Raw genomic sequence first — 57,671 nt, forward strand, 5'->3', positions numbered from 1 at the left:
AATCATGAACGGATAAAAATAAAACTCAACGGAAAAAGTCCAGTTGAGTTTCGAAAGGTTTCTTAAAAAGTTCAAACTTTTGGGGTCAGATCACTAATCCCCAAGGAGTCACTCAGTCTACACTCCAATCAACCACTGCTCATTCTTATGGTATATAGTGAACAATAAAACTAAGCCTTAGTATTAACTATTATTGTGCAAAAATGAGGGTCAGTAACCACACTTTTGACATGAAGAAAATATACAAAGTTTCACACTATTCTTAATTGGAGTGTAAAACTACTCGACTTCTGTAGGATAAAGAGACAGACGAGAAACTGAGGCCAACATGATGTTGATCACAAAAGTCTTTGTTGATGTCGCTACGCTTTCGAACCGATAACTTATCACAGGACGTGACGCACTTAACCTTCGTTCCTTTAGCTCGTCGCTTGCCCACAAAAAGCTTTATTCTTGCAAAAGCGAAGCGTCAGCGACAAAGTAGCTTGGAACCGAAATCCCTTCATTTTAACGCAATATTCACTAAAATTCACTTGACCATTTTGATTTATTACTTACCTATTTCTGAATTTTTTGAACAGCACTACAAATCGCAAATTTTACATGCTCATATGTGAGACCGCCTTGAATAAATGCTGTGTATGGCGGACGAATTGGACCGTCTGCTGTAAGCTCGATACTCGATCCCTGAATAAAGGTACCGGCCGCCATTATGACATCATCCTCATAGCCCGGCATATAGGCTGGCTCTGGTGCATAATGGGCATTTATTGGTGAGTTCGCTTGAATTTCACGACAAAAGGCAATCATTTGTTCAGCCGTTTGGAATGAAACAGATTGAATTAAATCAGTACGTTTTACATCGTAGCTTGGTGATGTAGACATACCGATTTCTTCTAGCATTGCAGCTGTAAAAACTGCACCTTTTAGAGCTTGTGATACAACATGTGGCGCTAGGAAAAAGCCCTGATAAAAATCGCCAAGCGTATTTAATGTTGCACCTGCTTCAGCACCAATACCTGGTGACGTCATACGATAGGCACATTTTTCAACTAAATCAGCACGACCAGCAATATAGCCACCAATTTTCGCTAAGCCTCCCCCTGGATTTTTAATCAGAGAGCCTGCCATTAAATCTGCCCCTATCTCTGTCGGTTCCTGAGCCTCTACAAATTCTCCATAGCAATTGTCGACAAAGATGATAGCCAGTGGTGCTAATTCACGGATTTTCACGCACATATCAGCAATTTCTGTAATAGTAAAAGATGGACGTGTTGCATAGCCCTTTGATCGTTGAATAGCAATCATTTTTGTATTCTCTGTAATAGCGGCCTCTACACCATCCCAATCAATCATTTGATTATCCATTAAATCCACATGACGATAACCGATTTTATAATCCTTTAATGAGCCAGTATCCTTGTCACCGCCATCTACTATGGATTGTAATGTATCGTATGGTTGCCCTGAAATATACAGCAATTCATCACCCGGTCGTAACACACCGAATAAACTAAGTGTAATAGCATGTGTCCCCGAAATTATCTGTGGACGTACAATGGCAGCCTCCGCTCCGAAAACCTCTGCATAAACACGCTCTAAATTATCACGTCCCTCATCATCATAGCCATATCCATTAGAAGGGTGTAAATGATAGTCACTCACTTGATGTTTCCTAAAAGCTGCAAGCACCTTTTGTTGATTAAAGAACGCCATATCGTCTACCTTCCTATGAAAGGGGCGAACCTTGTCCTCTATTTTGGAAGCTAACGCTAACGTTTCTTCTGTTAAATTCGTTGTAAAAGTCATTCGTTCTTCTCCATTCACATTTATTCAATCACGGGCACATATACCCACAAATTGAAGTTTTCACTTAACTCCTATCCCATCTTAACAATTTGTAGATGTGTCTGCAAAACTTGCCTATTGTTTCTACTCGTAATATGCGCTAAGCTAATGTGCGGACTTCTTTCATTATTTCCGATATTTTGACTACAAAATTCATAGATTCTGTTACATTTAATAGAATTCTTTAACGTTAATGAGAAAGTACAATATTTTTCAGAAGGGGTGAAGGGATGGCTTGGGAGGTTTTTAGTATTATCGGAACAATTGCCTTTGCTATTTCTGGGGCAATTATCGCCATGGAGGAAGAATACGATTTATTCGGTGTTTATATACTCGGTATTGTCACTGCCTTTGGTGGTGGGGCAATTCGTAACTTGCTTATTGGCCTTCCTGTTACAACGTTATGGGGACAGGATATGATGTTTCAAATTGCGCTTGCGGCGATTACTATATTTTTTATTTTCCCACATCATCTAATTCAGCATTGGCATCGCTGGGGAAACTTCACAGATGCAATTGGCTTATCTGCATTTGCTATTCAAGGTGCCCTCTATGCGGTAAAGCTCGATATGCCAATTAGTGCGGTTATTGTAGCTGCTGTCTTAACTGGTTCAGGAGGCGGGATTGTTCGGGATCTATTAGCAAGACGCAAGCCTCTCGTATTACGTGATGAAATTTATGGTGTTTGGGCAGCTCTTGCAGGACTTGTGATTGGTTTAGAAGTTTTAACAGGCGACCTCTTTTTATATGGATTATTTGGAATAATTACAGTGCTAAGAGTTCTTTCCTATATGAAGAAATGGCGTTTGCCTTTACGAAAGCTGAATCGAGCATAACCATTTTATGAATAGTAACAAGCCCAAATAGTTCGATTAAATGGGCTTGTTATACTTTTTGCTGCTGCCAAGAAATGCCTCAAGCAAATATTTTTTCAACCATCAGCATTTATAAATAGAAAGTGTGCTTCATTCATTCGTTTCTACTAGCACTACAGATTCCTCAAGTGTAGCCATGTTTTTAATCATGGAGCATGCTGCCTCTAAAATTGGAAAGGCTAAAGCTGCACCAGAGCCTTCTCCTAAACGCATATTCATATGTAGCATTGGTTCTACCCCTAGCAACTTGGCTGCTATTTTTGCACCTGGTTCTTCTGAGGCATGGGAAGGAATGATGTAGTCCTTTACTTTTGGCTCAAGCTCAAATGCTATGAGGGCAGCAATCGTAGAAATAAAGCCATCAATAACAACAGGCTTGCGATTTGCAGCCGCAGCAAGTACAATTCCAGCCATAGCACCTATTTCTAGGCCACCAACTTTTGCAAGAATATCAATAGCATCGTGGCGATTGGGCTTGTTTAATGCAATAGCATGTTGAATAACCTTCACCTTATGCGCAATTCCCCCCGCTCCCACACCAGCGCCCATTCCTGTTACTACATTTGGATGACAGGCATGAAGCACGGATAGGATAGCTGCACTTGGGGTAGTATTCCCAATACCCATTTCTCCAGTTCCAAGAATATCCACTCCATTTTTAATTTCGCTCGTTGCGACTTCAATTCCTACTTCGATGGATTGAATAGCTTCCTCTCTTGACATAGCTGGACCCTTTGCCATATTGTCTGTTCCATATTTGATTTTCTTTAGAATGACTCCAGCATCAAGTGGTAAATCTTCTTTTACACCAACGTCGACCGTTACAATTTTGGCATTGGTTATGCTGGCGATTGCACAAACACCCGTTAGCCCTTTTGGAAAATTCATTGTTTGTAAAAAGGTTACCTTTTGTGGATTGGAAGTAACATCCTCCTCACAAACACCGTGATCTGCTGCACAGACAATAATTGCCTTGCTCTCAATTTTAGGAAATAATTTTCCTGTAATACCAGCAAGCTGTACAGCAAGATTCTCCAATTTCCCCAAGCTTCCAGGTGGCTTGCTCAGAGAGTCTATATATTCCCTAGCTTTCTCCATCATACGGCTATCCGCATTTTGAATTTTTTTAATCGTTTGCTGTAATAATTGCATGAAACTATTCCCCTTTCTATCTTTCGAGACAATATAAAAAGCCTGCAGTTTATTCATCACAAATAAACTACAGACTTTTCCATCGTCTATATAATCGAAGCAATTAGGCAGGTCTCCTGGCTTAATTTCAACATTTCATAGAACCTTCCCAGCACCATGCTAGTGGCATTCTCTATGAAACTCCTTTTTACAGTGGCGGGACCGCTAAAGACTCTCACTTTATTCCCTATTCTCCCATAATGGGCACCCAATGCTATTATGCAATTACTTTAAATTTACTGTAAAGATTTCTTGCTGTCAATATGACGCCTTTAAAGTTCTTTCTCATCGATTTCACTAATAAAGGTCGCACCAAGCAATAGAATGGCTCCTATTATTTGTATCACAGTCATTTTTTCTCCTATAATCACCGTTGAGATAACCAATGACGTTAGAGGGTCAATATAGCTTAGAATGGCTATACTTTGCCCCTTTAATTGACTCATTCCCAAAAAGAAAAGATAGAAGCCTATACCAGCATGGACAATACCCAATGCTATAAGTAAACTAATGGATTTTATATCGATATGCATGATTTGGAATCCATTTGTTCCAGAAAGATAAAGTGCCAGAAATAACGCTGCTAAAGAAAGCTGCACAATTGTGTTAGCAGGCTCTTTAAGTCCATGAATATACTTGTTGACAAAGGTTACGAATGTATAGAAACATGCTGCAATAAGCCCATACACTATACCGATATCCTGCCCATTTTCTCCTGCAGCTTGGCTATGGACAATAAAGAATAATCCAACCAGCGCCACACAGACATAGAAAATTTTTCTTAGATACAGTTTTTCCTTTAATATAATCGGTGATAAACAAATCACTAAAACTGGCGCAAAATAATAACTAAGCGCTGCATTTGCAATGGTTGTTTCTTTGTATGCTTGAAAAAGAAAAATCCAATTCCCACATAATGCTACACTAGATAGTAGCAATGGCCATATATTAGGCAGAATAGATGCTTTCGTTATTTTTTCTTTCTTTGCGATGAAAATTACCAATAAAAAGCAAGAGCCAATGACACTCATCCAGAATGCAATTTCACTGGATGGTAGCTGTATATATTTTGCAAAAACACCGACAGCTCCAAAGATAATCATAGATAAAACAAATGCAAATTTTCCGCTCACTTCTGATTCCTACTTTCTACTTATATAGTTTTTAGCCTATACAGTAGAATCTATTGAAAGAAGAGCAAGCTAGTGTGGAATGCCTTAAACAGTAGATTCTACTGTAAAGACATTGTTGGAGGTGCTATTGATCGGAACATATTACTCATCCCATCCTTTCTATGTTCAACCGGACATTCTATAGTTATTTTACCGAAACCCACGTACTATTTAAATAGTTCGATATTTGGCGGGTGTCATCCCAACATATTTTTTAAATACTTTACTAAAATACTCTTCATTACTATAGCCCACTAACGAAGCAATTTCATTATTTCTTTTATTACTATGAACTAGTAGCTGCTTTGCCTTGTCAATTCTAAGCTCATTTAACAGGTGGATGAAATTTTTATCAATGCTTTTTTTAATTAATATACTTAAATTTGCTTGGCTTTTGTTAAATATGCCTGATAAATAATTCAAATCTAACTGTGGATCATCAAAATGTGTATAAATATAATCGACTATTTTTTTCCCTAAATCATCCCTATTGCCATGTAAATTAAGTATTTTATCTACGAGCGGCTCTATATAGCTATTTACTATTATTGATAAATTGTCTTCTTTAATCATTTGATGGTGAATACTAATAATTTTTTGGGCACTGTTATACGTTTCAAAGCAATTGAAATGAATGCTATATTGTAATAAGAACGTAATCATGAATTCTAATCTTTGCTGAAAATCAATGTTTGTATTTTGTAAAACCCCTATAAATTCTTGTAATTTTAACTCATCCGTAAGAATTTGATTATCAAAAATGGATTTTCTTTTGTTTAGCACAGTGCCGCTTGTATTTAGATGCTTCTTCAGCAGTAACTCTAGCACGGCTTGATTTACATCATGTAAGTCTTTTCTTTGCAGAACGATATGATGATCCTGACTATACGACAAAACAAAATCGGTATTCATAATCTCAATGTGCTCCCCAAAAATATTAAAATAAAATAGCTCATGAGCGTGTGGAATTCCTATATTTTTTGTTTGATTGATGCTGATAACAAAGTATTCAAATGAATAGATATTACTATCCGTCATTTGTTGATCAAAGGCCAATATTAAATTTAATAATTGATTATATTTGATAGCATAATCTACTTGTCTCTTCATGCTCAATGCTTCCATCGTTTGTGAAAGCTTTAGCTTTAGATTTTTATAATCAATTGGCTTTAAAATATAATCCTCTGCCCCAATTTGAATAGCACTTTGCAAATATTGAAAGTCATCATAGCCAGATAGAAAAATCACCTTAAATTGATGGAACTTTTTTAGCTCCCATACAGCCTCTATTCCACTCATACCAGGTAAATTAATATCCGATAAAACGATGTCAGGGGAAATATCCTTAGCTGCCAGTAACATGTCTTCCCCAGTTGCATAAGAAAAGACATGTAGGGATTCAGTAAAATTTCTGTTGATAAAAAAGCTTAGTCCCTCTCTAATAAAGTTCTCATCCTCTACTATAAATATATTCATAGAGCTCACCTCACCGTTAGAAGACATTATTTCTTATATGGTAATAGAATTCTCGACACAAAATATTTTTGTTCGTTAACTAGAACTGTAACACCATATGCTTCTCCATATTTTATCTTTAATCGTCTATTTACATTTTTCAATCCAATGCTGCCCTCATGATTTTCTTCATTTATTTTTTCATTTAGCATCGCTATTTGAGCAATGTCCCTATATTCGCTATTGTTATAAATATCAATTACGACATCATTTATTTTTCGATAAATATCAATATTTATCGATATAGACTCTTTATAGCTGTAACCATGCTTAAAAATATTTTCAACGATTGGCTGAAGTGTAAATTTTAGAATAGCATTTTGTAATAAATCATTATCTTCTATCTGAATATGAAATACTAAATAAGAAACTCTGATTTTCATAATATTAATGTATTCTTCAATAATCTCAAGCTCTTTTTCAATTGTTGTTTCCTTTTCACTATTGCCCGTGTTATATCTAAAAAGCTTTGCTAGTCCAACGCTTAAAGTAGAGATCTCCTCAACCTCATGAATCATAGCTAATTGATTGATATTGTCTAAGGTATTGTAAAGAAAATGTGGATTAATTTGGCTTTGTAAATTATTTAATTGTGCTTCATAGTTTTCTCGAACATAGTCTTTTTCCTTTTCTACCATATAAGCAATTGTCTGATTTAATTCTTGATTGGCGATATTCAACTCATCATTAATCCAAGCAGACTTCTTCTCAATATCTTCAATATGATAAACTGCTTTTCTATAAGAGGTAATACGCTCAATAAGCATTTGCAAAGTCGTACTAATTTTATTGGAATATAAAAATGTGATAATAGTTAGCAGTAAAGTGGAGGCAATTGCAAAGGCCATTAAATCCTCCTTTTTATTATTCAGCTCTTTAAAAATGGAATCAGATGTAGCAATAACAACATAGTAACAATTATTAAAGGGATCAAATGAATACATCAGAATTCGTTCTACATTCAAATAATCAATTTTATAGTAATTGGTTTTCTTGGGCTCTAATTTACGAAAATACTCCTCATGCTCTGATATATGGGAATTCGTGCTGAATCTAATATCCTTCTGCTCAGTTAATAACAGGAAATCAGAGTAGCTGCCCCAAATTGAATTTAACACTTCATGATATACCTTTGTGCTTGCTTGATTATTCTCAAAAGACGAATTAAAATAATGAATTTTTTTCAATACCTCTAGTCTTGTTTCTATTAAAAGCTTCTTTTGATATTCTCCAACATTATTTATATAAATCACTGTCATCATAAAATAGGGCAAAATAAATACAATGAGGGTAAGAATAAGATATTTATATTTTAACGATAAATACATTATTCTCACCCCTGTCTAGTTTCTTAGGATTGTTCCTCTTCCCAGATCGATTGGCCGCTAGATACACCACCATCAATAACTATTTCACTACCCGTAATATAGGATGCTTCCTCGCTCCCTAAATAATAGACTAATGAGGCGATTTCCTCTGGACGTCCTAATCTTTTTAATGGTACATACTTTGCCTGATCCTGTGGCGTTTTATTTGATTTTTGTGCCGCATACTCAATCATTTGTGTTTGAATATATCCTGGATGAATGGAATTCACTCTTACATATGGTGAAAATTCCATTGCTGCGTTTTTTGTAAGTGTTCGTATGGCACCTTTAGTTGCTCCATATATCCCTAGACCTTTTGCACCAAAAAAGGCGGCATTGGAGGAAGCATTAATAATCGAGCCATTTTCCTGTTTATACATAATAGGTGCAATATATTTTAAAGCTAAAAAGCTACCCTTCACATTAATATCAAACATAGCCTGAAACTCTTTATCTGTAGTTGTAGCTATATCATTCATGACAAATATCCCAGCGTTATTAAACAATACATCAATTCGATAGTCTTTGTCATGTATATATCTTTGTAATGATTTCCAGTTACTCTCTTTTGTAACATCTAATTCTATAAAATCAACTTGAGCACCATAAATATTACTTAGCCTGCTACTTTCCTCTACATTAATATCACATGCGAGGATATGAAAGCCCTCCTGATAAAATTTATCGAGAGTGGCTCTGCCAATACCAGCAGTAGCTCCCGTAATTAGAATACGCTTTGTCATAAATACCTCCATCAATAATCTTTATTTCGCAATCCAGCCTCCGTCAATAACTAGCTCACTGCCTGTCACAAAATTTGCTTCATCACTCGCTAAATATAAAACGCCATAGGCTACATCCTGAGGTTTTCCGAGCAATGGCAATGGCGTTACTTCCTTCATCCATTTCGCTTTTTCGCTATTCTCAAAAAGATCTCGTGTCATCTCTGTTTCAATCATGCCAGGATGCACAGAATTCACGCGGATATTGTATTCTGCTAAATCCATTGCCGCTGCCTTTGTTAAGCTTCTGACAGCTCCCTTTGAGGCATGATAGGAAACATAGCCTTTTTCACCGATAATTCCATAGACAGAAGAGATATTAATAATACTTCCTGCTTGCTGCTTCATCATGTGCTCTGCGCATTTTCGAACGCCTAAAAAAGTACCTGTCGCATTAATGGTCATAACCTTATTCCAACCCTCTAAATCCTCATGTATCACTGAGCTTCGAGAAGGGATGCCCGCATTATTCACTAAAATATCTAAGCTCCCAAATAATTGGATGGTCTTTTTGATAACAATCTCCCACTCTGTCTCAGAGGATACATCATGTTTATGCACGAAAAGATTATCATTTCCTGTGTGCCGTTTCCTCAAAAGCTCTAATGCCTCTTCATTAATATCTGTTGCAACCACTTTCGCTCCCTCTTGTAAGAACAATTCAGCCTCTGCCAGCCCTTGTCCATTTCCCGCACCTGTAATAATTGCTACTTTATTGTGTAAGCGCATTTTATTCATCCTCTCTATTTCTGAATCTTCGAACGTCCATAAAAATCGATCATAACAGCGACAATAATAATGGCGCCTTTAAAAATAGATTGCCAATAAGTACTGATAGAAAGACTATCAAAAACATTTGAAATCATAATTAAAATACTTCCACCAATAAATGTTCGCCAAATTGCACCCTGTCCACCTGAAAGTGAGGTACCACCAATAACGACAGCTGCTATTACATCCAAAACAATTGATTCCCCTATATTTGCCTGACCCTGTGCAAGTCGGGAAGATAAAATGATACCGCTCATGGATGCACATAGACCACAGATGATGTAGGTGCTAATGATTAGTCGATTTGTCTTTAATCCTGCTAATCTACTAGCCTCACTGTTGCCTCCTACTGCATATAATGCCTTACCATATAGTGTGTAAGAGAGAATTGTTCCTAGCGTAATAAAAATAACAGCTAGAATAATGACAGAAACGGGAATTGGTCCTATATAATGAGAACCGAAAAATTTATAGGCTGGGTCCTTCACAAAAAATGGCTGTGCCTTCGAATATACTAATGCAAAGCCAGTGAAAATAGAGCCTGTACCCAGTGTTGCTACAAAAGGAGGTACCTTTAAATAAGTGATTAAAACACCGTTTAACAAACCAGCAATAAGACCAACCGATAAGCCGACAATCACTGCTACAAAAATAGATGTGCTATCTACTAAGCTTGCAGAAACAACAGCCGTTGCAGCATATAATCCTCCGATAGACATATCTAAACCGCCAGTGATCATAACATAGGTCATTCCAGCAGCCATTATGCCAATAATCGCTAATTGACTTAGCATATTTAATATATTAGTAGGATTTAAAAACCCATTGTAAACAATTGAGGAGATAATAATCAGCACAACAAATGCGAAAACTACTCCATACCTAAACCCTATATTTTTAATGTTCCCAAAATTCAGACTTCTATTTCTGGAAGAAGTCAATTTCTGTTCTTCAGATAGTTTATTCATCATGCCTGGTGACTCCCTTCCAAAAACGTTGATTCAACGATTTTATTGACACTAATGTCCTTGCCCTTTAGCTCACTTACAATTTCTCCTTTAGAAATAACAAGTACACGATTGCTGACAGCAACCACCTCTTCTAGCTCTGAGGAAATAATAATGATACTCATACCTTGCATCGCTAACTCCTTTAATTTACGTAACACATCTAACTTAACACCAACATCGATCCCTCTAGTAGGTTCATCTACTATTAAAACCTTCGGATTAACACTTGTAACCTTTGACAATAAAACCTTCTGCTGATTTCCTCCCGATAAATTTTTAACAATGGAATTAATGGGTCTTGTTAGCTTAAACTCCTGTATATATTGTTGAGCAAGTTTTTTTGATTTTTTAGTAGATAAAAAGCCATAGGAACCAATGCGCTTTAAATCAATTAGATTAATGTTTTCATGTACCTCAAAGCCTAAATGAAGTCCTGTTTTTTTCCGGTCCTCTGGGGCTAATACGATTCCATTTCCAATTGCTTGTCTAGGCGTAGAAGGTATTTTAACTGACTCCCCCTGTATTTTAAGCGTTCCTTTACAATTTTCGCCTAGTCCATAAAGCGTGTTAGCAATTGCGCTTCTGCCCGAGCCCACTAATCCACCCAAGCCTAAAATTTCTCCTCGCTTTAACGTAAAGGATATATTTTTTAAAAAGTGGAAGCTCTCCAAATTTTCAACCTCTAATACAATCTCCTCTGAAGGAATTTGATTTGGATACTCCTGCACTAAAATTTCTTTAAAATCGCTGTCGATTTCCTCTCCAAGCATAGCATGTACAATTTTTTGCTTTGTCCATCCCTCTATGCTGCTATGCTCCGTAACTACACCACTCTTTAACACTGTAAATGAATCACAGATTTTCATGATTTCATCCAGATGATGACTAACGTAAAGGATTGTGATTCCTCTTTTCTTCAATTCCATTAGAGCCTCTAATAAAGCCTCCCTCTCATTCTGTGCTAAGGAGGATGTAGGCTCATCCAAAATTAATATTTTGGAATCTAAATTTAAACATCTCATTATTTCAAGAATCTGCTGATCAGCTACAGATAAATCAATTGCATAAGAATTCGGTGAAATACGGGTATTTAAAAGTTTGCTCAATTCATAAAATCGTTCTAACCGTTTTTTTCGATTGACCAAAATAGACTTACCTTCCTTAAAGCCAAGAAATACATTATCTAAGGCTGTCATATTCGGTATGATGGTTAATTCCTGAAATATTGTTGCAATGCCAGCCTCTCTAGAGCTATGTGGATCGCCGTAATGTAATTCATTTTGGTCAATAAAAATATTGCCTTCTGTAGGCTTAATTCTGCCCGAAAGCATGCCAATAAGTGTTGATTTACCAGAGCCATTTTGCCCAATAAAGGCGTGGCAGTGACCTTTTGATATTGTTATATGAATGCCTTGATTAGCAAAAAACTCACCATATTTTTTTGATAAATTAGTGATATTGATGATAGGTGCTGCCTTTGTCATAGGATCACTCCCCTCCTGATAAAGCAAGCACACGAGGTAATAGAAAATGCCCGTGAACTTGCCCTATATTTTTATAATGGCTCAATCTAATATTCTGGTAACCCTTTTGTCTCAAAATCTGCGATATTATTTTTATTTACATAAGGTGTACCTGGTAAAATATCCTCTTGTGTTAAATCATAAAAGGATTGATAATCCTTCCCTTCAAAATGATTTTTAATCGCTTCCATTCCTTTTTGTACCTCTTCTTTTGGAAGCATAATAACTGTTTGTTCAATATCACCGTTTCGAACTGCTTCAAAGGACCACTCGTCCCCACCGAAATCATAAATTTTTACTTTTCCTTTTTTACCAGCAGCATTCACAGCCTCTACAACTCCTGCTGACATTCCTGAATAGTTTGAAAAAATCACCTTCAAGTCAGGATGAGCCTGTAATGCGTTTTGTGTAACTTGGAACGCTTGATTGGCTGTGTAATCTGTTGAATATGGACCAATGATTTGCCATTTATCATTATTGGCTATTTCAAGCTCCATGCCTTTTATATTGTTTAAATAGGGTGTACCAGTGGACGGCCCACCAATAATGGCAATTTTCCCGCCATCTGGATTGTTTGCAACAATATCTTTGTAAATATCCTGATAAACATTTACACCTTGTCCACCTACAAACGTAAGTGTTCCCTCAGCAGCATCATCCACTGCTCCGCACAATTCAATATTAATGGCTGAAACGGCAATATTTGCTGGAAGAACTGAGCTTTGAACCATATCACAAAGCTGATTGCCATCCACCGCTTCTATTAAAAAAGCGTCAAACTTTTTTTGTGCTACTGCATTTTGAAGCTGATTTAGCTGTTTAAGCGGATCAAAGCCGCCATCAAATATTTCTATTTTCCAACCGTATTCCTTTGCTACTTTTTCAGCTTCTTTAATGCCTGTTTGTAAATAATTATTACTGGCACCTGCAGAGAAAAAGGCTACCGTTTTCTGATCATCAGATGATTGCTTGTCATCCGAGCTGCCTGAATCATCCGTACTACTACATGCTGCCAAAATGACAGCAAAAACTAACAAACAAACTGTTAACCATTTCTTCATGTCATACACCTCTTACATATTATATTTTTGATATACATCATTTCTTCGTTTTCTATCATGGAAAGTAGTAGCTACACCACTTTTTCTTTTGTCATATAACGTGTCTATCTCTAGTATAGAGGTAATAACCTCAAAATCGCTTGTAGTACATTCTTCCATTATTCCGTTAGATGTCCATGGAAGCTCACATGGCGATAAATTGGCAGAGTTGCCAAAGCCAGTTTCGATAACGCCATCCACCTCCCCAATAATAGGAGAATGAATAACGTATAACTGATTTTCAATACACCTTGCTTCTGCACAATGACGAACACGCCAAAAACCATGCTCAGTAAATGTATAGGAAGGACAGAAAATGATATCCGCTCCTTGTCTACTATAAATTGTCGCTATTTCAGGAATTTCAATTTCATAGCAAATAGCTACACCAATCCTTACCGGACCAATATCAAATGTCTCAAGGATATCGCCTTCTTTTGTATCCCAATCCGATTCCGCTGGGAAAATATGCGTTTTTCTATGCTTAGCATAATTACCTTTTCCATCAAAAATATAAGCTGTATTGAAGGTATCTGGTCCTTCCTGCTCAAGCGTGGAGCCAGCAATAATTACTTGATTTCTAGCTTTAGATAACGTATTAAACAGCTCAATATAATCATTTAAAAAATTAGCAAGCTTACTATTATCTTGACTTGTAAATGTGTGATAGTCCCCATAGGTTGTCAGTAGACCAATCGTTACTAGCTCCGGGAATAAAACATAATCACTATCTAAAGGAATATCTTTAAAAATACGTTGGACCGTATTGGCAAAATCCTCAAAGGATGAATAGCTTTCAAATTTAAATTGAACATTCGAAACCTTTACTTGCATGGATGTATTTCCTCCTTTTTAAACTATTAATTAGTATTTTCCTCATATGCCGAGCAAATATTTTCAAGTGTTGTGAACCAAGCTCCTTTCTCTTCCATATATTGAATTAGCTTTTCCAGCATTTGAATATTATGTGCTCGTCCTATTGTTTGAGGATGAACGGTTAAAATATAACAGGCCCCCTCTAAATGATCGACTGCATAATCAAAAATAGATTTCCAGCGCTCATATACTTCTGTGTTTGAGCGAAGGCCCTCTCCTCCTCCAATCACATATTCTTGGGTTGGAAAATCATCTAAATACCATGAAACGGGAATTTCAATAACATGACTTGGTGGGCCAAAAGTATTGCCATTGTCAAAATCGACATTTACTTCTCTTGGGCGATATGGATGTAGATCATTTCCCATTAAGCTACTATCATATTTAAAATTATATTTTTCTAATAGCTTTAATGTATTTGGGCTGTAATCCCATGCTGGTGAACGATAGCCCACCGGTTCAACCCCAACTCGCTTTAAAGCCTCTAATCCCTTTAACATTATGGATTCCTCTTGCTCATAGCTCATATCTGTTGGATTTTCATGCGCGTAGCCGTGATGGCATATTTCATGTCCAGCTTTAATAATATTTTTAACAGTTTCCGTATGTGTGTCTATCGTATGTCCTGGAATACAAAATGTTGTTGCAATATTATATTTCTCAAATAAATTCAATAATCTTGGCACACCGACCTCTGCTCCAAACTCACCTCTTGCTAAATAGGCTGGAGATGTTCGCCCAAACGTGCCATACCATACAGATGCTGCATCAAAATCTACACCAATGTTTACTGCAACTTTCTTTCCCTCAGGAATTTTCACTCTACCAGTACTTTGCATATCAATTCCTCCTTCGTTTAATTACAACAAAAATATACATAATTCTGACTATTTTTAAAAATGCAAAAAATTAAAAAGCAGCTATTTTTTAAATAAACACAGAAAATAGCTGCTTTTTACATTAATCTTCTCATTGGTAGTTTTTATGTATTTCAATAAGATATACGATGATGATCGCTTTCATCGTGTATCTTTCTAATCTGAAATTTTATAATAGCTATAGCGGTTATTCCCTATCTTTTCAAGCTTCAATGCTTTTACAATACGGTAGGCAATATACTTGCTTGGTATATTGAATTCTTGGCATAAGGTGTTTGTGGTAATATAGCTGTCCCGTAAAAGACGGTAATCCTGTAATGATTGTAGAAATGCCTCATTATTTTCTACACCACAGCTTCGACAAAACCAGGAGCCATGTCTATAAAACATGCTCTTCTCATAGGCACACATTGGACATAGAACCCCAGATCTCCACTCATCTTTCGTTAATTTCTGTTCCCATAATTTATCTTGACGTATAATTGTTAAATGGTTTAGCAACCTTCGAAAATCACTGGTTGCTAAAGAATGTTGGTCAAAATATTGCTGCTGTTGTCTTAAGAAATAAGGTAAACCTACACTATGCATAATTGGACACTCCTTACTTAATTGACCAATTACGGTAGATTGATTTGCAATTACCATCACTTTCACAATTGGAAGTTCTATATTTAGTTGCTTTAACAAGATTTGAAAATAACACTGATGTCGAAATAGTTGGTCCACTGGATAGATAATACTGTCTATTTTTCCATCCAAAGTTGTTCGAATGCATTGTCTCTTTACATCATCAAAGTCAAGTCGTCCTAAAATATTTTTAATTTCGATTAAGCATAGAAAATGTGGTGTCACGAATAGCGTATCGATTTGATGTGTAAAACCTGAATCATTGACAAAACAATAATCATGGAATATATGATAGGGGAAAGTGAAGTTCATTTCTTGCAAAAGTCGATCAACTCGGAGCTCACCTTGAAAACCTGCACTCAATTTTCGATGTAGCTCTTGAAAATACGGATAATTTGGGGATGTTTTTGGGAGTCTTCGTAATATTGCTTCAAGCTTTAATAATTTATGAGGCTTTTTTCGCTGGATTGTTTGCAATTTATCACCACCTTTCTTGTACTTATCATATTAGTTAGACTGAATTGCGTTCAATCATGTATTTTTCTCTTGCTATCAAGCACAAGCAGCCTTCTATCTAGCATAAATACTAATTAATCCTGCACAGATTTCCCTCTATTCAGCAACCCCCCAATCAAAACATAAATTTCCACTTGTATTTGACAAAATAAAAAGCCCTCGCATACAACACGAAGGCTTCAAAATCACTATTATTTAAATTCTAACTCGCCATCATAAGCAAGCATGCCGCCTTCAAGGTTTGTCACATCAAAGCCCTGAGCTTCTAAGTATGAGCAAGCATTTGCTGAACGACCGCCAGCCTTGCAAACAATAATATATGGCTTCGTTGCATCTAATTCCTCTAAACGTTCTGGAATTGTTCCAAGTGCTATATGCTGAGCACCAGGAATCATACCTTGCGCTACCTCATCATCCTCACGAACATCAATAATGTAAAGATCTTCATTAGCGTCTAATAGTTCTAATAATTGCGTTGTATCCATTGATTTCATAAAAGTTTGTCCTCCAAAATATCAATTTCCTATTACATTATAGCCCGAAGGCAAAAAAACAGCTAGTGTCATGAACACTAACTGTTTTCATATCGTATTTACAAGCTTTTATTGCTCTGTTTCTAAAAAATCTACTTGCTTTACAGGAACGAATGTAGAAATAGCGTGTTTGTAAATAAGATGTTGCTTACTTTCAGCATCAATTAACAACACAGTAAAATTATCATAAGATTTTACAGTTCCTTTTAATTGAAAGCCGTTTAATAGAAACACAGTTACAAATACACTGTTTTTACGTAGATGGTTCAAGAACGTATCTTGCAAATTAATAGACTTCATCAAATGTGCCTCCCTACTCTCTTTCTACCTCTTCATTCCTATAGTAGCATGTTCTACCATTTTAGCAATTAGTAATTTTTAGAAATTCCCCATTCTGTAATGTGGAAGTTTTAAATTTGTTCACCATTTGAAATAAAATAGATATCCATTTTATTACGGAAATAAGTTAATTGTCTTTTGGCATAGCGACGAGAATTTTGCTTTAAGCTATCAAGCGCTACATCGAGTGAACATTTGCCATCCAAATAATCATACAATTCCTTATAGCCAATCGCTTGAATGGACTGTACACCTCGAATATTTTGCTGCCATAAGCCTTTTACTTCCTCTAACAGACCTTTGTCCATCATCACATCAACACGGTGGTTAATTCGATCATATAGCTCTTCCCGAGACATATTTTGACCAAGGCCTAAAATAACATGGTTATAGAGAGGAATCTCACCACGATTTTGTGTCTCGGAAGCCTTAGAAACACCATTAAGCTCAATCATCTCTATTGCACGTATTACACGACGGGTATTATTGGGATGAATGGACTCCGCTGTTTGTGGGTCAAGTTTCTTGAGCTTCGCATGCATCGCATCAGGTCCTAATTTTTCTAGCTCTTCATAATAAGCCTTTCGTGCCACCTCATCTACCTGCTCCTCTGTAAATTGAAAATCATAGAGCACTGCCTGCACATATAAACCAGAGCCTCCTACAATAATAGGTAGCTTCCCCTGTGCCCGAATTTCTGCAATTTTCGCTCGCACCAATCTTTGATAGTCTGCTACTGAAAAAGCTTCCGTTGGCTCCTTAAAGCTAAGTAAATGATGTGGCACACCCTCCATCTCTTCCTCGGTAATTTTAGCCGTACCAATATCCAAGCCTTGATAGACCTGCATGGAGTCACCGTTTATAATTTCACCATTATACTTTTTTGCCAGCTCAATACTTAATGCTGTTTTACCTGAAGCAGTTGGACCAACAATTGCGATGACCTCTGCCTGCCTTATTTTATCTTGTATCATATTTTTCTAACCACCGTAATAAAACTTGATAGACTGCTTCTTGGTTATCCTCGTTCAAAATTTCATGGCGCTTATCCTCAAATAGATAGACTGTCACATCCTGCAAGCCTGCTGCAGTGAATTGCTCAGCAACAGCATAAATTCCCTGTCCTTGATCTCCTACTGGATCCTTGCTACCACTTATCATAAGAATAGGAAGATCTTTTCTTACGTTAGCAATTTCTTTTTTTCGATTTAAGGTCATAAAACCTGTTGTTAAATCTACAAAAAATTGATTTGTCGGGATAAAACCGCAATATGGATCATCTATATATTTTTGCACCTCGTTTTCAACAGAGCATAACCAATCATACGCAGTCTTCGAATTTGGAAACTGCTTATTAAAGCTCCCAAAGCTCAGTTTATTTAATAGCTTACTTTCTGTCTCTTTTCCAAGCTGCTTTGCTAAAGTTCTCGCTACCATATTTCCCATCGTATGCAAGGTTGTTACATGCCCTGTTCCACATAGAATTACCCTATCAACATGGTGACTGTACAGTTGCATATATCTTCTCGTAATAAATGATCCCATACTGTGTCCAAATAGGATGAAAGGGACATCTGCAAACTGTTCATGTAATGCTATGACAACTTCATGGGCATCCTCTACGACTCGATCAAATCCATTTTGTTCAGCAAAAAAGCCTAATGTACCATTATAGCCTGCCGTTTCGCCATGCCCTCGATGATCATGCATGGTCACTGCATACCCAGCTGCCGTTAGAGCGCTAGCAAACTTTATATAGCGCCCACTATGCTCCGCCATACCGTGTAAAATATGAATATGGCCAATACATGTACCTGTTGGCTGTAATGTACGCGTAAAGACAAAATGGCCGTCTGACATTTCAAAGTAACGTTCCATTTCCCTACACTCCTTCTTCCACAAAACTTGTTGCATCTAAAATGGCCTGCTCTAGATGTGCAATATACATGTTCTTTTGTGGTTCTGTATAATGTAAGCGTTGCTGCATCACTTGAATAACCTGTTGTTTATAACGTTTGACTGCATCAATATCAAAGTATAACAAGCCTGTACGACGAATAAAGAAATCACTTGGTGTGTATACCATCTCTGCCTCAATACCATAGAGAAGCATTGCATGAAGAGCAAGTGGCATCGTACTACCATGCTCATGTAAATATTTTACCTGATCAAACAATGCATCGACATTTGTGCCATATTTTTGAACAAGCATTTTTGCTTCATCATAGTTAAGCCCATACTGAACGCCTTCTCTTGCTTTATAGGCTGTATAATCTGGGAAATTAATCGCATTTATGCCCTTTGCACCGGAAAGTGATAATTCACGCGTTATACATGTACTTGCATGCTTGTATCTATGCGTTTTAACAATTTTATCAACAATTGTTTCTGCCATTTGACGATAGCCTGTTAATTTTCCACCGGCAATTGTCATGAGTCCACTTGGAGCCGTCCATATTTCATCCTTTCGAGAGATTTCAGATGGATTCTTTCCTTTTTCAAAAATAAGTGGGCGTATGCCTGCCCAGGAAGATTCAATTGTTTCTCTTGAGATATTTGCTGTTGGAAAAACAGTTTTAGCTGCTGCAATTAAATAATCAACATCCTCTAGTGTCGCAAAAGGATGTGCTAGGTCTCCCTCGTATTCTGTATCTGTCGTACCTACATAGGTTTTACCATCACGCGGAATAGCAAAGGCCATTCGACCATCCATGATATCGAAGTACACAGCTTGCTTTAACGGGAAATCCTTTTGATCCAGAACAATATGGACCCCTTTCGTGAGTCGTAATTGCTTTTTGTCTGCCACTTTATCCTTTTGACGGACTGCATCTACCCATGGCCCCGTTGCATTGACAATTTGTGCAGCATGTACTTCTATCGTTTTCCCTGTTACATGGTCCTTTACTTGCACACCTACAAGCTTTTTCTTATGATATAAAAATTCTGTCATCTCTGCATAATTCATGCATAATGCCCCATATTCCACTGCTTTTTTCAGTACCTCAATTGTTAGACGCGCATCATCTGTACGATATTCAACATAATAGCCTCCTCCAACCAGCTCATCTTGATTGAGTAAAGGCTCAAGAGCTGCCGTTTCCTGTGCACTTAGCATTGTTCTACGTTCATTCTTCTTGACACCTGCTAAGCGATCATAGACCTTCAAGGCCAATGATGTAGTTAAAGGTCCAAGTGAGCCTTTTTTATATAATGGTAGCAGCATCTTTTCAGGTGTTGTTACATGTACGGCATTATCGTATACAATTTCCCGTTCACGACCAACCTCTGCCACTACGCTTACATCAAATTGCTTTAAATATCGAAGTCCCCCATGAATAAGTTTTGTAGAACGACTAGATGTGCCAGCAGAAAAATCCTGCATCTCAATCAAAGCAACTGACAATCCTCTAGATGCAGCATCCAGTGCTATGCCTGCACCTGTAATACCACCACCAATGATTAAGACGTCAAAGCTATATTGTTCTAAAAAATGCATAATTTTAGGACGATGCTCAAATGAAAACATATCTTTTTCCCCCATCAGCTATGATTTAAATATTCTTGTAGCCGTTACAGCTCTTTGCCAGCCCTCATAAAGAGCTACTCCTGCTTCCGCATTCATTTTCGGCTGATACGTTTGCCCATGCATCCATAATGCAGATAATGCCTCTTGATTTGGCCAAAAATTCGTCGCAAGCCCTGCTAAATAAGCTGCTCCAAGTGCTGTTGATTCATTAAGCTTAGCTAGCTCCACCTTTAACTGCAAAATATCACTTTGGAACTGCATTAAAAATTCATTACTTACCGCTCCACCATCTACACGTAGCACCTCAATAGGCGTACCCGCATCTTGCTCCATTGCATCAAGCACATCTTTGGTCTGATAGGCAAGTGATTCCAGTGTTGCACGAATAAAGTGCTCCTTGGATGTTCCTCGTGTTAAACCAAAAACGGCTCCTCTTGCTTCGGTATCCCAGTAAGGAGTCCCTAAACCTACAAATGCAGGTACAACATACACACCATCCGTGTTTTCCACCTTACTCGCATAGGTCTCTGAATCCTCAGCTGTACGAATCATTCGCAAGCCGTCACGTAGCCATTGTATTGCTGAGCCTGCAACAAATACACTTCCTTCTAATGCATAGGTTACTTTACCATCAATTCCCCAAGCAATCGTTGTTAATAAACCATTATCTGATTTAACAGCCTGCTCGCCTGTATTTAATAGCATGAAACAACCTGTGCCATACGTGTTTTTAGCCATCCCCTTTGTGAAGCATGTTTGACCAAAAAGCGCTGCCTGCTGATCCCCTGCTATCCCCGCAATCGGAATTTCCTCACCAAAGAAAATACTCGGCGCAGTATGTGTATAAATCTCTGAGGAATTTTTTACATTTGGCAACATTGACATTGGAATATCTAACAATGTGCAAAGCTCTTCATCCCACTTCAAGTCATGGATATTGTAAAGCAAAGTGCGCGCTGCATTTGAATAATCTGTAATATGTGCCTTTCCTTTTGATAATCGCCAAACAATCCAAGAATCAATCGTACCAAATAATAAATCTCCGTTTTTTGCCATTGTCCGTGCGCCATCAACATGATCTAAAATCCATTTAATTTTTGTTGCTGAAAAATAGGCATCTAAACGTAAACCTGTTTTTTGCTGAAAGAGGTCCTCTAGGCCTTCTTGATTCTTTAAGTCATTCACAATGTCCTGTGTTTGCCGAGACTGCCAGACAATGGCATTGTATACTGGCTGACCTGTATGCTTATCCCATACAACGGTTGTTTCACGTTGATTAGTGATCCCAATAGCATGTACTTCACTAGCCTCATGCCCACTTTCTGTTAATACGGCTGCTATCACGGCAAGGATAGAGCCCCAAATTTCATTGGCATTATGCTCTACCCAACCAGCTTTCGGAAAGTATTGTTGGAATTCCGTTTGAGCTACATGAACAATTTTGCCCTTTTTATCAAACAAAATTGCTCTTGAGCTCGTTGTGCCCTGATCAATAGCTAAGATAAATTCACCCATTCATTCTCCCCCTTTGATACAGATCTACATAACCCGTTTAAACATTTTTTCCACTTCATAAGTTGTAAAATGAATGAGCACTGGACGTCCGTGTGGGCATGTAAATGGATTATCGGCATTTCGTAAATCATTCAATAACGTTACCATTTGCTCCCTCGTTAAAAAATGATTGGCCTTGATTGATCTTTTACAGCTCATCATAATTGCCGCTGCCTCCCGTAATTTCTTAACGTCTGCCTTTTTCGTGGTCAGTACCTGTTCAATTAGATCTTCAATAATTTCCTGTTCTTCCCCTTTAGGAAACCAGCTAGGATGCTCCCTTATGACAAATGATGACTGTCCAAATTCCTCTAAAAATACCCCAACAGCCTCTAATTCTTGCCTATTCTCTCTTAATAGTAGTGCCTCATCAGCAGCATAGTGGAAGGTTAATGGCAGCAGTAAAGCCTGTCGTTCATTTGGATTCACCATACCTACCTTTTCTCGGAAAAATTCATATTTAATACGTTCCTGTGCTGCGTGTTGATCGATTAGATAAAAGCCATCCTCCATCTGTGCAACAATATATGTGCCATGAATTTGCCCCACTACTTCCAGTGCAGGAAATGGTTCTTTTGTAGAATTAATAATTGGTTCTTGCTGGGCTTCCTCAACTATCACATTTTGAATAGGTTTTTCCTCGATTAGCTGTGCAAGTTCAAAGCTTTCTTCAACAGGCGGAGGAGATGATTCTGGTATTGGCTTTATAGGCTCCAGCATGCTCGATTCCTGAACGGTTTGCACATCATATAGCTTTTCTACAATGGCATTCATTTTCTCCACATCTAGTTTCGGGGTTGGCTTCCAGATATTTAACTGCTCTGTTGTAGACTTCACTATCTTTTCTTTCTTCTCCATTTGCGGCACTCTGATTACTTGGCGTATTGTTTCCCGAATAGTCTCCTCGATAAGTTTAAGTAGCTCTGGTTCCTTACTTAAACGGATTTGATGTTTGGCAGGATGGACATTGACATCTGTTAAATAGGGATCTCCTTCTATAAAGAGTGCTACGATAGGAAATCGCTCAATCGGCAAGTACGTATGATAAGCATCGACAATCGCTTTTTGCACTAAATAATGCTTGACCCAACGACCATTGACAAAGAGAGACATATAATTTTTCGAGGCACGTGTCACTTCAGGTAATGATACAAAGCCAGAAACTTTATAATCATGTGACTCCCCCTCAAAGGGCACCATTTTCTTGGCATTATGCACACCGTAAATAGCTGCTAATACTTGCTGCACGTCACCTCGTCCATTTGTTTGTAGCAACTGCTGGCCATTATGTAGCAATCTAAACGCAATGTGTGGATTTCCGAGTGCAAGACGGTTCACCAAATCGATTGTATGTCCGAGCTCGGTTTGTATCGTTTTCATATATTTTAAACGTGCAGGTGTATTGAAAAATAACTGTGCCACTGTTATATCTGTTCCTTTTCTCAGTGGACCAGGCTTATGTGTCACCACATGCCCACCCTCCAGCTCTAAATACGTACCTGATTCCCCGTTAGATGTAATAAGTGTCATTTTAGAAACTGAAGCAATCGAAGCCAATGCTTCACCTCGAAAGCCCAGAGTACGAATGCGGAATAAATCATGCTCTTGATGAATTTTACTTGTCGCATGACGAGAGTAAGATATTAGTGCATCCTCTTCATCCATTCCACTTCCATTATCAATCACCTGAATTGAAGTGAGACCCGCTTCTAGTAAAAAAACATCGATGGACGTACTACCTGCATCTATGGCATTTTCCACAAGCTCTTTCACAACAGAGGCTGGTCTTTCAACTACTTCCCCTGCAGCTATTTTATTGGACAGCCATTCGTCCATAATTTGTATTTTTCCCATTGCGCATCACTCCTTTATTTTTTAGCATTAACTAACTGCTGCTGTAGCTCATATAATATATTCATAGCTTGCATGGGCGAAGTGCCTAGTATATTTACTTTTTCTAAATTTTTCAGCACCTCTACCTCGACAGATGAAATCGGCTCTTCCTCTGAAAATAGCGTCATTTGAACGGGCTGTTCATTACTCTCTTGAGGTGTAGCTACTTCTTTCCCAGCCTCAAAGTTTTCAAGCAGCACACTTGCCCGCGATAAAATCTCCTCTGGCAATTGAGCAAGCTGTGCTACATGAATACCGTATGATTTATCAGCTGCACCCTTTTTGACCTTGTGTAAAAAAACAACTGTTCCACTTTTTTCAGTGGCTGAAACATGAACATTTTGTAAACGTGGCAGTTCCTTCTCAAGTGCTGTTAATTCATGATAATGAGTAGAGAACAGCGTATTTGCTCCAATTTTATCATGGATATATTCCATCATGGATTGCGCAAGGCTCATGCCATCATAAGTGGAAGTACCTCGCCCAATTTCATCAAACAGCATTAAACTATTTTTCGTAGCGTGCACAATGGCGTGCTGAGATTCTAGCATTTCCACCATAAACGTTGATTGTCCTGCTGCTAAATCATCCGCTGCCCCAATACGTGTAAAAATCTGATCTGTAATAGGCAGTCTCGCTCTTTCAGCAGGCACATAGCAGCCCATCTGCGCCATAACGACAATCAGTGCAACTTGACGCATATAAGTACTTTTACCAGACATATTCGGACCTGTTATGAGCATCATATTATTATTTTCCTCAAGCACACAATCATTAGGCACATACATTTGCTTATTGAGCATTTTCTCCACTACAGGATGACGCCCTTCTATAATTTCTAAGGAGCGACCACCATGGAATTCAGGCTTCGTAAAGCGATACTTCTCAGAAACACATGCAAAACTTACTAACACATCTATCTCACTAATGCTTGCTGCTAGTGCTTGTACTCGTGGAATAAATGCCTTTAATTCATCACGGATTTCCACGAACAAGTTATACTCTAATGCTAAGCTTTCTTCCTCTGCATTTAAAATTAATGCTTCTTTTTCCTTTAACTCCTGTGTAATATAGCGTTCTGCATTCGCTAAAGTTTGCTTGCGTTCATAGCGTGTTAAATCAGCTAGGTGGATATTTGATTTCGTTATTTCAATGTAATAACCAAAAATTCGATTATAGCCGATTTTTAAGTTTTTAATACCTGTTTTCGCCCGCTCCTCTTGCTCTAACTGTGCAATCCAATCCTTGCCATTGCGTGAAGCATAGCGCAGCTCATCCAAGCGTTCATCATAGCCGTCACGAATGACGTCACCCTCTTTAATTGTGATCGGTGGGTTATCTGTAATCGCATGAGCTAATAATGTCTCTACATCTGCGCATGTATCCAGTGCAGTGCCAAGTTGTTGTAAGGTTTCTTGATTGGCGCTTAGCAATTGTTGCTGAATGACAGGCACCTGACGTAACGAATCACGAAGCTGTGCTAAATCACGACCCCCTACATTTCCAAAAGCAACACGGCCCGCTAAACGCTCTAAATCATATACTTGCTTTAAGGAGGCCTGTAGCTCTGTTCGAACAAAATATTCTTCTAATAAATCTGACACAATGCCAAGCCTAGCCTCTATGGCTGAACGTGTTGCAAGTGGCTGATGTAGCCATTGCTTTAGCTTCCGCCCACCCATGGCTGTCACAGTATCATCTAATAGCCATAAGAGTGTACCTTTTTGATCGCCACCGCGTATTGATTGAATAAGTTCTAAATTACGCTTTGAACTAGAATCAATGCGTAAGTAATTTTTCATTTCATTATAGGTAAATGCTTGAATATGTGATAATGAACGCATTTGTGTTTGATCGATATAAGCCAGCAAACGTAGACATGCAACTTGTAAATTACCTGGTACAGCTTCTAAATAGTTTGTAGCTTTATCCAAAGCCATTTCATCGTTTACAACGGATAATACGATTCCAGCATTTACTGCATGCTCCGCTAATAAAAGCTGTAAACTTTCTGTTACAATCAGCTCACGCACTCCATATGCCTGCATTTGTAGTAAAAGTGACCGGCCATCTCCCTCGATGGAGGATACAACCGCTTCACCAGTGGAAAGATCTAAATAGGCATAACCAAACGTTATTTCATCAAGTTGCTCCGCTGCACCAATAAAATGATTGGATTTTCCTTCTAGGGATTTACCCTCCATTATCGTACCTGGTGTAATAAGCTGCACAACTTCTCGCTTCACTACACCTTTTGCTTGTTTTGGATCTTCTGTTTGCTCACAAATGGCAACCTTATACCCTTTTTGCACCAGTGTTTCAATATAATTTTTCGCCGAATGATGCGGTACACCACACATTGGGATACGTTCTTTTGCACCTGCATCTCGGCTTGTTAATGTGATTTCTAACAGTTGTGAGGCATTAATAGCATCCTCAAAAAACATCTCATAAAAATCACCTAATCTAAAAAATAAAAAGGCATCTTTGTAATCTTCTTTTACCTGCAAATATTGTTGCATCATTGGTGTATATGTAGTCATAGTTAAATTTCCCTCGCTCTTGCCATATAGATATTTTTATTATAACAAAAGATACATGCGAAACGCTTCATTCATCTTTTTTAAGATGTTAGCGTTTCGCATGTATCAATAACTTATCGCTAAGAATATTATCTTGGTCTTTCATCAGGAAACGATGAGGACTCTAAAACATACCTTCCTTCTCCACTAGAGCTAGACGACGATGAGCTAGAACTCGAGCTAGAGGAAGATGAGGATGAACTCTCATCATTAAAGTTCCATTCTTCTTCAAAATCTAGTGGATGTACACTAATACAAATTGTCGTTTCTCCCATAACCTCTACAACTACTTCACGTTCAACAACGATTTCAAATTTCGTGCCGCATGGAGAAATGATAGCCTCTATGCAGTTTGGTTCTTGAATAACACGTACACGAACATCATCACCAGCACTCACATCACCATCTCTAAAATGAAGCTTCACTTTATCTTTATAGTGAACCGTTTCAGAAAACACTGCTGTTTTCGAATGATTACTATAGGCATACCATACATTAACATCAAATTTCCCTGATACTTCTACAAATTTACCGACTTTTTTTGCGGAGCAAGTATGGTTAATAACCCAGCATCCAAGAATACTTGTCGGTTTATTCGTTGGACTTAATGTTACTCGTTCTTCCGTTTTCTTCTTCCCTTTGGCAACTACTGCTCTCGTCACGATATGTCGTAAACGTTTCAGCGCAATTCCTCCTTCGACTCTTTTCACTCCATCATATGCAGGTGGCGCCCATTGGGTGAACATATATTTTTATAGAATTAAATTGCAGATCATATTCTTTTTTCATAGAATTTTATCTAAATGACTTGAAGATTGATGATTTACGGAATTGCAATAGAAAGAAAGCATAAAAAATAGCCCGAATAAAATCATTCGAGCTATGCTATGAACTGCCAGTATTATCTCTAGATTGTACTATTTATGAGCAGCTACCTGGTTTTGTATTGGCTACGTATGAGCCTGTTTCTCCACGTAGTACATCACCACCAGTTGAACGTACAACCTCATTTGTCACATTGTTTGCAATAGTGTTCGAAACCAATTGTAGTAATTCGTTAACATCGCCTTGAGATTCTTTGAATTGCTGAACAACTGGAATTGCATTAATTTCTTCTTCAATTTTTGCAATTTTATCTTCAATTAATTTTAGCGCTTTTTCTTTTCCTAAGTGCTGGAAGTTAACAGCTTGCTTTTGTAAGCTCTTTAAACTTGCAATGCGCTCACGTACTAGCTGGTTTTCATTAATTTGTGCTTCTGCCTTTTTGAAGAATTCAACTTCTGGTGTATTGGCAATCATATGTGCAATTTCATGAGATTTCTTAATTAAATCATCTTTTGTATATAAAATTTGTGTCATTTATATTTCCACCTTTTCATTTTTTACTATTTCAACAAATTCACCACTTAATGAATACGAAGAAGCCTCAATTATTTTTACCTTCACTAATTGACCAATTAAATGTTCGGGTGCTTTAAAGTTAACGAGACGATTTTTACGCGTATATCCTGCTAAAACATCTTCGCGTCTTTTACTTGTCCCTTCAACTAATACTTCTACTATTTCACCCTTTAAGCCCTCTAATGATTTGCGAGAATATTCTCCTACAACTTCGTTTAATCGTTGGAGACGTTGTTTTTTCACTTCCTCAGGTACATTATCTACCATTTTAGCAGCTGGTGTACCCTCCCGGGGAGAATAAATATACGTAAAGGCTGATTCAAAGCCAACTTCACGATATAAGGAAAGTGTTTCCTCAAACTGCTCCTCTGTTTCATTTGGATAACCAACAATAATATCTGTTGTCAGCGTCACTTCAGGAATAGCTGCTTTAATCTTTGCTACTAATTCAAGGAAATGCTCACGTGTATATTTACGCGCCATAATTTTTAATACGTCATTGGAACCAGATTGAACAGGTAAGTGAATATGCTCCACTAAATTACCACGCTTAGCAAGTATCTCAATTAAATGATCATCGAAATCACGAGGATGACTCGTTGTAAAGCGAATACGTGGAATATCGATTTTTCGCATTTCTTCCATTAAGTCCCCTAATCGATATTCAATATCATCAAAATCCTTGCCATAAGCGTTGACATTTTGTCCAAGCAACATAATCTCCTTATAGCCTGCTGCCGCTAGTTCACGAACCTCGGCTATGATTTCCTCTGGACGGCGACTACGTTCCTTTCCACGTGTATAAGGTACGATACAATATGTGCAGAACTTGTCACAGCCGTACATAATATTTACCCAGGCCTTGATGGAGCCAAGACGTTTCTTTGGCAGATTTTCAATAACATCGCCTTCTTTTGACCAAACTTCGATAACCATTTCCTTAGACATATAGGCTTCTTTCAAAATGTTTGGTAAACGGTGGATATTATGAGTACCAAATACCATATCAACATGTGGATAGCTTCTTAAAATTTTATTGACAACGGATTCTTCCTGTGACATACAGCCACAAACACCAATTAGCATTTCAGGATTTTTACGTTTATATTTCAGCAGGAAACCAAGCTCTCCAAATACTTTGTTTTCTGCATTTTCACGGATTGCACACGTATTCAACAACACGACATCGGCTTCCTCTATCTTATCCGTTGGCGTATAACCAAGCTGCATAAAAATCCCAGCCATTACTTCTGTATCATGCTCATTCATTTGGCAGCCATACGTACGTATATAGAAGGTACGCTCAACACCCATACCAGCAAATTCTTGAGCAATTTTAAAGTCCTTATGATATTTTATCTCTTCTTTCCCGCGTTTTTTTGCATCCTTTAACGAAGGGGCGGTAAAGACCGTTTCAAAATATTTACTATAATCCTTTTCAGGCTTGTCTTTATGTTTTGGTTGATTGACATGTTGATTAGCTAAGCGTTGTTCCTCATTCATTGCAATCAGGTAACTCCTTTCAAACGAAATCCATACATTTGAATTCCCATTTTACTATTATACTGAATAATTGCTACATCCTACAAGGTTTGCGTACTAAATGTCGTGGTTTAGACTTAATTACACTTCGCTCGATAAATCTATCTGTCAGATTAAGGGGGCTATCCTTCTGTTCGCTGTTTCTATCCGTTACTTCGATGATTCTATCCTATTTAAAACAAAAAATCACCGAAGATATCATCAACGGCGACCTCTATTATAATTCTATATATTGTTTGTGACGTTGGTTAAACCCAACAATTGATTGAACACCACAACTTTTTAGTAAATCTGTATTGGCAAATGTATGCTTACCTAAATCATCTGGGAAGTGTGCATCTGAGGAAACCGTAAAAGCTACACCATGCTTAAGTAATACTTCTAAGAAACGAGGGCCTGGACACATTTCCTTCACTGGATAGCGATAATATAAGCCAGCATTTATTTCTGTCGCAGTTTGTGTTTCCACAAGTACCTTTGCAATTCGTTCATACCAAGAATCAAGAAAAGCCGTATCTTTCACTTGATAGTCAAACACTTTAAAATTGTCCAAATGAGCTACAAAATCGAACATATTGGAGTGGATCATTTTCTCAACCGTCACAAAGAATCGCTCATAGTTTTGTTGTAATGCAGCCTCATCCATATTCTCAAATATATATTGTGTTTGTGGGTTATCGAAGCCCCAGCCATCCACAAAATGAACTGAGCCAATTACATAATCCCATGGATATCTATTCAATAATGATGCTAACTCTTCTTCACCGCCAACAAAGTAATCTGCCTCGATACCAAGCTTTAAAGCAATTCCATGCTGATACCACTTTTCCTTTGCATGAATAATTGCTGACACAAAATCATCCATACTTTCGGTCATCACATTATCTAGCCAATAACGCTGTACCTTTCCAATTGTCTCGATGCTGTCTAGCTGCATATAATGTTCGAAATAGGTGCGCGTCTCTTTAAAGCGATATAAATGATCAACAATGCCAACCTCTCGCAAGCCCAGCTTCTTAGCCTGCTGTAGATATAAATCCAGCCATTGCTCACTATAGCAGCCGCTTTGCAGTCGATTTGTCAGCTGCTGCATTGTCTTTTCTATAGATGTCTTGGACCCTTTTCCAGCATCCTCATCTTTAAAATATGCCATTGCTTGAGAAGTGCGTTCTAGCCAACCGAAAGAGTATGGACCCTCCTCTAAATGTACATGATAATCAATCATTAGCTTTTCCCTCCAGTGCATACCGTCCACTTTTCCTCGTAGGCCTGCCACTCTAGTGGACAAGCTATATCACAAAGAATTTCTGTACACTCCTCAATATAACAAATTTGATAAAAGGATTTACCATTTAATTTGGATGCATCCGCTAATAAATAATTCATTTTGCTATGATCAAGCATTTTTTTAGAAATCAATGATTCATCCAAATCATAATCGTAAATAACACCTTCACTTAAACCACCACAGGATAAGAACGCTTTATCAAAATTCATATTTCCTAACAGTTCTAGCGTCATTGCACCTGCAACTGAGGACTGTCTTGGATTTGTGGTACCTCCTAGCAGAATAACTTTCCCTGTCATTCTTCGTTCTTCGATTGCTAAATTAAACTGTACGGCTGCAGCGATGGAATTAGTAACGACCGTAATATCATTAACCGCCATGATGAAATCAGCTATATGCACTGTCGTTGTTCCTGTATCAACAGCAATGGTATCCCCATCACAGATACGCCTTGCTGCCAAGCGTGCTATATTGCGCTTTGCTTCCTTTTGCATTTGTAGCTTGCGTAAAAATGCCGGCTCATTTCTAACATTTGTATATTTAATAGCGCCACCGTGCACTCGCGTTAATAAATGTTGTTGCTCTAGCTCATCAAAATCTCTACGTACTGTTTCTGGCGCCACCTGTAGCTCTTCTGCAATATTTGCAACAATAATTTTTCCATCCGTCTCTAATTGTTTTAAAATAAATTCGAATCGTTCAATTTTTGCATACGTCATGATAATGCAATCACATCTTCCCTTGCCACATAGCACATATATTTTTCATTTATTTCTATTAGTTGCTCTCTCTGATGAAGCTGCTCCATCGTAAAAAGGCATTCACCCTCAAACATTGTACGAATCACATTGCCGCTCATAAATGACTGCTTTGCCACACCAGCCATACATACATCCCCCTTTCTCATATCAAGGTGGATGGCCTCTGGACGAATGGCAAACTTAGAGTAATCTTTGGGTAATGACTCGCCTATCATTTTCTCTAAAGTTTGGCGTGTAAAAACATTGTAATGACCAATAAAGCTGGCAATAAACTCACTTTCTGGTCTTGTATAGATAGCAGTCGGTGTTCCACTTTGTGCAATCATCCCATTATTCATCACAAAAATTCTATCAGAAACAGCCATGGCCTCCTCTTGATCGTGCGTGACTAAAATCATGGTAATGCCTAATTTTTGCTGAATATCTCTCAAATCTGCCTGTAGTTTCTTACGAATTTGAGCGTCTAATGCACTTAATGGCTCATCCAGCAGTAATACCTTTGGTCGAACAATTAACGCACGCGCTAGAGCTACACGCTGCTGTTGACCACCTGATAATTCCTTTGGGTAAGCCTGTGCCTTCTCTGATAAATGCACAATCTCTAGCATTTCTTGTACACGTTGTTCGATTTCAGCAGAATTTACTTTTTGCATACGTAAACCAAAGGCGACATTTTCCTTAACTGTCATATTAGGAAACAGCGCATAGGATTGAAACACCATCCCAACTTGACGATCCTTTGGTTGAACATCGTGCATATCCTTTCCTTCAATAAGGATTTTCCCTGCAGATGCATCGGTTAAGCCAGCTACTATTCGTAAAATGGTACTTTTTCCACAGCCACTAGGACCTAAAAGCGTGATAAACTCACCCTTTTGGATATTCATCTCAATATTTGTCAAAACAGTGGATTGTCCATATTTTTTATGAAGTCCTTCAATTACAATATAACTCATCCATTTGTAGCACCTTTCGATTGTTTCGTTAATCTTGCAATAACAAACGTTAATAACCCCATTAGAACGATATAAATGAAAACAACTGCACTGGCAATATGTCCACTTGTACTAAGCTTTTTCATTAAATAAATTTGCACGGTTTCAAAGCGAGATCCTACCACTAAATTAATCAATACAAATTCTCCAAATAGGACGGAAAACGATAATAACGCACCTGCAAATAAGCCAGGATAAACAGTTGGTAACAATATTTTGGTAAATGCTTGTAATTTAGAGGCACCCAATAACTGGGCCGCATCTAATAGCTGGCGTGCATCTACATTTCGCAAGCTATTGCGTGTTCCCTGATAAATGTAGGGAAGTATGCCAATCACATAGGCACCTAACACTACTAAAATCATAGATATGCCTAATTTACTATAAACACGGATTAATCCAACGGCTAAAATAATGCCTGGAAATGAATAGACCATGACAACTGCCACTTGAATCCACTTCTCATATTTTGGAAAATATAACACAATCACAAAGATAGCTGGAACGATGACAAGCAATGCAATTAAAACTGCCCCACAGGACAATAAAACAGAGCGCCCAAATGCCTGTATAAATTCAGCATCCTGAAATAATGTAGCCAGCCATTTAAAGGTAAGCCCCTCTGGCAAAATAGTCTTATTCCATTTCGTCGCAAAGGCATAAAGCATTGTCGCTACGACCGGCAACACTAAATACAGTGCAAGCAGGAGGAAAAATAAATCAGCAAAGCCTCTTTTTTTCATTATTATAGCTTCCTCCTTGTTTTTGAAATACTCCATTCACTTAACAGCATCGCCGTCACCATAGTTACCGCAAGTAATACGGCAATAGCACTTGCTAGCTCTGGTTGTGCAAAAATATCTCCTTTAATCAGCGAACCAATTCGTATGGCCACTAAATTGTAATTACTGCTTGTCAGTGCATAGGCTGATGCATATGCCCCCATTGCATTGGCAAAAAGTACACTAAATGTTCCAACAATCCCAGGAAGCATAACTGGAATGCCAATCTTTCGCCAAAACTGCCAGGTAGACGCCCCAAGCAATGCTGCTGCTTCCTTCCATTGTTGTTGAATTCCATCATAGATTGGGTATAGCAGCATTAATGCTAACGGTAGCTGAAAATAAATATAAATTAGTAGCAGACCACCCCAGCTATAAAGTGAAAAGGAGGAGAATGCATCGATACCCCATTTGTCGAATAGCAATGTAAACAGCCCACTATTTCCAAGCAGAACGATAAAGGCAAATGCCAGTGGAATACCTGAGAAATTGGATGTTAGGTTTATCAGTATTAAAATCTTCTCCCGCATTGACGCAGAAAACCTCATCATTGCATAGACGGCAAACAATGTAACGATTAATGCAATAACCGCTGAAATAACAGACAAGGTAATACTATTTTTAAAGCCTTGTAAAATGTAACCATTCGTCAGTACGGATTGATATTGTGCAAGTGTAAAGCCATCACTATTTTGAAAGCTTGTGATAAGCATATACAGCAACGGAACTAAGAAAAATAGCAATACAAGTACTAGAAAGGGAGATAGCCAGGCAATCGCTTGCCGCTTCGATATCAATACAATCAACTTCTTTCTATAAAATAATCGCGGCTGTTTCCTATAGCAATATTCGCGCCTCTAAGCCCTTTTTATCACTGTACAAGGCGCGAATATTTTATAAATACTAAACTCTTTTTAAGGAGTGTACGCCCTCAATTAATAGTGAAATCATTTCATCAGATGGCTCAATCCCTAATAAATAACAGCAAAGTGGCGCTATTTGAAGCTGTGGGACAATCTCATCCTTTATGCCCGCTTTCACTTGTCTGGATATTACAAACATTGGTACATGACGATCCTCAGCCGTCGTGCCTCCATGATTCCCATCACTCGTCATCCCATGATCTGCAGTGACAATTACCTCATAGCCCTGTGCCAAACATTTTGGAATGAATAGAGATAATAATGCATCGACTGCTAACACACGATTTCGATATTGTGCAGAGTCTGCTGTGAATTTATGACCGTCATCATCTACATTCATTGGATGAATATAGAGAAAATCGGGCTGCTTTTGATCCATCAGCCAAGCTGCATCGGCAAATAAATGACTGTCAGGATAATGATCCTCAAAGTAGAACAAACCGTTTTCAATAGGTAGTTGTGTATCTATTTGTAGCCTGTCCTCCATATGCATAAATGGTGCTCGATTATAAAGCTCACTGACCCAATAGTAGGCTGCAGCAGCTGTTGTCAAACCATTTTCTTTCGCCAAATGAAATAGGCTATTTTGTGTGGATAAACGAACTGTCATATTGCTTGTGATACCATGCACAATAGGCGGTGTTCCTGTTAAAATCGTCTCATATAGAGGTCTTGATAATGATGGAACCTCTGAGCAAACCTTATAACGTGCAGCAATTTTTCGTTCCACTAAATGATGCATAAATCCCATATGGGTACAGGCTGTATCAAAACGAAGTGCGTCTACGACAATTAATACAACTTTGTTATTTTGCATGAATTAATACCTGCTCCTGATAGAGTTGTGGAATCTGTTTTGTTGTTTCTTCCCATTTCTTTTGATCTTTAACTGGCTGTGCGTTTTTGTACATATCTGAAGGTAGTAGCAGTTGCTTCACCTCGTCTGATAATTGAACCTTGTCACGAATCGGACGAGCATATCCTTTTGCTAAATTTTCTTGCCCTGCATCAGATAAAATATATTCACGCGCTAGCATTGCAGCATGAGGATTTTTAGCGTATTTGTTAATAATTGTTGCATAGCCTGATGTGACAGAACCTTCAGAAGGAATAACTACATCAAAGCGTTGCTCATCGATTTGATGTCGATAACCTAGCGCATTAAAATCCCATAGAATGGCTACATCAATTTCACCTTTTTCTAAATTCGCTACAGAAGGATCACCCTGTAAACGCCCCTGCTTTGCCAGGTCTGCAAAAAAGTCTATCCCTGGTTGAATATTCGATTCGTCGCCACCAAATGCCATCGCAGCTGCTAAAATAGCAAACTGGGCTTGGTTCGCAGTTAATGCATCGCCAATGCTGACATTATAATCGCCGTTTTTAAGATCCTCCCATGAAGTAGGAGCATTTTTGACATTGTTTTTATCTGTTAAAAACGAAATAGTTCCTGTGTAACCCACAATCCAGTGTCCTTCATCATCCTTTGCCCAATCAGGTATTTCATCCCAATAAGATGTTTTATATGGTAATGTTAAGCTCTTGTCCTGAGCAATTGGACCAAAGGCAATACCTACATCGCCAATATCGGCAGTCGCATCATCCTTTTCTGCCTCAAACTTTGCCAGCTCCTCAGCACTCGACATATCGGTATCCTTATGCTTCAGGCTATACTCCGTACCAAGCTCTTCCCAAGTTTCCACCCAGTTTGCCCATGTATCTGGCATACCGACTGAATTAACGGTTCCTTCTTCCTTTGCTTTTTTCGTAATTTCTTCAAGCGTTAAATCACTATTTACCTCCTTAGAACCAGATGAACTATCAGAACAAGCTGCCAACATTGAAATTGCTAATGCACCGATTAGACCTTTCTTCCATAACTTTTGAATTGCCATGAGTTGGAACCTCCATTTGTTTTTGTTTATTTTTATTTGCTTACAAACGTTATGTTATAAAACAAACATTAAGCAAGTATGGAGGGCTTTAAAATATTCGGTAAAAATTATTGAGGAATTATAAAATATATGAATTTTTGTTTTGCGAATAGGAGATTTGTAAAGTTTAAAATGGATTGAAGTAGACTATTGGGGGAATCCAGTGGTGTATGCGCACGTTTTGAAAGCGTTTGAAGACGTGCACACACTCTAGATTATTCGGAAAAACCAAGAAAATCTGCATATGTATGCGGCTCATTTTCCTTTAGAATTGTTAAAAATGTAAAGGCAAGCTGGACAACTGACCACCATCTCATATTATAGGTCATCTCAAAGTGAGCCGGCTCGAAAGTAAAAACATCCTGAAAAATATCAAGAGGATCAATTTGCTCATCTTTTAAAATTGATAGAAAACCTAGAAATAACGAATGATCTTTCACTTCGATTATTTTTTCATCAACAAGTGTGTCAATGTTCTCCGGATGCTGAAAATTACATTGTGTCGCAACATAACGCTCTAAATCTTGAGCACGCTGCCTTTCTTCACGTTCTTTTTTCTTTGCAATAAAATCAATGACGTTACTCACGTGCATCGCCTCTTCTTTTTTCTTTTATTGTAGCATTTTTCAGATGAAGATTGTCTGTACTGACACCAGCTATTTTTATGGTAGTCTATAGCACATCGGCCTAAAGGAAAGACAATTTTTTAACGTTTTACAGCTTTATAAAAGTCAGCGAGATGAAGGATTTAATTAGCAAATTAAAATATACAAAGTGTAAGGAGACAATTCCTAAACAGAGAAACACTGAAACAATTCCTTTTTAAGGGAATGGTCAGAGGGTTATAAAACTGCACTTTCGTATCATTTAGGTTAAACAAATAAAAAATATGGGAAAAATTTATTTGTATATATTTTTCAACCTTTATCTAGTGAAATTATCTTGCTGAAGAAAACTTATTCATTGGGGGAAAATATTTAATTGTGATACGTTTCTCCCTGACACATCTAAATGAGGTTCTCTCATTATTCTCACCTTTTTACAAAACCTTCATTTCTGTAAAAATCATAAGCTTTCTATATGATTGGCTTATCAAATATAAAGACCGATACAGCCATATCCTCTTCAACCTTTATATCAGAAAATAAATGAAGAAGCTTTGAGTCGACAAGCTCTTCCATTCCTTCAGGGACTTGCACCTTATAGACTTCCTGAATCATTTGAGTTCTAGCATTATGAATTACTTTTTTACCTTCTTCAGATTGAATGATAAATTTTTCGGTTGGTGTTAGAATGCCATACATAGTAGTGACAGCCATATTCTCCACGAAATGAGTATAGATTCTCTCCGGTCCTTTTCCATAGAGCTCTTTACGAACCTTTCGTACAATTTCATTAAATGCAGTTTCCTTTTTCTTCATGTTCTCGCCCTCCTATTTATTCAAAACTATACATCAAAATTGTAGAAAAATTAAATTACTTAATATCTATCTTGTTCTTTTTAAACAGAGTAGTATAATGAAAGAAATGCACATAGTTTAGCACTCTTTTAAATGGAATTCTAATAAAACCTTTTGTTAGAACGCTATTTATGTTTTTAAATGGATTGATTCATTAGTAGGAATTGCTAATTGATTACTCCACTACAAGGTCCTTTTACAGGACTTCTTGTGGTGGAGTTTTTTTGTGTGGAAATTTAACTTGCACATTTTATTTTCTTAGTGGTACTTCCTACTAAAAATAATAAGGAGGTTTTTGAAAGCATGTCTTGGATTGTCCTACATTTTATTGGCATTATTTCTTATGCAGCGACTGGAGCATTTATTGCTCTTGAAGCAAGATTTTCTTTTATCGGCGTATACGCATTAGGCTTTATCACGGCCTTTGGGGGAGGACTGATTCGAAATTTAATTATTGGTGTCCCTGCTACTGAACTTTGGGAGCATTCTGCTATTTTAACTGTGTTAATAACATTGACAATCATTGTATTAATCCCACTAAAGTGGATTGATCATTGGAGACGGTGGGGGTTATTTTTTGATTCCATCGGACTTGCTTCCTTTGCTCTTCAAGGAGCAATGCTAGCCAGCGAGGCATTTTCCAATGATTTAGGCGTGATGATTTTGGCAGCATTGTTTACTGGTGTGGGTGGCGGAATGATTCGAGATGTTATCGCTGGTCGAAAGCCACTTGCATTGAAGGAAGAAATTCACGCCATTCTAACAATTTTGTGTGCAATCTCTATTTGGCTTGGATGGAGCTCTCCCCTTGAGCTCACGCTTATCGTTCTTATTGTAATCACAATCCGTATGTCTGCCATTCGCTACAATTGGAGACTTCCCCTGCCTTGTCATTATAATGAGGACAGTAAAATTTAGATGCCTTTAAACTTAGTATTGCTTTTTAAGAAGGCTGTTGGCACGCTAGATGGAGCAAGGGTTTTGGACACATATAGCAGATGTCAACTTTTCCCCTGTAGTTGACATCTTTTGTTTGGAGAAATGCCCATGAATAAAGATACATGGTATACAGGCTGGAAGAAAAGCGCCTTGCTTATGACGTTTCACAAAATAGATTAGCGATAGAGGTGGGTATGCCAGATAGTATGTGAGTGACATATAGATGTAAACTTAGTACATTTAATGGAAAGGCTGTTTAATTATAAATAACTTTTATGGCCTCTCACCATTGAGGAATGTTAATTATTTTCTTTATATCTGATAAAACGCCAATCAGCGCATATCACCTATATATCTGTAACGCTACGCTGTCCGAAATAAAGCTAAAAAAAAATGAATTAGCACTACGCTAATTCACTCTTTTTTAAGACAAATTGGAATCGTAATTGTTACCTTACCTCCACCAGACGTTGAGTCATTTTCGAGTGTCAACGTTCCACCATGTTTAGTAATGATAGATTGGGCAATATAAAGTCCCATTCCATGATGATTTGCTGACTTTCTACTTGGATCTCCTCGATAAAACTGCTTTGTGGCTTCCTTTAAATCTTTTGCTGAAAAACCAACACCACTATCTACTACAGTAAAATGAACGAAATTCATCTCTCCTTGAACAATAAATATGACTTTGCCTCTATTTGGCGTATGCTCTACTGCATTGACAATCAGATTTAACATAGCTCGATAAAAAAGCTCTTCATCTATAAAGATTGAAGCTGGAAGATTGTCTTTTTTAACAATCACTTCAAGATTTTTTTCTAAAGAAAGAGCCTTTATTTGATGTTCTAGCTGTAGAATAAATGCATCCATTTCTACATTTACTTTTTCACTAACAACTTTTTGCTCCATTTTCGATATATCTATTAGCTGTTTTGAAAACTTTTCAATTTCCATCGTATTTTTTAAAATATAGTCATTATATTCTCTTTGCGTCTTATCTTGGGCAGTGTCCTGTAAAAGCTCCGCATTTCCTCGAATAATGGTAAGAGGTGTTTTTAAATCATGAGCAAGAGCTGATATTTGTTCTCTGCGAGCTCGCTCTAATTCCCATTGCTGTTTTAATGAGTTGTTTAGTGCTTCCTTCATCTGCTCCAATGAGATGGATATATCATCTATTTCACGAATTCCTGTTGGATTTATACTAAAATCCAAATTTTGATTTTGTATTTTTTCAATAGCTTCCTGCAAGCCAAACATTTTCTTCTTTAGATTTCTGCCGAAGTGGACAGCAAGGAAAGTTGCTAGCGCTATTATTCCAATTATAAATAATATAATTTCTAATAATTGAGGATTAGGCAAATATTTTCTTAACACCGGTGACCGATACTGTGGTACTAAATAATAGCGTAAAATACAAACCTCATTTTCTCTCTCTATCACCGAATAAAATTGAGAGACACCCTGAGTTTCTCCTTTTTTCATGACATTCCAAGCCTTAAAAGCTTCCTTTTCAGAAAGATTCCCAAAAAGAAACTGCCCCTTTTTCGAAAAAACCGCGTAGTCAACAAGGTCTGGAATCATCTCAGGATTGACCGAGCTACTACTCGCAATCCGATCCTTTGAAAGTGAAATCTGTGTTTCTGCATAATTGGCTGGTAAAACAATATTTGTAGAAAAGGTCAATAAAAATAAACCAAATAATACTACTACTAGCAGAATGGTGCCTAAGCATAACAATAGGAGATAACGAAGGAAAAAGGTGTAAAGGCGAGTTCCTTTTGTGTGCTTCAATGTCTCCATTTATAACCGATCCCCCAAACAGTATCAATCACGTCTACATCAAAGACATGAAGCTTCGAACGAATATTTTTAATATGCTCAGTGATTGCTGTACTGTCACTTTTTCCATCATAGCCAAAAACCGCTTCATAGATCCTTTCTTTCGAAAAGACCTGTCCCCGATTACGAACGAGAAATTCACATATTTCATATTCACTTTTCGTTAGCATTACCTTCTCCTCTTCGACAAACAGCTCTTTTCCAGACAAATTAATATGAACTTTCTCTGCATAGAGGATGTTACGTCTCTCTCTTTTTTCACGTCTCAAATGGGCATTGATCCTAGCACGAAGCTCTCCAATGCCAAAGGGCTTAATGATATAATCATCTGCGCCCAGACCAAGACCATACATTAAGTCCTCCTCTAATGATTTAGCCGTTAAAAAAAGGATTGGGCAATCTACAGCATGACGAATTTCTCTGCATAATGTAAACCCATCCATTACTGGCATCATCACATCCAGTAATAGTAAATCAAAGGTGCCGAGATCCATTTTATTCACTTCTGACGCATCAGTGATAGCTGTTACTAAATGCTCATCTTTTGCTAATGCATTTTTTATCAAGACTAAAATATCTTTTTCATCATCTACCGCTAAAATTTTTGCCATATGTTTCTCATCATTTCCTTTAGTAACTAATTTTCAGATTTTCGGCCCTCCCATTTCCAGAACCATAAGCAAGAAAGCATGAATACCAGTAATGTTCCAAATCCACAAGCAATAATACCTGCCTGTAAGCCTGCTTCCATTATTGATACATTAGCTCCAGATGCCTTTAATGTCCATAATTCTACGAAGTGGCCACCCCAACCATAAGGTATATATGACCAGATACCATCCCCTAGTCCAGTAAGCAGCAACGCTACTAAAAGTGCCTCCACAATCCCTAGTCCAATTGAGGCTCCCTTTCCAAAATGAAGACTAATAAATAAATGCAAAATATATAAACAGGCATAACTAGCAAATAAAATACATCCAACTATTAAATAAAATTGGTATCCAAGTGTATCTTCATGTAAGAGTTCGATAAAACCAATACTAAAAATACCAATGGACAAGACAATCGCTCCAAAGCTAAACAATAATAATAGAAAGAGCTTACTAATAAATGTTACGATTTTTCCCCTACTAGCTGTTAACATCTCCTGAAAATGACCTGCAACTGCCTCTTGCTCCGATGCCATTGCACAAACTAATCCAATAATAATAGGAAATCCGCAAGAGAGTGCCTGAAAATAAGCTGATACTTTCCAATCAAATATCCATGGCGAATAGGAATAGTATGCTAAAAATAGAGTTGAAATAATGATAGGTACTAGCAGATGAATGAGTAAAAAAGGTGTTCTTTTTGTTTTAAGAAGCTCTGCCCTAAGCAATCTTATGAATACCATCACTATTTCGCCTCCCTCTTTTGAAACCAACGAGCGGTAAAAAGGCTAATGAAGACAAACCAAATGAGTACAATTAGAATTCCAGGAACAATCACCGACATGCTTAATAATGGGCTGTCCTCAGGCACTGGTAAACCATTCGGCAAAATTTCTAGTGTTGGACAAATTAATCTTGCTGTAATGGCATAAGGAACACTATACCAAAATTCACCATCAGCAAATGCAACCATTCCAGCTATATTACCGACTAAATTAATTAAAATTGCCATATACGTTCCTAATTTTGCCGAAAGGAATAGACAAAGTGGGATTTGCCATAAAAAAGATAAAAATATTAATAAACTACCTGCCAGACTTTTTGCTATAGGAAAGCTATTGCCGAAAACTATGCCACCAACAGTAATACCTGTAAAGAAAATAATTGTAGTTAATAACAACCAGGCACTACATGCAAGTATTTTGCCAAACCAAATCTTCTTCAGGTCAATAGGCATTGCGAGAATGCTATGATATTTTAATTTCGCATCTTTTTCTACTGCTAACGCACAACATATTGTCAGTGCACCCGGCAAGAGCATTGAATACCACCAATTATAACCACCCTTTTGAAAAAAACTCCCTCCCATTAAAACTGCGCTCAATAACAGAGTCACGATAGGTGCAAGCCAAACTAATTTAGGAATAAAAGTATTTTTCCATTTTAATCTTTCAGCCTTTACTATGGAAATCATACTAATTGCCTGCCTTTCTATTAGCAGACACTACCTGCATAAATAATGATTCTAATTCCTGTCCCCGTGGTGCAGCTCCCTGATAGCCTAATTTACCTCCTGCGATGATGCCAATTTCATCTACTACCTGCTCTACCTCTGAAAGGATGTGGCTAGATAATATGACTGTAATACCTTGCTCTGGAAAAGATCGTATTAGTTTTCTTAGCTCTTGAATACCAATTGGATCAAGTCCATTCGTTGGTTCATCGAGAATTAAAAGCTTTGGATAGTTTAAAAGCGCAATGGCTATTCCTAAACGCTGTTTCATCCCCAAGGAAAATTGCCCAGCTCTTTTTTTTCCTGTATTGGTTAAATCAACAATCCTTAATACTTCATCAATACGTGATGCTGGTAATCCAAGCGCAATCGTTCGAACCTTCAGATTTTCTCTTGCCGTTAAATTTTCATATAGGGGAGGTGTTTCAATCAATACACCAATATCTTGTAAATCATTGCGATTCCATTCATGTCCATTGAAAATTATTTTACCTGTATTTGGACGCAGCATACCAGTCATCATTTTTAACGTTGTTGATTTTCCAGCACCATTAGGACCCAGTAAGCCGTAGACAGTATTGCGTGGTATTGTCAGCGACAAATTCTCTACAATTTTTTGCCCCTTAAAGCTTTTACTCAGATTTTCCGTTTTTAAAATAATATCATCCATTTGAAGTCATCATCCTTTCGATGACTATAGTGTAGAAAATGATTATAAGGATTTTATAAGGATTGAAAATTTTTATTGCTTCCTTCTTCCTTCCAAAATAACGGGAAAATTTGAAACTTTCAACTAGATAATTCGTATGAAAGATAAGGATTAAAAAGGAGGAGATGGTCTTGAGAAGGGGTAATTGGATTGCTAGCTGTTTATCACTCTTATTTATAGGCTTGTTTGCTGCAGGTTTTTATACTTTTAATGATATACAAATAGAAAGCACCTTTAAAATTGATGAACAAAATATTATGGAGAAAAACGGAGAGCGCTATCTTGTAATTGATGAACGGGAGTTAGCTCTATCAAAGGATTTTTACGACAAAATCGAATTAGAAAAATACAACGAATACAAAATTAAGTATGTGTATAATCGTATTAAAAAGAATGATGGTGAAGTTGTAATGCTGAAAAGATATGGTGAACAGCCTTGGGGGCAATAATCGGGCTCTTGTTGATTTTTGACATAAAAAAAGCGTATTTAAGATGCTTCTCAAATACGCTTTTTAATTATCTACATGAATTCTTTAACCAATTCATTAAAATCATTTTCATTCATGTTAATATCAATATCTGTTAATGGTAGCTCTGAATAGCCTGGTACTTTTTCTTGATAAGAGGCTGTTTCAGTATCCTGATAAATAATACCTGTTACTAAGCCCTCATGCTCCATTACTGTACGCATTGCCATACCTCGGTCTGCATTATCATAGTCCTCAATATCAGCAAGCTTTGTTAGGTTCTCTTTAAACCAATCGTAAGTGTTTACTTTGTTGTATGTTACACAAGGTGAAAATACGTTGATGAACGAGAAGCCTTTATGATTAATGCCCGCTTCTATTAATGCTGTTAATTCTTTAATATCTGTTGAGAAGCCTTGTGCTACAAAAGTTGCACCACTTGTTAATGCTATCTCTAATGGTTTTAATGATGGCTCAATCGCTCCACCTGGCGTAGATTTTGTAATAAAGCCTGCCGCTGAACGTGGAGATGTTTGGCCCTTTGTTAAACCATAAATTTGGTTATCCATAACTATATAAGTAATGTCAATATTACGGCGGATGGCATGAATTGTATGACCCATACCGATCGCAAAGCCATCGCCATCACCACCAGAAGCAATAACATGTAAATCACGGTTCGCCATTTTTAAGCCTTGTGCAATCGGTAATGCACGACCATGAATACCATGGAAACCATAAGAATTAATGTAACCTGAAATACGGCCTGAACAGCCAATCCCAGAAATTACAGCTAGCTCATTTGGTTCAATGCCAACGTTCGCCGCAGCGCGTTGTATAGCTGCTTGTACTGAGAAGTCGCCACAGCCTGGGCACCAGTTTGGTTTTACTGTATTTCGAAAATCCTTAAATGTTGCCATTAGTGAGTCAACTCCTTCACACGATTTTCTAATTCACCTGGCAAGAATGGTGTACCATTGTATTTTGTAATAGTCTCGATCTTATCGTGACCACCAACATTCATCTTCATAATATTTGCTAATTGACCAGTGTAGTTATTTTCTACAACGATTACTTTTTTCGCTTTCGCTACAAGAGGTGCTACCTCAGTAGATGGGAATGGATGCACTAAACGAATATGTGCATGGTTCACCTTCATACCTTGTGCATTTAATCGTTCTTGTACTTCCTCAATAGCTCCACGAGTTGAGTTAAAGCCCACTAATAAAATATCGGCTTCTTCGTGTGGTGCATTTACGTATACTGGATTATCAAATTTCAGTGCAGCTAGCTTACGGAAACGTTTATCCATTTGTGTTTGACGATTACCAGTCGCTTCAGACGGTTTACCTGTTTCATCATGCTCGACACCTGTTACATGGTGAATACCGTTTAATGTACCAGGTAGCACACGCGGTGAAACACCGTCTTCTGTATTTTCATAACGTTTGAAGTAGGCTTTATCTGCCGCTTCTTCAATATCATCAGCGACGATTTTACCGCGACGAATTTCTATTTTATTGTAATCAAATGGTTCAACAGATTGTTTACCTAGAGATAATTGTAAGTCTGTCATTAAAATAACGGGTAATTGTAATTCCTCTGCAATGTTAAAGGCTTGGATTGTATCAAAAAATGCTTCCTCCATTGTAGATGGTGCAATTACTACTTTAGGAATTTCACCATGTGTACCATATAACATTGCCATTAAATCTGATTGCTCTTGTTTTGTTGGTAACCCTGTTGATGGACCGCCACGCTGTGTATCAACAACAACTAGTGGCTGCTCTGTCATACCTGAAAGTCCTATTGCCTCCATCATTAATGAAAGACCAGGACCAGCTGAGGCTGTAAAAGAACGAACACCACCAAAGTTTGCACCAATTGCCATTGTCGCTGCAGCAATTTCATCTTCTGTTTGAATAACTGTACCACCAAACTTCGGTAATTTTTTAATCAGATATTCCATAATTTCAGAAGCTGGCGTAATTGGATAGGCTGCCATAAAGCGTGTCCCAGCTGCAAGTGCGCCAAGTGCTATAGCGTCATTACCAATCATAAACATACGGCGTTTCCCATCTGCTGGTGCTAATTCCCATTCACCTACACGTTCACCTAATAGGTCATTCATGATTTGTCGACCGCGTGCAATGGCCTCCATGTTTTTCTGAACAACTTCTTCACCTTTTTTACCAAAAATATCATCAACAACATTTTGGAATACTTCGTTTTCTAAATTTAACAATGACGCAGTTGCTCCAATTGCCACCATATTTTTCATTAATGAAGTACCTAACTCTGCTGCTACTTCCGTAAATGGTACTGCGAATAATGGTGCCTTAGAATCTTCTGGCTTCACTGGCTCAAATTTTGAGTCTGCTAAAATAATACCTTTTTCTGTTAATTCTTTATAATTAACATCAATTGTTTCTTGGTCAAACGCTACTAAAATATCTAAATCATCCGCTATAGATCGTACCTCTGTTGGACGAACTGTAATCTTATTATTCGTATGGCCACCTTTAATTCGAGAAGAGAAGTGACGATAACCGTATAGGAAGTAACCTAAACGATTCATTGCCATTGAGAAAATCTCACCTGTACTTTCAATCCCTTCACCCTGTTGCCCACCGACTTTCCATGAAAGCTGATGTAACATGTCAACAACTCCTTAAATCCAATGTATACTACTATTTTTCCTTCATAAGTTTAACACGAAGAAACGGTCTACACTATTGTTATTCCACGATTTAACCGAAAATCAGACCTTTGACTGAAAATCCTGTTCAATAAATTGTAATTATCAAAATACTTAAATTAAAAGGTAATTTTAGGAAGATAGGCGCTCTTTATCCTACTAATCAGTCATATGCCAGAGATTACTCTTCCGCTGAACTTCTGAGCAGATAATTTATACCTGATGCTTCAATTTCGGTTTAGATTAATTAAGCCCATTAATGCAGTATAAAAAATTAACTTACTAATTTCAAGTGACAGTTAACATGTTAAGGATGAGTAATTTTCCCGAAATTATGTAATTAGATGTTCCTGTAGCATAATGAAAAAATGCCCAGCACTTTAAAATGTGCAAGGCATTTTACTTCATTCCATTTTTATCGATTACGTTTTTCTACTAGAAGTTTCAAGGCTGTACGTTCCTCACCAGCAATTAAAATATCGGCAAACGCCGGTGCGCAAATTAAATCTGTGCCACTTGGCGCTACAAATCCGCGTGCAATGGCCACTGCTTTCACGGCTTGGTTAAGTGCACCTGCCCCAACTGCTTGCATTTCTGCCTGCCCTTTTTCTCTGATTACCGCGACTAATGCACCTGCAACTGAATTTGGATTAGAGCGTGATGATACTTTTAATGAATCCACAATTATTCCTCCCCGTTTCGCGAATAGTGTTTACGCTCAACAACTTGTGTCCCCCTTTTTGGATCTCAAGTTATTGTCCGTAGGTCATTTTATGCTCGGTAAGAAGAAAATAGACTATTTTCATTTCTGATATATTGCAAACAATCAAAAAAGAATGACTTTTCATTGTCAATTTGAATAGAAAAAACTATCGTGCATTTAGAGCATACACAATAGTTTCTTCCCTCATCCTTGAAACGGATAATCTTCATTTATATAGATTCGCTCACAATGTAGTGCTTTTCCTGTTTGATTATCTATGTCCACAAAAAAACCACTTAGCACGTCACGACCTTTTTTTGGCACCTCAAAACGTGATGGCATATTTGTTTGAAATTTATAAATAACACTTTCCTTCGTCATTCCTAAAATTTCATCGTAAGGACCTGTCATACCAACGTCTGTAATATAGGCTGTTCCATTCGGATAAATACGTGCATCAGCTGTCTGTACATGGGTATGTGTGCCTACGACTGCCGACGCCTTGCCATCTAAATGCCAACCAAGCGCAATTTTTTCACTTGTTGCCTCCGCATGAAAATCCACAAATACAAGCGGTGACGTTTTTTGTGCTTCCTCGATTAATTTCTCTGCCATCGCAAATGGGTCCTCATGAGGAGGTAAAAACACACGACCATGCAGATTAATAACAGATAAAGTCACACCGTTCTTTGAAATCTGTACCATCCCTTTACCAGGAGCCTCAGTTGAGAAATTTGCAGGACGAATCAAATAATCCGCATCATCAATAAAATCAAAGATATCTTTATTATCCCATGTATGATTTCCCATCGTAATGACATCTACACCCATTTGTAATAAGTCATTATAAATATTATGAGTAATTCCACGGCCTGCCGCCGCATTTTCACCATTTGCAATCACAACGTCTAGATTCCACTTTTTCTTTAAACGCGGTAAATATTTTTCTACTGCGTCTCTGCCAATTGAACCAACAATATCTCCTATAAACAATACTTTCATTTTTACATACGCCTCTTTCTATCAATTACGCCGCCATTTTATTGGAACAAGTTGTTGCTCTGCAAAGCCCTTTTTAATGGCTAGCTATATAACATCATTAATTGTAACCTCAGTAAGAGCATTAAGCAAAAAAATATGAAATATAATGATTACAACGTTAGTCCTTAAATCGGAATGGCAATCAGAGGGTGCGGGTGTAAAGTGAAAATAAAGTTACTTAATTTTGATTTAAAAATATAAGGGCCCCGCTACAAATTATATTGTAGTAAGGCTCTTTAAAGTTGTTTAATTCTTGCTCAACTAAAGCATTCCGTTAGTCCAATAAGTTTATTCTCCCTTATTTAAGGGCAGAATTTATCTTAGCGTTTGAAATCCACTTCAATTTCTCCACGTTCTGAATAAAAAATGACTCCATCCTCTGTCCATTTCGCATTATCTACTCCTAATGCCTTTAAACCATCAGGTGTTTCCTCACCGTCATAACGAATAAAAAATAATACTGGTTTATTATTTAATTTTTTTAAAATTCCCTGGAAAATCGTTGGTCGATAAAAGTAATAAAAGTGAGTTGTCTCTCCTAATGTAACGTTTCTATGTTCGATTATCAATGCATCTTCACCTATTGGAGAATCAATGCGGTTAACATCAAATTCTGCGAACAAATAAGCTAACTAAATTCCCAATATAAATAGAATGCTAATAATTGATACTAAAATGACTATATAGGTTCTTACTTTAAGAGAATTCGCAAACAGATAAAAAGAAGTCAGTGTAAGTATGGCAGGAAATAAAAAACCGTATCCAATGCCTACTAGAATATAAAAATAATAATTATTACTCTTTAATAAAAATATAAGCAAATCAAGGGCTATAAGAATTTCACAGCTAGTCTTTTTATGTTTTCTTTTATCCTATCCAATCTTCCCCTCCTTATAGAAGGGTCTAGAATTAAACTTCTTTATTATCTCTTAACAGCAGTTTTCCAAATTAACCCAAATTTTACTTTCCATGAGCTTCATCTCCATAAGACTACAATTTAAGTGATTCAAAATAATCGCACTTATCTAGACAATTTGTCATAGATTGCGCATGCATTGGCAGTAAAAAAGAGGTCTCCCTAGATTTTCATCTTGAGAAACCTCTAACATTCAATATTATTTCGCGTACTCCACAGCACGTGTTTCACGAATGACAGTAACTTTGATATGACCTGGATAATCGAGCTCTTCTTCAATTCGCTTACGGATATCTCGTGCTAAGCGATGTGAAGCCAAGTCATCAATTTTTTCAGGTTGGACAATAATTCGAATTTCACGACCAGCTTGAATAGCATAGGATTTTTCTACACCTTCATAGCTTTCAGAAATTTCTTCTAATTTTTCGAGTCTGCGGATATAGTTTTCGAGTGTTTCACTACGAGCACCTGGACGAGCAGCCGATAATGCATCAGCTGCAGCCACTAAAACCGCGATGACAGATGTTGCTTCTGTATCACCATGGTGAGAAGCAATACTATTAATGACTACTGGATGTTCCTTATATTTTGTTGCTAATTCCACACCGATTTCGACGTGGCTACCTTCAACTTCATGGTCAATTGCTTTACCAATATCATGTAATAAGCCTGCGCGACGAGCTAATGCTACATCTTCACCAAGTTCAGCAGCGAGTAAGCCTGCCAAATATGCGACTTCAATTGAATGTTTTAGGACGTTTTGTCCATAGCTTGTACGATATTTCATACGGCCTAAAATTTTCATTAAATCAGGATGTAAGTTATGAATGCCAATTTCAAATGTTGTTTGCTCACCTGTTTCACGGATTTGTTCATCCACTTCACGACGAGCTTTTTCCACCATTTCCTCGATTCGAGCTGGGTGAATACGGCCATCCTGTACAAGCTTTTCAAGTGCAAGTCGAGCCGTTTCACGACGAATTGGATCAAAGCCAGATAAAATAACAGCTTCTGGTGTATCATCAATAATTAAATCTATACCTGTTAGCGTTTCCAATGTGCGGATATTTCGTCCTTCACGACCAATAATTCGACCCTTCATTTCATCATTTGGCAAGTTCACGACAGATACCGTTGTTTCTGCAACGTGGTCTGCAGCAAAACGTTGTAATGCTAATGATAAAATTTCACGTGCTTTTTTATCTGATTCTTCTTTCGCACGTGTTTCTGATTCCTTCGTCATCACAGCAATGTCAGTTGCTAGCTCTTTTTCTACTTCCCCTAAGATAATAGTCTTTGCTTCATCTCTAGTTAAAGCAGAAATTCTTTCTAGCTCTGCTTTTTGCGAGGCAACGAGCTCGTCCACTTTGCTTTCCATCTGTTCAATATGCTGTTGTCTTTCGGCAAGAGCTTGTTCTTTACGCTCTAAGCCTGCTTCTCTCTTATTTAGAGCATCATCTTTGCGATCAAGATTCTCTTCTCTTTGCAATAAACGGTTCTCTTGTTTTTGAAGTTCTAAACGACGTTCACGAATGTCATTCTCAGCTTCAGTACGAAATTTGTGAGTTTCATCTTTGGCTTCAAGTAGTGCTTCTTTTTTCAATGCCTCCGCTTCTCGTTTTCCTTCTTCAACGATTGTTTCAGCAACATGTTTAGCACCAGTGATTTTTGAGTCATTCACTTTTTTCATGTAGATATAGCTAACAGCGGCACCAACGATGATTCCAAGCAAAGCGGAGATGATAGTAATTCCATCCATATGAACACCTCCTCTTGCTATTTGGGTAATACAGTTTCAGTCGGCGCATACATCAATTTCGCCTTGGCGTAATTACGTCCGGATTTTGAATTGGCCTATGCCTGCCAGGATGCAAGGTCCGTTAGCCGTTTTCGCAGGATGCGAAGGTTTTAGGCAAACATCCTTCTATTCATTGCTTTCAAAATCTGTAACATTCACCGGAGGCTTTGGGCCAACATGATGTTGGTCACTCAGTCGTTGCCACAGGACGTGGCATTCTTAGACTGAGTTCCTCTATTTCAGTAGATGTTTAAACACTCACTGAAAAGGAACCACATCCCATTCATCTCATCACCTTCAGAGGTGGGAGTTTTCTACTGAATGAAGATAAAATGTACTGCCTATTTAAAGTCATAATTCAGAAATTATACATATTTAATTGTATAGCTAGCCTTAAGCTCTGTCAAGGATAGTCGGGCACCTGTTCGCCCCTCTCCAGAAAAAAGTAATTGATAACCAATAGGTGAATAAACTTCCTAATACTTTTACACTAGATTTACATTTACCTATTTTACATAATAAGGAATAAACAGTGCTAAGGATACATTTTTAGACCCTCACTCAATGCATGATGTTATCTTTATGAGTATACCCACCTTTATATGGAATATAGACAAAAAAATACATTGTTCCCTCTCAAATTAGAGCAGGAACAATGCATTTAAATTATTTATCTTCAAGAAGAAGCATTAATTCTTCATCCACTTCTTCCTCATCATGAGCAGCGATTGTGTAGGAAGTAGCAGCGATACCATAAGAGGAACGGATCTTATTAGCGATTTCCTCCATAACGGCAGGATTTTCTTTTAAATATTGTTTTGCGTTTTCGCGTCCTTGTCCTAAACGTTCATCACCATAAGCATACCAAGAGCCACTTTTTTGAACGATATCAAGTTCAACACCTAAATCAACTGTTTCACCTTCTTTTGAAATCCCTTCTCCATACATAATATCTACCTCTGCTGTACGGAAAGGTGGTGCAACTTTGTTTTTCACAATCTTCACTTTTGTGCGATTCCCCATAATATCATTGCCTTGTTTAATGGCTTCTGCGCGGCGAACCTCTAAACGAACAGAGCTATAGAATTTAAGAGCACGTCCGCCTGGTGTTGTTTCCGGATTCCCAAACATTACACCAATTTTTTCACGTATTTGGTTAATGAAAATGGCAATCGTTTTCGATTTATTAATAGCACCTGAAAGCTTACGTAATGCCTGAGACATTAAACGTGCCTGTAAACCGACATGGGAATCACCCATATCTCCCTCAATTTCAGCTTTTGGCACTAATGCTGCTACCGAGTCAATAACGATAATATCAATCGCACCACTACGAACTAATGCTTCAGCAATTTCAAGTGCTTGTTCACCTGTGTCTGGCTGAGATAATAGTAGTTCATCAATATTAACACCTAACTTTTGTGCATAGATTGGATCTAATGCATGCTCAGCATCAATAAATGCTGCTTGTCCTCCAGCTGCTTGCACCTCTGCAATCGCATGGAGAGCAACCGTTGTTTTACCTGATGATTCAGGGCCATAAACTTCAATAATTCGCCCACGTGGATAACCACCAACACCTAATGCAGCATCAAGTGCTAGTGAACCGCTTGATGATGTAGCAATTTCTAAATCTGTTTTTTCGCCAAGTTTCATAATAGAACCTTTACCAAAGTTCTTTTCAATTTGTTTTAACGCCTGTTCTAAGGCTGCTTTACGATCACTCATTCATTTTCCTCCTTCGAAAACTGTTCACTGTTTTTCTCTATCTCTACTATACTTGTTTTTGAGAGAACACGCAAGAAAAAAGCGAACGTTTATTCGATTTTTCTTCAAAATAAAAATTTGAGTAAATTTCCTCTACCCAAATTCCTATTTTTTCTATTTAATAGCGTTTGGTGTATCCTCTTTCTTCCAAAAGTTGCATTAGATAATGACAGGTAAACTTTACAGCACGAAGTCGATTTGTATTACGCATACCTGATAAATGAAGTAAATACGTGATTGGTTCCTCATCAATGGCGATACCAATCCAAACTGTTCCTACTGGTTGGTGATCATGTGCTGTTGGTCCTGCTGCCCCTGTTAAACCAATACCAATATTCGTACCGAATTTTTGCTTTACAGCGCTAGCCATAGCCGCGGCACATTCACTGCTGACAATGCCATGTGTATCTAGTAATTGTTTAGAAATGTCGAGCTGTCTTATTTTTGCCTCTTCTGTATACGTTACAACGCCTCCAACGAGTGCATTCCCTACTCCCGGAATTTCTGCCAGCTCTGATTGAAATAACCCCGCAGTTAAACTTTCTGCAGCAGAAATAGTTAACTGATTATCAAGTAACATTTCTACTGTCTTAGAGGCAAGAGAATCATCATCTACACCATATTGATGGTCACCGACAAGCGCTTGAATTTCAGCTACCTTTGTTGCAATTAGCTGCTGTGCCTCCTGCACGGTTTCCGCTTTAGCAGTTACACGCAAGGTTACTTCGCCATCTGAAGCAAGAGGTGCAACAGTAGGGTTTGTTTGTGTATCTAAAATATCTTGAACACGAACCTCCAGCTCTGCCTCACCGATACCATAAAAGCGCATAATGTGAGAGACAATAACACCTCCAGCGTTTAACAACGCACCGAGCTTTGGTTTTGCCTCAAATTGGAACATTGGCTCAAGCTCTTTTGGCGGTCCAGGCAGCAAAATATATGTGCGTCCACCTTTTGTTAATATCATGCCGGGTGCCATTCCATGATGGTTTGCCAGAACTTCACTACCAGCTAATACTAATGCCTGCTTACGATTATTTTCAGTCATTGGACGACCTCGTTTAGCAAAAAATTGCTCAATATAAGTCAGGGCGACATCATCATGTTCAAGTGAAACATCAAGATGTCGTGCGATTGTTTCCTTTGTTAAATCATCTTTTGTAGGTCCAAGCCCACCAGAAAAGATGATTAAATCTGCCCGAGATTCTGCAACCGTTATAGCCTCATCTAAACGTTGGGAATTATCTCCAACAACTGTATGATAAAACACATTAATCCCCAACTCAGACAATTGGTTAGAAATAAATTTCGCATTTGTGTTCGTAATTTGACCAAGCAATAATTCTGAGCCAACTGCTAGAATTTCAGCATTCATGATCCACAAGACCTTTCTTATTTAGACTCAAGTAAAACACGTCGATTTAGATAGAAATAATCCCATCCAGACCATAATGTGAAGAACAATGCAATATATAACATTATTATATCGAATGGAATACCAATAAGCGTAAAGATTGTATTGTGTAAAAGTGCTGCCGCGATAGCAACAATTTGTGCCCATGTTTTAATCTTGCCAAGCTGATTTGCCGCTACGACTTCTCCTCCACCAGCCAATATTAAACGTAAACCTGTTACAGCAAATTCACGGCTGATGATGACAATAATGATCCAAGCAGGCGCCATACCTAGCTCCACCATTAAAATAAAAGCCGCTGAAACAAGTAATTTATCAGCCAGCGGGTCTAAAAATTTCCCAAATGTCGTCACAAGATTATACTTACGTGCATAATAACCATCCACCCAATCAGTTGTTGAAGCAAAGATAAAGATAAGGGCACCTACAAAGTGATGAACAGGCATCTTTGCACCGAATAGTGACATTGTTCCCCAGCCAAAATCAAACATCATTACAATAACAAAAAACGGAATAAGTAAGATTCGAGAGATGGTAATTTTATTTGGAATGTTCATTTTTCTAACACCTTTCATGATGAAAGAAAGTAGTCATCATTAGATGACTACTGTTCTTTATTGAAATTGATGACGATGTTTTGCGTTACGATTTGTTGTGCATACGTTAACAGCTCGTCATTAATATATATCTTAGCCTGTTGTGAATTACCTAAGCGAATGCGAACATAGTTTTGAGAAGTTGCATCAAATTCTACCACTTCTCCTGCATTATATACGTCTGGATTTGCTAGTAATTCTTGTTTCTGTTGATTACGAATACCGACGAATGTAGGACCTGACACTTCAATACGTATTTTAAGTGTGTCTGTTCCTGTTAACGTATAAGAAGTTGTAGCTCCATCCGCTTCTACAGTACCCGCTGAAATCGATTGTTTAACATCTTCAGCTTGGTTTTCATCAGGTGTTTCTTCTTTTGTTGAATCCTTAGAATCTGCTGAATCTTTCTTGTCATTTTCAGCTTTTTTCTCAGCATCTGCTTTTTCTTTTTCACTATCGATTGGTTTTACTTTTGAATCATATTCTATTTCTGAAGGTTTATTGTCCTCATCATTTGTTCCTGCACTATTTTTAGATTGCACTAAAACCCAAATTACTACAATGATGACAATGATAAATAAGCCAACAATTATTTTCGGCATTGCCTCCATCATTTTATTGGAAGGGCCCTTTGTAACTTTTCTTCTGCTTGGGCTATTCGTTATGGACTGGCTGACCTGATCGTTCGGTGTACTTGGCAGCTCGCTTTTATAGGTTTCTAAAAGCTCTTCTGCGTTTAACCCAACAGCATCTGCATATTGTTTAATAAAGGCTCGTACATAAAACGAACCAGGCATAATCGAATAATTGCCCTCTTCAATTCCTACTAAATAACGCTTTTGAATTTTCGTTATTTCTTGTAAATCGTCTAAGCTATAGCCTTTAGACAGTCTCGCTTCTTTTAGACGAGTCCCTAATTCTGCCACTCATAACACCTACTTTAATATCAAATTAAAAATTAAATCCTCCAAATGAATCGGATTCGGACATCATATGATTTTTTTCCATTATTTCATAAGTGATTTCTTCATCTGGGTGATGACGTAGTTCAATGATATAATCAAAATCCTCTATCTTATATTCTGAGTGCTGAACAAACATATCTGGATGCTCTACCACCTTAATGGAAGGCATATTCATCATTTCACGCACTAGTTGTAAATGTCGTTCATCAGAAGAGCGACGTGTCACAATGCCATCTAATATAAAAATATTATTGTCACTGAATTCATCACCAGCGAGTTTATTCCGGACAGTTTGCTTAATCATTGTAGACGACAAAAAAATCCACTTTTTATTAGCACATACACTTGCCGCAACAATCGATTCAGTTTTTCCAACACGAGGCATACCACGTATTCCTATGAGCTTATGCCCCTCTTTTTTAAAAAGCTCAGCCATAAAGTCAACTAAGATACCAAGTTCGTCTCGTACAAAACGGAAAGTATTTTTTTCATCTGCATCTCGAGGAATATAATGACCGTGCCTAATAGCTAAACGATCACGGAGTTTAGGTTGTCGAAATTTGGTTACGTTAATATGTTCCATTGTCGAAACAATTGTACGAAAACGCTCAATTGCCTCATCATTGTCTGTATGCACTAACATACCACGTCGATCCTCATCGACACCATTAATTGAAATAATATTGACACGAAGCATCCCTAAAAGTGAAGCAATATCTCCTAATAATCCAGGGCGATTCACCTGAATTTCATATTCAAAGTACCAATCGCTCAAACACACTCGTTCCCTTCCTATTAGTTAACGTAAAAAATCCTTTATAAGTTCCATCATAGCTGATTTTTTATGTAATGGAAAGTTAGAATACATGGAAATACCTCGTTATTTTTAAAAACTTACTATTTTTTTTATAAGCTCACTAAATAGGCTTACATACGTTCCCTTTTCGATAGAAAGAATGTTTTTGGTATAGAAAAAAGAGGAGAAAGCTCTCCTCTTTTTTTTACTGCACATGCTTATTTTGAACAAGCTTAATGACACAATTCGCCAGCGCTTCTTTTTCATCTTCAGAGGCAACGCCCCATAAATCCGACAGCACTCGCTCTTGTTCGTTTTTAGGGTCGACATTTGTCGCCAAATATTCGCCAATTTGTACAGCTGCTTGCTGAATCATTTTCTTTGGCATACCAGTTGATTCTGCCTGCATAACATTTTGCCCTAAAAACGATGTCCATTTTTGCCAGTTTTCTAAAATGGTCATATGTTCCTCCTCCTTTACACATGTAGTATGTGCAAAAAAGAATATTATATGTACCAACCACCATTTAAACGAATTATTTGTCCGGTAACATAATCTGCTTTTCCTGAAAGATAGAAGCGCACCATCTCAGCCACATCTGTAGTTTCTCCTATAATACCTAACGGAATGTCTTCTAGAATGTAATTAAGCTCCTCTTTACTTAAATGACTATTCATCGAAGTATTAATAAATCCTGGTGCAATTGCATTCACACGAATTCGTGACAATGCGGCTTCCTTGGCATAGGACTTTACAAAAGCATGCTGAGCGCCCTTTACCGTAGCATACAGTGCTTCACCAGCAGAGCCTGCTTCTCCCCAAATAGAACCGATAAAAAGCACATAGCTGACGTCATGGGCTCGGAGCTTAGATGAAAGCAATGCTGTCAAACGCATAGGATTTTGCACATGGACACGCCATAAAGCATCCATATCATCAACTGTCGTATCTTCAAGGAGAGAATAATGCGCCTGACCGCTTGAAAAAACAATTGCCTGCACAGTAAAAACTTGTGAAGCAACTGACTCAGCGCCCGTTTCTTTTGAAAAATCTCCTTGCACAAGTATAAACTCCTGTGCAGGAAAATTTTCTGAGAGGGAAAGTAATAAATCCTGGGCAGCCTTCTCGTTATTCGAATAATGGATATAGATAGACCAACCGTCTGCGGCTAGACTGTGGCAAATAGCACGGCCAATCTCCCCTGATGCCCCTAGTACAAGGGCAAATTTCTTCACTACTTGCCCTTCTCTGTCGGTAAAATTTTAAAAACAGTTTGTTGAGATTCACCTTGA

The 57,671-nt window shown here is 37.7% G+C and carries 55 protein-coding genes and 1 riboswitch (1 of these 56 running past the window's edge); of the genes, 3 read left to right on the forward strand and 52 right to left on the reverse strand.

The window, feature by feature from the left end:
• Positions 1-558 precede the first annotated feature (558 nt).
• Positions 559-1,809 (reverse strand): aminotransferase class I/II-fold pyridoxal phosphate-dependent enzyme, encoded by a 1,251-nt coding sequence (locus ACQKIM_RS05290; RefSeq protein ID WP_427540146.1) that lies wholly within the window; start codon positions 1,807-1,809, stop codon positions 559-561.
• A 269-nt stretch (positions 1,810-2,078) separates the two neighbouring features.
• On the opposite strand from ACQKIM_RS05290, the gene ACQKIM_RS05295 reads away from it, so the two are divergent.
• A complete protein-coding gene (locus ACQKIM_RS05295) occupies positions 2,079-2,684 on the forward strand; it encodes a trimeric intracellular cation channel family protein (RefSeq protein WP_427540153.1) in 606 nt (201 codons plus the stop codon).
• Positions 2,685-2,813: 129 nt separating this feature from the next.
• Here the strand turns inward: ACQKIM_RS05295 and cobT are convergent, their stop codons facing one another.
• The 32 genes from cobT to ACQKIM_RS05455 all read right to left on the reverse strand — a co-directional run bounded on the left by cobT (position 2,814) and on the right by ACQKIM_RS05455 (position 37,528).
• Complete coding sequence (gene cobT, locus ACQKIM_RS05300) at positions 2,814-3,875, reverse strand: nicotinate-nucleotide--dimethylbenzimidazole phosphoribosyltransferase (RefSeq protein ID WP_427540156.1); 1,062 nt, start codon at positions 3,873-3,875, stop codon at positions 2,814-2,816.
• An 89-nt stretch (positions 3,876-3,964) separates the two neighbouring features.
• Positions 3,965-4,141: riboswitch (cobalamin riboswitch) on the reverse strand.
• Between the two features lie 45 nt (positions 4,142-4,186).
• Positions 4,187-5,047: a DMT family transporter gene (locus ACQKIM_RS05305; protein ID WP_427540159.1), complete on the reverse strand. Its 861-nt coding sequence runs from the start codon at positions 5,045-5,047 to the stop codon at positions 4,187-4,189.
• Positions 5,048-5,257: 210 nt separating this feature from the next.
• Positions 5,258-6,562, reverse strand: coding sequence for a response regulator (locus tag ACQKIM_RS05310; RefSeq protein ID WP_427540162.1), 1,305 nt, complete (start codon positions 6,560-6,562; stop codon positions 5,258-5,260).
• Positions 6,563-6,588: 26 nt separating this feature from the next.
• Positions 6,589-7,929 carry a sensor histidine kinase gene (locus ACQKIM_RS05315; RefSeq protein ID WP_427540165.1) on the reverse strand — a complete coding sequence of 447 codons (1,341 nt, stop codon included), beginning with the start codon at positions 7,927-7,929 and terminating at the stop codon, positions 6,589-6,591.
• A 23-nt stretch (positions 7,930-7,952) separates the two neighbouring features.
• Complete coding sequence (locus tag ACQKIM_RS05320) at positions 7,953-8,711, reverse strand: SDR family NAD(P)-dependent oxidoreductase (protein WP_427540168.1); 759 nt, start codon at positions 8,709-8,711, stop codon at positions 7,953-7,955.
• 21 nt (positions 8,712-8,732) lie between these two features.
• On the reverse strand, positions 8,733-9,479 hold the full coding sequence (locus tag ACQKIM_RS05325) for an SDR family NAD(P)-dependent oxidoreductase (RefSeq protein ID WP_427540171.1): 747 nt from the start codon (positions 9,477-9,479) through the stop codon (positions 8,733-8,735).
• A gap of 14 nt (positions 9,480-9,493) precedes the next feature.
• On the reverse strand, positions 9,494-10,492 hold the full coding sequence (locus ACQKIM_RS05330) for an ABC transporter permease (RefSeq protein ID WP_427540174.1): 999 nt from the start codon (positions 10,490-10,492) through the stop codon (positions 9,494-9,496).
• Positions 10,489-12,015 (reverse strand): sugar ABC transporter ATP-binding protein, encoded by a 1,527-nt coding sequence (locus tag ACQKIM_RS05335; protein ID WP_427540177.1) that lies wholly within the window; start codon positions 12,013-12,015, stop codon positions 10,489-10,491. The genes ACQKIM_RS05330 and ACQKIM_RS05335 overlap by 4 nt, the downstream gene beginning before the upstream one ends.
• An 86-nt stretch (positions 12,016-12,101) precedes the next feature.
• Positions 12,102-13,115 carry a sugar ABC transporter substrate-binding protein gene (locus ACQKIM_RS05340; RefSeq protein WP_427540180.1) on the reverse strand — a complete coding sequence of 338 codons (1,014 nt, stop codon included), beginning with the start codon at positions 13,113-13,115 and terminating at the stop codon, positions 12,102-12,104.
• 12 nt (positions 13,116-13,127) lie between these two features.
• Positions 13,128-13,988 carry a nitrilase-related carbon-nitrogen hydrolase gene (locus ACQKIM_RS05345; RefSeq protein ID WP_427540183.1) on the reverse strand — a complete coding sequence of 287 codons (861 nt, stop codon included), beginning with the start codon at positions 13,986-13,988 and terminating at the stop codon, positions 13,128-13,130.
• Positions 13,989-14,014: 26 nt separating this feature from the next.
• A complete protein-coding gene (locus tag ACQKIM_RS05350; RefSeq protein ID WP_427540186.1) occupies positions 14,015-14,869 on the reverse strand; it encodes a polysaccharide deacetylase family protein in 855 nt (284 codons plus the stop codon).
• Positions 14,870-15,064: 195 nt separating this feature from the next.
• On the reverse strand, positions 15,065-16,012 hold the full coding sequence (locus ACQKIM_RS05355; RefSeq protein ID WP_427540189.1) for a nuclease-related domain-containing protein: 948 nt from the start codon (positions 16,010-16,012) through the stop codon (positions 15,065-15,067).
• A gap of 230 nt (positions 16,013-16,242) precedes the next feature.
• Positions 16,243-16,545, reverse strand: coding sequence for a rhodanese-like domain-containing protein (locus tag ACQKIM_RS05360; protein WP_427540192.1), 303 nt, complete (start codon positions 16,543-16,545; stop codon positions 16,243-16,245).
• 108 nt (positions 16,546-16,653) lie between these two features.
• Positions 16,654-16,884 carry an RNA chaperone Hfq gene (hfq, locus tag ACQKIM_RS05365; protein WP_054770660.1) on the reverse strand — a complete coding sequence of 77 codons (231 nt, stop codon included), beginning with the start codon at positions 16,882-16,884 and terminating at the stop codon, positions 16,654-16,656.
• Positions 16,885-16,994: 110 nt separating this feature from the next.
• Positions 16,995-17,897: a tRNA (adenosine(37)-N6)-dimethylallyltransferase MiaA gene (miaA, locus tag ACQKIM_RS05370; protein ID WP_427540196.1), complete on the reverse strand. Its 903-nt coding sequence runs from the start codon at positions 17,895-17,897 to the stop codon at positions 16,995-16,997.
• Entirely contained in the window at positions 17,884-18,801 is a 918-nt protein-coding gene (locus ACQKIM_RS05375) for an alpha/beta fold hydrolase (RefSeq protein WP_427540199.1), read from the reverse strand. The genes miaA and ACQKIM_RS05375 overlap by 14 nt, the downstream gene beginning before the upstream one ends.
• A 4-nt stretch (positions 18,802-18,805) precedes the next feature.
• Positions 18,806-20,452: a glycerol-3-phosphate dehydrogenase/oxidase gene (locus tag ACQKIM_RS05380; RefSeq protein ID WP_427540202.1), complete on the reverse strand. Its 1,647-nt coding sequence runs from the start codon at positions 20,450-20,452 to the stop codon at positions 18,806-18,808.
• 18 nt (positions 20,453-20,470) lie between these two features.
• Complete coding sequence (gene glpK, locus ACQKIM_RS05385; RefSeq protein ID WP_427540205.1) at positions 20,471-21,967, reverse strand: glycerol kinase GlpK; 1,497 nt, start codon at positions 21,965-21,967, stop codon at positions 20,471-20,473.
• 24 nt (positions 21,968-21,991) lie between these two features.
• Positions 21,992-23,860 (reverse strand): DNA mismatch repair endonuclease MutL, encoded by a 1,869-nt coding sequence (mutL, locus tag ACQKIM_RS05390; RefSeq protein ID WP_427540208.1) that lies wholly within the window; start codon positions 23,858-23,860, stop codon positions 21,992-21,994.
• Between the two features lie 14 nt (positions 23,861-23,874).
• Positions 23,875-26,442, reverse strand: a complete 2,568-nt coding sequence (mutS, locus tag ACQKIM_RS05395; RefSeq protein WP_427540211.1) for a DNA mismatch repair protein MutS — start codon at positions 26,440-26,442, stop codon at positions 23,875-23,877.
• Between the two features lie 128 nt (positions 26,443-26,570).
• The gene (gene cotE, locus ACQKIM_RS05400) at positions 26,571-27,227 is read right to left on the reverse strand and encodes an outer spore coat protein CotE (RefSeq protein WP_427540214.1); all 657 of its coding nucleotides are present in this window, start codon (positions 27,225-27,227) and stop codon (positions 26,571-26,573) included.
• 175 nt (positions 27,228-27,402) lie between these two features.
• The gene (locus ACQKIM_RS05405) at positions 27,403-27,840 is read right to left on the reverse strand and encodes a RicAFT regulatory complex protein RicA family protein (RefSeq protein WP_427540217.1); all 438 of its coding nucleotides are present in this window, start codon (positions 27,838-27,840) and stop codon (positions 27,403-27,405) included.
• A complete protein-coding gene (gene miaB / locus ACQKIM_RS05410) occupies positions 27,841-29,385 on the reverse strand; it encodes a tRNA (N6-isopentenyl adenosine(37)-C2)-methylthiotransferase MiaB (RefSeq protein ID WP_427540220.1) in 1,545 nt (514 codons plus the stop codon). It lies immediately after the preceding gene.
• 256 nt (positions 29,386-29,641) lie between these two features.
• Positions 29,642-30,649, reverse strand: a complete 1,008-nt coding sequence (locus tag ACQKIM_RS05415) for a histidinol phosphate phosphatase domain-containing protein (protein ID WP_427540223.1) — start codon at positions 30,647-30,649, stop codon at positions 29,642-29,644.
• The gene (locus tag ACQKIM_RS05420; RefSeq protein ID WP_427540226.1) at positions 30,649-31,431 is read right to left on the reverse strand and encodes a DeoR/GlpR family DNA-binding transcription regulator; all 783 of its coding nucleotides are present in this window, start codon (positions 31,429-31,431) and stop codon (positions 30,649-30,651) included. Before ACQKIM_RS05420 ends, ACQKIM_RS05415 begins: the two co-directional genes overlap by 1 nt.
• A complete protein-coding gene (locus tag ACQKIM_RS05425) occupies positions 31,428-32,429 on the reverse strand; it encodes an ABC transporter ATP-binding protein (protein WP_427540229.1) in 1,002 nt (333 codons plus the stop codon). The genes ACQKIM_RS05420 and ACQKIM_RS05425 overlap by 4 nt, the downstream gene beginning before the upstream one ends.
• Entirely contained in the window at positions 32,426-33,211 is a 786-nt protein-coding gene (locus ACQKIM_RS05430; RefSeq protein WP_427540232.1) for an ABC transporter permease, read from the reverse strand. The genes ACQKIM_RS05425 and ACQKIM_RS05430 overlap by 4 nt, the downstream gene beginning before the upstream one ends.
• Before the next feature lie 2 nt (positions 33,212-33,213).
• Positions 33,214-34,056 (reverse strand): ABC transporter permease, encoded by an 843-nt coding sequence (locus ACQKIM_RS05435; protein ID WP_427540235.1) that lies wholly within the window; start codon positions 34,054-34,056, stop codon positions 33,214-33,216.
• Between the two features lie 97 nt (positions 34,057-34,153).
• Positions 34,154-34,990 (reverse strand): alkaline phosphatase family protein, encoded by an 837-nt coding sequence (locus ACQKIM_RS05440; RefSeq protein ID WP_427540238.1) that lies wholly within the window; start codon positions 34,988-34,990, stop codon positions 34,154-34,156.
• Positions 34,980-36,068, reverse strand: a complete 1,089-nt coding sequence (locus ACQKIM_RS05445) for an ABC transporter substrate-binding protein (RefSeq protein ID WP_427540241.1) — start codon at positions 36,066-36,068, stop codon at positions 34,980-34,982. The genes ACQKIM_RS05440 and ACQKIM_RS05445 overlap by 11 nt, the downstream gene beginning before the upstream one ends.
• A gap of 254 nt (positions 36,069-36,322) precedes the next feature.
• Entirely contained in the window at positions 36,323-36,700 is a 378-nt protein-coding gene (locus ACQKIM_RS05450; protein WP_427540244.1) for a 2-oxoglutarate ferredoxin oxidoreductase subunit beta, read from the reverse strand.
• Positions 36,701-37,183: 483 nt separating this feature from the next.
• Positions 37,184-37,528: a DUF2294 domain-containing protein gene (locus tag ACQKIM_RS05455; RefSeq protein WP_427540246.1), complete on the reverse strand. Its 345-nt coding sequence runs from the start codon at positions 37,526-37,528 to the stop codon at positions 37,184-37,186.
• A 342-nt stretch (positions 37,529-37,870) separates the two neighbouring features.
• Between ACQKIM_RS05455 and ACQKIM_RS05460 the strand changes: the two genes are divergently transcribed.
• Positions 37,871-38,485 (forward strand): trimeric intracellular cation channel family protein, encoded by a 615-nt coding sequence (locus tag ACQKIM_RS05460; protein ID WP_427540249.1) that lies wholly within the window; start codon positions 37,871-37,873, stop codon positions 38,483-38,485.
• A gap of 435 nt (positions 38,486-38,920) precedes the next feature.
• On the opposite strand, the gene ACQKIM_RS05465 is transcribed toward ACQKIM_RS05460, so the two are convergent.
• Genes ACQKIM_RS05465 through ACQKIM_RS05485 form a run of 5 tightly spaced genes read right to left on the reverse strand, consistent with a single transcriptional unit; the run spans position 38,921 to position 43,178 of the window.
• On the reverse strand, positions 38,921-40,306 hold the full coding sequence (locus ACQKIM_RS05465) for a sensor histidine kinase (protein ID WP_427540252.1): 1,386 nt from the start codon (positions 40,304-40,306) through the stop codon (positions 38,921-38,923).
• Positions 40,294-40,956, reverse strand: coding sequence for a response regulator transcription factor (locus tag ACQKIM_RS05470; protein ID WP_427540255.1), 663 nt, complete (start codon positions 40,954-40,956; stop codon positions 40,294-40,296). The genes ACQKIM_RS05465 and ACQKIM_RS05470 overlap by 13 nt, the downstream gene beginning before the upstream one ends.
• A 26-nt stretch (positions 40,957-40,982) precedes the next feature.
• Positions 40,983-41,738, reverse strand: a complete 756-nt coding sequence (locus ACQKIM_RS05475; protein WP_427540539.1) for a lantibiotic immunity ABC transporter MutG family permease subunit — start codon at positions 41,736-41,738, stop codon at positions 40,983-40,985.
• Positions 41,739-41,740: 2 nt separating this feature from the next.
• Positions 41,741-42,469 (reverse strand): lantibiotic immunity ABC transporter MutE/EpiE family permease subunit, encoded by a 729-nt coding sequence (locus tag ACQKIM_RS05480; protein ID WP_427540258.1) that lies wholly within the window; start codon positions 42,467-42,469, stop codon positions 41,741-41,743.
• Between the two features lies 1 nt (position 42,470).
• A complete protein-coding gene (locus tag ACQKIM_RS05485; RefSeq protein WP_427540261.1) occupies positions 42,471-43,178 on the reverse strand; it encodes a lantibiotic protection ABC transporter ATP-binding protein in 708 nt (235 codons plus the stop codon).
• Between the two features lie 170 nt (positions 43,179-43,348).
• Here ACQKIM_RS05485 and ACQKIM_RS05490 point away from each other — a divergent pair, with 170 nt between their 5' ends.
• Positions 43,349-43,666, forward strand: a complete 318-nt coding sequence (locus tag ACQKIM_RS05490) for a hypothetical protein (protein ID WP_427540264.1) — start codon at positions 43,349-43,351, stop codon at positions 43,664-43,666.
• A gap of 71 nt (positions 43,667-43,737) precedes the next feature.
• On the opposite strand, the gene ACQKIM_RS05495 is transcribed toward ACQKIM_RS05490, so the two are convergent.
• From ACQKIM_RS05495 to yfmH, 14 genes are all read right to left on the reverse strand, one after another.
• Entirely contained in the window at positions 43,738-44,604 is an 867-nt protein-coding gene (locus ACQKIM_RS05495) for a 2-oxoacid:ferredoxin oxidoreductase subunit beta (RefSeq protein ID WP_427540267.1), read from the reverse strand.
• A complete protein-coding gene (locus ACQKIM_RS05500) occupies positions 44,604-46,343 on the reverse strand; it encodes a 2-oxoacid:acceptor oxidoreductase subunit alpha (protein WP_427540270.1) in 1,740 nt (579 codons plus the stop codon). The genes ACQKIM_RS05495 and ACQKIM_RS05500 overlap by 1 nt, the downstream gene beginning before the upstream one ends.
• A 454-nt stretch (positions 46,344-46,797) precedes the next feature.
• Complete coding sequence (locus ACQKIM_RS05505) at positions 46,798-47,064, reverse strand: stage V sporulation protein S (protein ID WP_008178903.1); 267 nt, start codon at positions 47,062-47,064, stop codon at positions 46,798-46,800.
• A gap of 225 nt (positions 47,065-47,289) precedes the next feature.
• Positions 47,290-48,087 (reverse strand): TIGR00282 family metallophosphoesterase, encoded by a 798-nt coding sequence (locus tag ACQKIM_RS05510; protein WP_427540272.1) that lies wholly within the window; start codon positions 48,085-48,087, stop codon positions 47,290-47,292.
• A gap of 359 nt (positions 48,088-48,446) precedes the next feature.
• The gene (locus tag ACQKIM_RS05515) at positions 48,447-48,695 is read right to left on the reverse strand and encodes a hypothetical protein (protein WP_427540275.1); all 249 of its coding nucleotides are present in this window, start codon (positions 48,693-48,695) and stop codon (positions 48,447-48,449) included.
• Between the two features lie 546 nt (positions 48,696-49,241).
• Positions 49,242-50,801, reverse strand: coding sequence for a ribonuclease Y (rny, locus tag ACQKIM_RS05520; RefSeq protein WP_283871226.1), 1,560 nt, complete (start codon positions 50,799-50,801; stop codon positions 49,242-49,244).
• A gap of 705 nt (positions 50,802-51,506) precedes the next feature.
• Complete coding sequence (recA, locus tag ACQKIM_RS05525; protein WP_427540280.1) at positions 51,507-52,568, reverse strand: recombinase RecA; 1,062 nt, start codon at positions 52,566-52,568, stop codon at positions 51,507-51,509.
• A gap of 157 nt (positions 52,569-52,725) precedes the next feature.
• Positions 52,726-53,982 (reverse strand): competence/damage-inducible protein A, encoded by a 1,257-nt coding sequence (locus ACQKIM_RS05530; protein WP_427540283.1) that lies wholly within the window; start codon positions 53,980-53,982, stop codon positions 52,726-52,728.
• A 17-nt stretch (positions 53,983-53,999) separates the two neighbouring features.
• Positions 54,000-54,578: a CDP-diacylglycerol--glycerol-3-phosphate 3-phosphatidyltransferase gene (gene pgsA / locus ACQKIM_RS05535; RefSeq protein WP_427540285.1), complete on the reverse strand. Its 579-nt coding sequence runs from the start codon at positions 54,576-54,578 to the stop codon at positions 54,000-54,002.
• 47 nt (positions 54,579-54,625) lie between these two features.
• Complete coding sequence (locus ACQKIM_RS05540; protein ID WP_427540288.1) at positions 54,626-55,543, reverse strand: helix-turn-helix domain-containing protein; 918 nt, start codon at positions 55,541-55,543, stop codon at positions 54,626-54,628.
• 25 nt (positions 55,544-55,568) lie between these two features.
• On the reverse strand, positions 55,569-56,357 hold the full coding sequence (locus ACQKIM_RS05545) for a DUF3388 domain-containing protein (protein ID WP_283871221.1): 789 nt from the start codon (positions 56,355-56,357) through the stop codon (positions 55,569-55,571).
• 226 nt (positions 56,358-56,583) lie between these two features.
• Entirely contained in the window at positions 56,584-56,841 is a 258-nt protein-coding gene (locus ACQKIM_RS05550) for a DUF3243 domain-containing protein (RefSeq protein ID WP_054770649.1), read from the reverse strand.
• 44 nt (positions 56,842-56,885) lie between these two features.
• A complete protein-coding gene (gene ymfI, locus ACQKIM_RS05555; RefSeq protein WP_427540293.1) occupies positions 56,886-57,614 on the reverse strand; it encodes an elongation factor P 5-aminopentanone reductase in 729 nt (242 codons plus the stop codon).
• On the reverse strand, positions 57,614-57,671 hold the 3' end of the coding sequence (yfmH, locus tag ACQKIM_RS05560; protein ID WP_427540296.1) for an EF-P 5-aminopentanol modification-associated protein YfmH. The gene runs 1,241 nt beyond the window's last position; the window shows 58 of its 1,299 coding nt (coding positions 1,242-1,299); the start codon falls outside the window, past its right edge; its stop codon occupies positions 57,614-57,616. Before yfmH ends, ymfI begins: the two co-directional genes overlap by 1 nt.

It is taken from the genome of Lysinibacillus sp. NPDC047702 (genome assembly GCF_050272555.1).
In the GTDB taxonomy this organism is placed as follows: Bacteria; Bacillota; Bacilli; order Bacillales_A; family Planococcaceae; genus Lysinibacillus.

Excerpts from the sequence above, each read along its gene's own strand:
- ACQKIM_RS05315 (WP_427540165.1), bottom strand. The coding sequence starts at position 7,929 with ATGTATTTATCGTTAAAATATAAATATCTTATTCTTACCCTCATTGTA.
- ACQKIM_RS05460 (WP_427540249.1), top strand. The coding sequence starts at position 37,871 with ATGTCTTGGATTGTCCTACATTTTATTGGCATTATTTCTTATGCAGCG.
- ACQKIM_RS05405 (WP_427540217.1), bottom strand. The coding sequence starts at position 27,840 with ATGACACAAATTTTATATACAAAAGATGATTTAATTAAGAAATCTCAT.
- miaB (WP_427540220.1), bottom strand. The coding sequence starts at position 29,385 with ATGAATGAGGAACAACGCTTAGCTAATCAACATGTCAATCAACCAAAA.
- ACQKIM_RS05440 (WP_427540238.1), bottom strand. The coding sequence starts at position 34,990 with ATGCAAAATAACAAAGTTGTATTAATTGTCGTAGACGCACTTCGTTTT.
- ACQKIM_RS05475 (WP_427540539.1), bottom strand. The coding sequence starts at position 41,738 with ATGGTATTCATAAGATTGCTTAGGGCAGAGCTTCTTAAAACAAAAAGA.
- ACQKIM_RS05290 (WP_427540146.1), bottom strand. The coding sequence starts at position 1,809 with ATGACTTTTACAACGAATTTAACAGAAGAAACGTTAGCGTTAGCTTCC.
- ACQKIM_RS05465 (WP_427540252.1), bottom strand. The coding sequence starts at position 40,306 with ATGGAGACATTGAAGCACACAAAAGGAACTCGCCTTTACACCTTTTTC.
- rny (WP_283871226.1), bottom strand. The coding sequence starts at position 50,801 with ATGGATGGAATTACTATCATCTCCGCTTTGCTTGGAATCATCGTTGGT.
- recA (WP_427540280.1), bottom strand. The coding sequence starts at position 52,568 with ATGAGTGATCGTAAAGCAGCCTTAGAACAGGCGTTAAAACAAATTGAA.
- ACQKIM_RS05455 (WP_427540246.1), bottom strand. The coding sequence starts at position 37,528 with ATGAAGAAAAAGGAAACTGCATTTAATGAAATTGTACGAAAGGTTCGT.
- ACQKIM_RS05360 (WP_427540192.1), bottom strand. The coding sequence starts at position 16,545 with ATGAAATCAATGGATACAACGCAATTATTAGAACTATTAGACGCTAAT.
- miaA (WP_427540196.1), bottom strand. The coding sequence starts at position 17,897 with ATGATACAAGATAAAATAAGGCAGGCAGAGGTCATCGCAATTGTTGGT.
- hfq (WP_054770660.1), bottom strand. The coding sequence starts at position 16,884 with ATGAAGTCTATTAATTTGCAAGATACGTTCTTGAACCATCTACGTAAA.
- ACQKIM_RS05325 (WP_427540171.1), bottom strand. The coding sequence starts at position 9,479 with ATGCGCTTACACAATAAAGTAGCAATTATTACAGGTGCGGGAAATGGA.
- glpK (WP_427540205.1), bottom strand. The coding sequence starts at position 21,967 with ATGGGTGAATTTATCTTAGCTATTGATCAGGGCACAACGAGCTCAAGA.
- ACQKIM_RS05350 (WP_427540186.1), bottom strand. The coding sequence starts at position 14,869 with ATGCAAAGTACTGGTAGAGTGAAAATTCCTGAGGGAAAGAAAGTTGCA.
- ACQKIM_RS05510 (WP_427540272.1), bottom strand. The coding sequence starts at position 48,087 with ATGAAAGTATTGTTTATAGGAGATATTGTTGGTTCAATTGGCAGAGAC.
- mutS (WP_427540211.1), bottom strand. The coding sequence starts at position 26,442 with ATGACTACATATACACCAATGATGCAACAATATTTGCAGGTAAAAGAA.
- ACQKIM_RS05530 (WP_427540283.1), bottom strand. The coding sequence starts at position 53,982 with ATGAATGCTGAAATTCTAGCAGTTGGCTCAGAATTATTGCTTGGTCAA.
- ACQKIM_RS05330 (WP_427540174.1), bottom strand. The coding sequence starts at position 10,492 with ATGATGAATAAACTATCTGAAGAACAGAAATTGACTTCTTCCAGAAAT.
- cotE (WP_427540214.1), bottom strand. The coding sequence starts at position 27,227 with ATGTTCACCCAATGGGCGCCACCTGCATATGATGGAGTGAAAAGAGTC.
- ACQKIM_RS05335 (WP_427540177.1), bottom strand. The coding sequence starts at position 12,015 with ATGACAAAGGCAGCACCTATCATCAATATCACTAATTTATCAAAAAAA.
- ACQKIM_RS05485 (WP_427540261.1), bottom strand. The coding sequence starts at position 43,178 with ATGGATGATATTATTTTAAAAACGGAAAATCTGAGTAAAAGCTTTAAG.
- ACQKIM_RS05345 (WP_427540183.1), bottom strand. The coding sequence starts at position 13,988 with ATGCAAGTAAAGGTTTCGAATGTTCAATTTAAATTTGAAAGCTATTCA.
- ACQKIM_RS05340 (WP_427540180.1), bottom strand. The coding sequence starts at position 13,115 with ATGAAGAAATGGTTAACAGTTTGTTTGTTAGTTTTTGCTGTCATTTTG.
- ACQKIM_RS05480 (WP_427540258.1), bottom strand. The coding sequence starts at position 42,469 with ATGATTTCCATAGTAAAGGCTGAAAGATTAAAATGGAAAAATACTTTT.
- ACQKIM_RS05500 (WP_427540270.1), bottom strand. The coding sequence starts at position 46,343 with ATGTTACATCAGCTTTCATGGAAAGTCGGTGGGCAACAGGGTGAAGGG.
- ACQKIM_RS05430 (WP_427540232.1), bottom strand. The coding sequence starts at position 33,211 with ATGAAAAAAAGAGGCTTTGCTGATTTATTTTTCCTCCTGCTTGCACTG.
- ACQKIM_RS05380 (WP_427540202.1), bottom strand. The coding sequence starts at position 20,452 with ATGTTTTCATTTGAGCATCGTCCTAAAATTATGCATTTTTTAGAACAA.
- ACQKIM_RS05445 (WP_427540241.1), bottom strand. The coding sequence starts at position 36,068 with ATGGCAATTCAAAAGTTATGGAAGAAAGGTCTAATCGGTGCATTAGCA.
- ACQKIM_RS05295 (WP_427540153.1), top strand. The coding sequence starts at position 2,079 with ATGGCTTGGGAGGTTTTTAGTATTATCGGAACAATTGCCTTTGCTATT.
- ACQKIM_RS05550 (WP_054770649.1), bottom strand. The coding sequence starts at position 56,841 with ATGACCATTTTAGAAAACTGGCAAAAATGGACATCGTTTTTAGGGCAA.
- ACQKIM_RS05470 (WP_427540255.1), bottom strand. The coding sequence starts at position 40,956 with ATGGCAAAAATTTTAGCGGTAGATGATGAAAAAGATATTTTAGTCTTG.
- ACQKIM_RS05495 (WP_427540267.1), bottom strand. The coding sequence starts at position 44,604 with ATGGCAACATTTAAGGATTTTCGAAATACAGTAAAACCAAACTGGTGC.
- ACQKIM_RS05320 (WP_427540168.1), bottom strand. The coding sequence starts at position 8,711 with ATGACAAAGCGTATTCTAATTACGGGAGCTACTGCTGGTATTGGCAGA.
- ACQKIM_RS05375 (WP_427540199.1), bottom strand. The coding sequence starts at position 18,801 with ATGGAACGTTACTTTGAAATGTCAGACGGCCATTTTGTCTTTACGCGT.
- cobT (WP_427540156.1), bottom strand. The coding sequence starts at position 3,875 with ATGCAATTATTACAGCAAACGATTAAAAAAATTCAAAATGCGGATAGC.
- ACQKIM_RS05425 (WP_427540229.1), bottom strand. The coding sequence starts at position 32,429 with ATGAGTTATATTGTAATTGAAGGACTTCATAAAAAATATGGACAATCC.
- ACQKIM_RS05450 (WP_427540244.1), bottom strand. The coding sequence starts at position 36,700 with ATGCACGTGAGTAACGTCATTGATTTTATTGCAAAGAAAAAAGAACGT.
- mutL (WP_427540208.1), bottom strand. The coding sequence starts at position 23,860 with ATGGGAAAAATACAAATTATGGACGAATGGCTGTCCAATAAAATAGCT.
- ACQKIM_RS05415 (WP_427540223.1), bottom strand. The coding sequence starts at position 30,649 with ATGATTGATTATCATGTACATTTAGAGGAGGGTCCATACTCTTTCGGT.
- ACQKIM_RS05310 (WP_427540162.1), bottom strand. The coding sequence starts at position 6,562 with ATGAATATATTTATAGTAGAGGATGAGAACTTTATTAGAGAGGGACTA.
- ACQKIM_RS05420 (WP_427540226.1), bottom strand. The coding sequence starts at position 31,431 with ATGACGTATGCAAAAATTGAACGATTCGAATTTATTTTAAAACAATTA.
- pgsA (WP_427540285.1), bottom strand. The coding sequence starts at position 54,578 with ATGAACATTCCAAATAAAATTACCATCTCTCGAATCTTACTTATTCCG.